This window comes from Enterococcus sp. 22-H-5-01 (assembly GCF_050310005.1).
Lineage (GTDB): Bacteria > Bacillota > Bacilli > Lactobacillales > Enterococcaceae > Enterococcus_A > Enterococcus_A hailinensis.
In genome coordinates this window covers 1637080-1694750 of the sequence record NZ_CP189993.1, presented here as the reverse complement: position 1 = coordinate 1694750, position 57671 = coordinate 1637080, and the positions used below count along the sequence as shown (strand labels likewise).

Annotated in this window: 53 protein-coding genes, 2 rRNA genes and 1 other annotated feature (2 of these 56 only partly in view); of the genes, 34 read left to right on the top strand and 21 right to left on the bottom strand. The window is 37.0% G+C overall.

Annotation, left to right across the window (positions count from 1 at the left end; genetic code table 11):
- Both ACQKTA_RS08570 and ACQKTA_RS08565 read right to left on the bottom strand, forming a co-directional pair.
- Positions 1-54, bottom strand: a 23S ribosomal RNA gene (locus ACQKTA_RS08570); it reaches 2859 nt to the left of the window's first position.
- 216 nt (positions 55-270) lie between these two features.
- Positions 271-1829 (bottom strand): 16S ribosomal RNA (locus tag ACQKTA_RS08565).
- Together the 16S and 23S rRNA genes form the textbook arrangement of a ribosomal RNA operon.
- Positions 1830-2457: 628 nt before the next feature.
- On the opposite strand from ACQKTA_RS08565, the gene ACQKTA_RS08560 reads away from it, so the two are divergent.
- The 3 genes from ACQKTA_RS08560 (at position 2458) to serS (ending at position 5884) form a co-directional block, all read left to right on the top strand.
- Entirely contained in the window at positions 2458-3147 is a 690-nt protein-coding gene (locus ACQKTA_RS08560; protein ID WP_332579949.1) for a response regulator transcription factor, read from the top strand.
- An 18-nt stretch (positions 3148-3165) separates the two neighbouring features.
- Positions 3166-4317: a sensor histidine kinase gene (locus ACQKTA_RS08555; RefSeq protein WP_427814533.1), complete on the top strand. Its 1152-nt coding sequence runs from the start codon at positions 3166-3168 to the stop codon at positions 4315-4317.
- Between the two features lie 30 nt (positions 4318-4347).
- Positions 4348-4559: a binding site (T-box leader), on the top strand.
- A 44-nt stretch (positions 4560-4603) separates the two neighbouring features.
- A complete protein-coding gene (gene serS / locus ACQKTA_RS08550; protein WP_427813441.1) occupies positions 4604-5884 on the top strand; it encodes a serine--tRNA ligase in 1281 nt (426 codons plus the stop codon).
- Between the two features lie 68 nt (positions 5885-5952).
- Here serS and guaB read toward each other — a convergent pair whose 3' ends face one another.
- Together guaB and ACQKTA_RS08540 are read right to left on the bottom strand one after the other, a co-directional pair.
- On the bottom strand, positions 5953-7437 hold the full coding sequence (gene guaB, locus ACQKTA_RS08545) for an IMP dehydrogenase (protein ID WP_427813440.1): 1485 nt from the start codon (positions 7435-7437) through the stop codon (positions 5953-5955).
- 99 nt (positions 7438-7536) lie between these two features.
- Complete coding sequence (locus ACQKTA_RS08540; protein ID WP_427813439.1) at positions 7537-8013, bottom strand: MerR family transcriptional regulator; 477 nt, start codon at positions 8011-8013, stop codon at positions 7537-7539.
- A 145-nt stretch (positions 8014-8158) separates the two neighbouring features.
- Here ACQKTA_RS08540 and ACQKTA_RS08535 point away from each other — a divergent pair, with 145 nt between their 5' ends.
- A complete protein-coding gene (locus ACQKTA_RS08535) occupies positions 8159-9625 on the top strand; it encodes an MDR family MFS transporter (RefSeq protein WP_427813438.1) in 1467 nt (488 codons plus the stop codon).
- Positions 9622-10329 carry a DUF4811 domain-containing protein gene (locus tag ACQKTA_RS08530; RefSeq protein ID WP_427813437.1) on the top strand — a complete coding sequence of 236 codons (708 nt, stop codon included), beginning with the start codon at positions 9622-9624 and terminating at the stop codon, positions 10327-10329. Before ACQKTA_RS08535 ends, ACQKTA_RS08530 begins: the two co-directional genes overlap by 4 nt.
- Before the next feature lie 40 nt (positions 10330-10369).
- Here ACQKTA_RS08530 and ACQKTA_RS08525 read toward each other — a convergent pair whose 3' ends face one another.
- The 6 genes from ACQKTA_RS08525 to rsmG all read right to left on the bottom strand — a co-directional run bounded on the left by ACQKTA_RS08525 (position 10370) and on the right by rsmG (position 14920).
- Positions 10370-11074: a DUF1129 domain-containing protein gene (locus tag ACQKTA_RS08525; RefSeq protein ID WP_407855141.1), complete on the bottom strand. Its 705-nt coding sequence runs from the start codon at positions 11072-11074 to the stop codon at positions 10370-10372.
- A 12-nt stretch (positions 11075-11086) separates the two neighbouring features.
- Positions 11087-12187 (bottom strand): redox-regulated ATPase YchF, encoded by a 1101-nt coding sequence (gene ychF / locus ACQKTA_RS08520; RefSeq protein ID WP_427813436.1) that lies wholly within the window; start codon positions 12185-12187, stop codon positions 11087-11089.
- 44 nt (positions 12188-12231) lie between these two features.
- Positions 12232-12417: a DUF951 domain-containing protein gene (locus ACQKTA_RS08515; protein WP_407855140.1), complete on the bottom strand. Its 186-nt coding sequence runs from the start codon at positions 12415-12417 to the stop codon at positions 12232-12234.
- A gap of 76 nt (positions 12418-12493) precedes the next feature.
- Complete coding sequence (locus tag ACQKTA_RS08510) at positions 12494-13384, bottom strand: ParB/RepB/Spo0J family partition protein (protein WP_427813435.1); 891 nt, start codon at positions 13382-13384, stop codon at positions 12494-12496.
- A complete protein-coding gene (locus tag ACQKTA_RS08505) occupies positions 13371-14138 on the bottom strand; it encodes a ParA family protein (protein WP_332579938.1) in 768 nt (255 codons plus the stop codon). Before ACQKTA_RS08505 ends, ACQKTA_RS08510 begins: the two co-directional genes overlap by 14 nt.
- A gap of 68 nt (positions 14139-14206) precedes the next feature.
- Positions 14207-14920 (bottom strand): 16S rRNA (guanine(527)-N(7))-methyltransferase RsmG, encoded by a 714-nt coding sequence (gene rsmG / locus ACQKTA_RS08500; RefSeq protein ID WP_427814532.1) that lies wholly within the window; start codon positions 14918-14920, stop codon positions 14207-14209.
- 510 nt (positions 14921-15430) lie between these two features.
- On the opposite strand from rsmG, the gene aroD reads away from it, so the two are divergent.
- Together aroD and ACQKTA_RS08490 are read left to right on the top strand one after the other, a co-directional pair.
- Positions 15431-16204 (top strand): type I 3-dehydroquinate dehydratase, encoded by a 774-nt coding sequence (gene aroD, locus ACQKTA_RS08495; RefSeq protein ID WP_427813434.1) that lies wholly within the window; start codon positions 15431-15433, stop codon positions 16202-16204.
- 154 nt (positions 16205-16358) lie between these two features.
- Positions 16359-17075 (top strand): hypothetical protein, encoded by a 717-nt coding sequence (locus tag ACQKTA_RS08490; protein WP_427813433.1) that lies wholly within the window; start codon positions 16359-16361, stop codon positions 17073-17075.
- A gap of 65 nt (positions 17076-17140) precedes the next feature.
- On the opposite strand, the gene mnmG is transcribed toward ACQKTA_RS08490, so the two are convergent.
- From mnmG to rpmH, 6 genes are all read right to left on the bottom strand, one after another.
- Entirely contained in the window at positions 17141-19042 is a 1902-nt protein-coding gene (gene mnmG / locus ACQKTA_RS08485; RefSeq protein ID WP_427813432.1) for a tRNA uridine-5-carboxymethylaminomethyl(34) synthesis enzyme MnmG, read from the bottom strand.
- 18 nt (positions 19043-19060) lie between these two features.
- Positions 19061-20458, bottom strand: coding sequence for a tRNA uridine-5-carboxymethylaminomethyl(34) synthesis GTPase MnmE (gene mnmE, locus ACQKTA_RS08480; protein ID WP_332579933.1), 1398 nt, complete (start codon positions 20456-20458; stop codon positions 19061-19063).
- Between the two features lie 223 nt (positions 20459-20681).
- A complete protein-coding gene (gene jag / locus ACQKTA_RS08475) occupies positions 20682-21434 on the bottom strand; it encodes an RNA-binding cell elongation regulator Jag/EloR (RefSeq protein WP_427813431.1) in 753 nt (250 codons plus the stop codon).
- Between the two features lie 82 nt (positions 21435-21516).
- Positions 21517-22338: a YidC/Oxa1 family membrane protein insertase gene (locus ACQKTA_RS08470; RefSeq protein WP_332579931.1), complete on the bottom strand. Its 822-nt coding sequence runs from the start codon at positions 22336-22338 to the stop codon at positions 21517-21519.
- Positions 22339-22355: 17 nt separating this feature from the next.
- Positions 22356-22691 carry a ribonuclease P protein component gene (gene rnpA / locus ACQKTA_RS08465; protein WP_332579930.1) on the bottom strand — a complete coding sequence of 112 codons (336 nt, stop codon included), beginning with the start codon at positions 22689-22691 and terminating at the stop codon, positions 22356-22358.
- Between the two features lie 136 nt (positions 22692-22827).
- Positions 22828-22962 (bottom strand): 50S ribosomal protein L34, encoded by a 135-nt coding sequence (gene rpmH / locus ACQKTA_RS08460; RefSeq protein ID WP_006703104.1) that lies wholly within the window; start codon positions 22960-22962, stop codon positions 22828-22830.
- Between the two features lie 502 nt (positions 22963-23464).
- Here rpmH and dnaA point away from each other — a divergent pair.
- From dnaA to ACQKTA_RS08390, 14 genes are all read left to right on the top strand, one after another.
- Entirely contained in the window at positions 23465-24790 is a 1326-nt protein-coding gene (gene dnaA / locus ACQKTA_RS08455; RefSeq protein ID WP_332579929.1) for a chromosomal replication initiator protein DnaA, read from the top strand.
- 159 nt (positions 24791-24949) lie between these two features.
- Positions 24950-26080, top strand: a complete 1131-nt coding sequence (dnaN, locus tag ACQKTA_RS08450) for a DNA polymerase III subunit beta (RefSeq protein ID WP_332579928.1) — start codon at positions 24950-24952, stop codon at positions 26078-26080.
- 226 nt (positions 26081-26306) lie between these two features.
- Positions 26307-26549 (top strand): S4 domain-containing protein YaaA, encoded by a 243-nt coding sequence (yaaA, locus tag ACQKTA_RS08445; RefSeq protein ID WP_071858417.1) that lies wholly within the window; start codon positions 26307-26309, stop codon positions 26547-26549.
- Complete coding sequence (gene recF, locus ACQKTA_RS08440; protein ID WP_427813430.1) at positions 26536-27657, top strand: DNA replication/repair protein RecF; 1122 nt, start codon at positions 26536-26538, stop codon at positions 27655-27657. Before yaaA ends, recF begins: the two co-directional genes overlap by 14 nt.
- A complete protein-coding gene (gene gyrB, locus ACQKTA_RS08435; RefSeq protein WP_332579926.1) occupies positions 27654-29603 on the top strand; it encodes a DNA topoisomerase (ATP-hydrolyzing) subunit B in 1950 nt (649 codons plus the stop codon). Before recF ends, gyrB begins: the two co-directional genes overlap by 4 nt.
- Before the next feature lie 62 nt (positions 29604-29665).
- The gene (gene gyrA, locus ACQKTA_RS08430) at positions 29666-32113 is read left to right on the top strand and encodes a DNA gyrase subunit A (protein WP_427814531.1); all 2448 of its coding nucleotides are present in this window, start codon (positions 29666-29668) and stop codon (positions 32111-32113) included.
- 190 nt (positions 32114-32303) lie between these two features.
- Entirely contained in the window at positions 32304-32606 is a 303-nt protein-coding gene (gene rpsF / locus ACQKTA_RS08425; protein WP_071858420.1) for a 30S ribosomal protein S6, read from the top strand.
- A gap of 44 nt (positions 32607-32650) precedes the next feature.
- Positions 32651-33160, top strand: coding sequence for a single-stranded DNA-binding protein (gene ssb, locus ACQKTA_RS08420; RefSeq protein WP_071858421.1), 510 nt, complete (start codon positions 32651-32653; stop codon positions 33158-33160).
- A 23-nt stretch (positions 33161-33183) separates the two neighbouring features.
- A complete protein-coding gene (gene rpsR / locus ACQKTA_RS08415; RefSeq protein ID WP_010742563.1) occupies positions 33184-33417 on the top strand; it encodes a 30S ribosomal protein S18 in 234 nt (77 codons plus the stop codon).
- 171 nt (positions 33418-33588) lie between these two features.
- Positions 33589-35553 (top strand): DHH family phosphoesterase, encoded by a 1965-nt coding sequence (locus tag ACQKTA_RS08410; RefSeq protein ID WP_427813429.1) that lies wholly within the window; start codon positions 33589-33591, stop codon positions 35551-35553.
- Positions 35550-36002: a 50S ribosomal protein L9 gene (gene rplI / locus ACQKTA_RS08405; RefSeq protein WP_332579924.1), complete on the top strand. Its 453-nt coding sequence runs from the start codon at positions 35550-35552 to the stop codon at positions 36000-36002. Before ACQKTA_RS08410 ends, rplI begins: the two co-directional genes overlap by 4 nt.
- 135 nt (positions 36003-36137) lie before the next feature.
- Positions 36138-37499 (top strand): replicative DNA helicase, encoded by a 1362-nt coding sequence (gene dnaB / locus ACQKTA_RS08400; protein WP_427813428.1) that lies wholly within the window; start codon positions 36138-36140, stop codon positions 37497-37499.
- 173 nt (positions 37500-37672) lie between these two features.
- Positions 37673-38965, top strand: coding sequence for an adenylosuccinate synthase (locus ACQKTA_RS08395; RefSeq protein ID WP_427813427.1), 1293 nt, complete (start codon positions 37673-37675; stop codon positions 38963-38965).
- A 74-nt stretch (positions 38966-39039) separates the two neighbouring features.
- Positions 39040-39906: a DegV family protein gene (locus tag ACQKTA_RS08390; protein WP_407856760.1), complete on the top strand. Its 867-nt coding sequence runs from the start codon at positions 39040-39042 to the stop codon at positions 39904-39906.
- 39 nt (positions 39907-39945) lie between these two features.
- Here the strand turns inward: ACQKTA_RS08390 and ACQKTA_RS08385 are convergent, their stop codons facing one another.
- On the bottom strand, positions 39946-40836 hold the full coding sequence (locus tag ACQKTA_RS08385; protein ID WP_332579921.1) for a LysR family transcriptional regulator: 891 nt from the start codon (positions 40834-40836) through the stop codon (positions 39946-39948).
- A gap of 142 nt (positions 40837-40978) precedes the next feature.
- Positions 40979-42598, bottom strand: a complete 1620-nt coding sequence (locus ACQKTA_RS08380) for an ABC-F family ATP-binding cassette domain-containing protein (protein ID WP_332579920.1) — start codon at positions 42596-42598, stop codon at positions 40979-40981.
- Positions 42599-42735: 137 nt separating this feature from the next.
- On the opposite strand from ACQKTA_RS08380, the gene ACQKTA_RS08375 reads away from it, so the two are divergent.
- Positions 42736-43113, top strand: a complete 378-nt coding sequence (locus ACQKTA_RS08375) for a PTS sugar transporter subunit IIA (protein WP_427813426.1) — start codon at positions 42736-42738, stop codon at positions 43111-43113.
- A 39-nt stretch (positions 43114-43152) separates the two neighbouring features.
- Here ACQKTA_RS08375 and spxB read toward each other — a convergent pair whose 3' ends face one another.
- The gene (gene spxB / locus ACQKTA_RS08370) at positions 43153-44877 is read right to left on the bottom strand and encodes a pyruvate oxidase (RefSeq protein WP_427813425.1); all 1725 of its coding nucleotides are present in this window, start codon (positions 44875-44877) and stop codon (positions 43153-43155) included.
- 152 nt (positions 44878-45029) lie between these two features.
- Here spxB and ACQKTA_RS08365 point away from each other — a divergent pair, with 152 nt between their 5' ends.
- Positions 45030-45848, top strand: a complete 819-nt coding sequence (locus ACQKTA_RS08365) for a ZIP family metal transporter (protein ID WP_427813424.1) — start codon at positions 45030-45032, stop codon at positions 45846-45848.
- Positions 45849-45888: 40 nt separating this feature from the next.
- On the opposite strand, the gene ACQKTA_RS08360 is transcribed toward ACQKTA_RS08365, so the two are convergent.
- Positions 45889-46083, bottom strand: a complete 195-nt coding sequence (locus tag ACQKTA_RS08360) for a hypothetical protein (RefSeq protein ID WP_332579916.1) — start codon at positions 46081-46083, stop codon at positions 45889-45891.
- A gap of 167 nt (positions 46084-46250) precedes the next feature.
- On the opposite strand from ACQKTA_RS08360, the gene ACQKTA_RS08355 reads away from it, so the two are divergent.
- The 7 genes from ACQKTA_RS08355 to ACQKTA_RS08325 all read left to right on the top strand — a co-directional run bounded on the left by ACQKTA_RS08355 (position 46251) and on the right by ACQKTA_RS08325 (position 53353).
- A complete protein-coding gene (locus tag ACQKTA_RS08355; protein ID WP_427813423.1) occupies positions 46251-46823 on the top strand; it encodes a TMEM175 family protein in 573 nt (190 codons plus the stop codon).
- 102 nt (positions 46824-46925) lie between these two features.
- Positions 46926-47603: an HAD family hydrolase gene (locus ACQKTA_RS08350; protein ID WP_427813422.1), complete on the top strand. Its 678-nt coding sequence runs from the start codon at positions 46926-46928 to the stop codon at positions 47601-47603.
- 401 nt (positions 47604-48004) lie between these two features.
- Positions 48005-50080, top strand: coding sequence for a BglG family transcription antiterminator (locus tag ACQKTA_RS08345; protein ID WP_427813421.1), 2076 nt, complete (start codon positions 48005-48007; stop codon positions 50078-50080).
- Complete coding sequence (locus ACQKTA_RS08340; RefSeq protein ID WP_407856780.1) at positions 50080-50556, top strand: PTS sugar transporter subunit IIA; 477 nt, start codon at positions 50080-50082, stop codon at positions 50554-50556. Before ACQKTA_RS08345 ends, ACQKTA_RS08340 begins: the two co-directional genes overlap by 1 nt.
- Positions 50557-50572: 16 nt before the next feature.
- Positions 50573-50863, top strand: coding sequence for a PTS sugar transporter subunit IIB (locus tag ACQKTA_RS08335; RefSeq protein WP_332579911.1), 291 nt, complete (start codon positions 50573-50575; stop codon positions 50861-50863).
- Between the two features lie 147 nt (positions 50864-51010).
- Positions 51011-52279 carry a PTS galactitol transporter subunit IIC gene (locus tag ACQKTA_RS08330; RefSeq protein WP_332579910.1) on the top strand — a complete coding sequence of 423 codons (1269 nt, stop codon included), beginning with the start codon at positions 51011-51013 and terminating at the stop codon, positions 52277-52279.
- 24 nt (positions 52280-52303) lie between these two features.
- Complete coding sequence (locus tag ACQKTA_RS08325) at positions 52304-53353, top strand: zinc-binding dehydrogenase (protein ID WP_427814530.1); 1050 nt, start codon at positions 52304-52306, stop codon at positions 53351-53353.
- Positions 53354-53402: 49 nt separating this feature from the next.
- Here the strand turns inward: ACQKTA_RS08325 and ACQKTA_RS08320 are convergent, their stop codons facing one another.
- Positions 53403-54329, bottom strand: coding sequence for an alpha/beta hydrolase (locus ACQKTA_RS08320; protein WP_427813420.1), 927 nt, complete (start codon positions 54327-54329; stop codon positions 53403-53405).
- Positions 54330-54463: 134 nt separating this feature from the next.
- Between ACQKTA_RS08320 and rbsR the strand changes: the two genes are divergently transcribed.
- The 4 genes from rbsR to rbsU all read left to right on the top strand — a co-directional run.
- Entirely contained in the window at positions 54464-55456 is a 993-nt protein-coding gene (gene rbsR, locus ACQKTA_RS08315) for a ribose utilization transcriptional repressor RbsR (protein ID WP_427813419.1), read from the top strand.
- 106 nt (positions 55457-55562) lie between these two features.
- Complete coding sequence (rbsK, locus tag ACQKTA_RS08310) at positions 55563-56489, top strand: ribokinase (RefSeq protein WP_427813418.1); 927 nt, start codon at positions 55563-55565, stop codon at positions 56487-56489.
- Positions 56486-56881, top strand: coding sequence for a D-ribose pyranase (gene rbsD / locus ACQKTA_RS08305; RefSeq protein WP_427813417.1), 396 nt, complete (start codon positions 56486-56488; stop codon positions 56879-56881). Before rbsK ends, rbsD begins: the two co-directional genes overlap by 4 nt.
- A 29-nt stretch (positions 56882-56910) precedes the next feature.
- A protein-coding gene (gene rbsU / locus ACQKTA_RS08300) for a ribose/proton symporter RbsU (protein ID WP_427813416.1) crosses the window boundary here: on the top strand, positions 56911-57671 show its 5' portion. Its footprint extends 127 nt past the window's final position; only the first 761 of its 888 coding nucleotides appear in the window; it begins with the start codon at positions 56911-56913; its stop codon lies off the right edge, out of view.

The following is a 57671-nucleotide window of genomic DNA, read 5'->3' as shown; positions in this document are numbered from 1 at the left end:
CTTCATCGGCTCCTAGTGCCAAGGCATCCACCGTGCGCCCTTATTCACTTAACCTTATCAACCTTTCGGTTGGGTCTTACTAATTTCCATGAGCGATCATGTTCCTTAGTAATAAAATAAGCAATTGAACTTATTAAAAAACTCATTCAACGCGGTGTTCTCGGTTTGTTTGGTTTGTTTCTGTATCCAGTTTTCAATGAACGATTGAGAGTAAACCTCTCAAAACTGAACGAATAAAATAACCTGTGTAGTCTCCGTAATATTCCTTAGAAAGGAGGTGATCCAGCCGCACCTTCCGATACGGCTACCTTGTTACGACTTCACCCCAATCATCTATCCCACCTTAGGCGGCTGGCTCCAAAAGGTTACCTCACCGACTTCGGGTGTTACAAACTCTCGTGGTGTGACGGGCGGTGTGTACAAGGCCCGGGAACGTATTCACCGCGGCGTGCTGATCCGCGATTACTAGCGATTCCGGCTTCATGTAGGCGAGTTGCAGCCTACAATCCGAACTGAGAGAAGCTTTAAGAGATTAGCTTAGCCTCGCGACTTCGCGACTCGTTGTACTTCCCATTGTAGCACGTGTGTAGCCCAGGTCATAAGGGGCATGATGATTTGACGTCATCCCCACCTTCCTCCGGTTTGTCACCGGCAGTCTTGCTAGAGTGCCCAACTAAATGATGGCAACTAACAATAAGGGTTGCGCTCGTTGCGGGACTTAACCCAACATCTCACGACACGAGCTGACGACAACCATGCACCACCTGTCACTTTGCCCCCGAAGGGGAAGCTCTATCTCTAGAGTGGTCAAAGGATGTCAAGACCTGGTAAGGTTCTTCGCGTTGCTTCGAATTAAACCACATGCTCCACCGCTTGTGCGGGCCCCCGTCAATTCCTTTGAGTTTCAACCTTGCGGTCGTACTCCCCAGGCGGAGTGCTTAATGCGTTAGCTGCAGCACTGAAGGGCGGAAACCCTCCAACACTTAGCACTCATCGTTTACGGCGTGGACTACCAGGGTATCTAATCCTGTTTGCTCCCCACGCTTTCGAGCCTCAGCGTCAGTTACAGACCAGAGAGCCGCCTTCGCCACTGGTGTTCCTCCATATATCTACGCATTTCACCGCTACACATGGAATTCCACTCTCCTCTTCTGCACTCAAGTTCCCCAGTTTCCAATGACCCTCCCCGGTTGAGCCGGGGGCTTTCACATCAGACTTAAGAAACCGCCTGCGCTCGCTTTACGCCCAATAAATCCGGACAACGCTTGCCACCTACGTATTACCGCGGCTGCTGGCACGTAGTTAGCCGTGGCTTTCTGGTTAGATACCGTCAAGGGATGAACTTTTTACTCTCATCCTTGTTCTTCTCTAACAACAGAGTTTTACGATCCGAAAACCTTCTTCACTCACGCGGCGTTGCTCGGTCAGACTTTCGTCCATTGCCGAAGATTCCCTACTGCTGCCTCCCGTAGGAGTTTGGGCCGTGTCTCAGTCCCAATGTGGCCGATCACCCTCTCAGGTCGGCTATGCATCGTTGCCTTGGTGAGCCGTTACCTCACCAACTAGCTAATGCACCGCGGATCCATCCTCAAGTGACGCAAAAGCGCCTTTCAAAAGAAAACCATGCGGTTTTCTTTGTTATGCGGTATTAGCACCTGTTTCCAAGTGTTATCCCCCGCTTGAGGGTAGGTTATCCACGTGTTACTCACCCGTTCGCCACTCTTTTTCTTTCGGTGGAGCAAGCTCCGGTGAAAGAAAAAGCGTTCGACTTGCATGTATTAGGCACGCCGCCAGCGTTCGTCCTGAGCCAGGATCAAACTCTCATAAAAAGTGTTTGAAACAATCTTGCGATTGTTAAGCTCAATTTTAAAAATTGACTTGCTAGCATATTGCTTGCTATGTTTTGTTTGTTTCTATTAAAAGAAACGCCCTACACATTTGGTTTGTTTTATTCGTTCAGTTTTCAAAGGTCTACATTGTTTGTCGCTTTGTTTCAGCAACTTTTATATCTTAACAAATTTAAAAGTTAATGTCAACAACTTTTTAAAACTTTTTTGAAGAAGTTTTTTTAAAATCGCCATTACTGCTTGATGCGACTTTGTTATCTTAACTTATAAATATTTTTTTGTCAACATTTATTTTAGGTGTTCCGAAAAGTTTTTAAAATGTTAAGTCACTGTTTCAGAACATAGAACAATATATCAGTTTTAAGCTGATTGGTCAACAAAAACAACGCAATTTTATTCACTTTTCTCAAACACGATGAATAAATATAATTTATGTTTTTTTGTTCGTTTTTTTTGAAAAATACTAGTGTAAATTAAGTTTAAAATCGAATTTTTTGGTATTTTATTTTTGATTTTTCATTAACTCGTAGCGTTGTTTTTCGCCTTCTATAGATTTCTTTGGTAAAATGAGGCGTAGTACCATTTATTTATACGGACGGAGGAACACCATATGAAAGTATTAGTTGCAGATGACGATAAAGAAATTGTCGAACTATTAAGTATTTACTTGCATAATGAAGGCTATGAGGTTATTAAAGCCTATGATGGAAAAGAGGCTTTGAGTAAACTTAGAACAGCGAATGATATCGACTTACTTCTATTAGATATTATGATGCCAGTGATGGATGGTATGCAAGTCGTGAAAGAACTTAGAAAAGAATCTCAAATCCCGATTATCATGTTAACCGCAAAAACTACCGACATGGATAAAATCAAAGGACTAGTCGCTGGGGCTGATGATTATGTTACAAAACCATTTAATCCTTTAGAAGTGATGGCTCGAGTAAAATCTTTATTGCGTCGTACAAAGATGCAAGTAGCCGAAGATCAACCAGATATTTTAGAAATCCAATCATTGATCATCAATAAGGATTCTCATGAAGTTAAAACAATAGATGGAAAAGAGATCCAATTGACGGCTTTAGAATTTGGAATTTTGTATTTATTAGCCAGCCACCCTAACCGTGTTTTCAGTGCTGATGAAATTTTTGAACGTGTGTGGAAACAAGAAAGTATTGTATCTGCTAAAACAGTTATGGTACATGTAAGTCATCTACGGGATAAAATCGAAGAAGCTACAAATGGAGAAAAAGTGATCCAAACGGTTTGGGGTGTGGGTTATAAGATTGATGCAAAATAAAATCGAGAAAAAAAAAGAATCACTCTTACATCAAAGGAAGTCAGTGAATTAATTGCGGAAGGAATCGTTACCGTTATCTTGTTGCTTCTATTAAATGTTGCAATTATGGTTCTTTTTAGCCAAATGCTAAATAATTCGCCTGACTTATCCGATGCTATCTACCGATCAAAAAATATTTTTGCTAACAATTTAGGTAGTGATATTTTTTGGAGTGGACGCAATTTTGTTATTCCCTTTTTCATTGTAATTGATGCCTTAATTATTTTTTGGCGGTTGATTCGTCGTTATCGTCAAATGCAGCTACGACATATTATTAACGAATTGCACTACATTGCTAACGGTAACTATGATTACCGGATTCCTTTTGAGCTTCGTGGCGACCTTAGTAAAGTCGTTGATAGCATTAATGGATTAGTTGACAGCACTGTTGCTGCCATTGAAGATGAACGAGCGATTGAAAAATCAAAAGATGAATTAATTACCAATGTCAGTCATGATATACGTACCCCATTGACTTCAATCATTGGCTATTTAGGGCTAATTGAAGATGGACAGTATCAAAACCCTGATGAAATACTTAAATATACTAGTATTGCCTATAATAAGGCTAAACAGATGAAGTCGCTAGTCGAAGATCTTTTTGAATACTCTAAAGTCCGGCAGCCGTCTGTCCCTGTGAATACCGTTTCTTTTGATATGGTTCAGTTATTAGAACAGTTAGCGGCTGACTTTGAATTAGAAGCAAAAAAAAAGAATATCCAAATATTAGTTGAGACCCAAGAGCCACATTTAATCATGGATGGTGACACAGAAAAGTTAGTCCGTGTCTTCAATAATTTGATTACAAATGCGTTCAAATACGGGACGGATGCCGATAAAATCTTGATTGAAATCGAAAAAACTAAGAATGAAGCTGTGGTAACAGTTAGAAACAACGGTAAAGAAATCCCCCGTGAAGCGTTAGATCAATTATTTGATCGCTTTTATCGGGTCGACGAATCTCGTTCTCAAGAAATTAGCGGTACCGGGTTAGGTTTGGCTATTGCTCAAAATATTATCAATCTACATGGTGGCTATATCTATGCACAGTCTAATAAAGAGTGGACCTCTTTTATCATTCACTTGCCACTGTATAAAAACCAAGTGAAGACCATTCCAGATAATCATTGACTTTAATTTTTTGATTGCTTATACTAAGCTTAATAAGAAATGCAGGAAACCAAGTACTTACGTTTGTTTTTTTAGAGAGTTGATGGCTGGTGAGAATCAACAAAACAACCTAAGGAAATCCAGTTTCATAATCTGCGTTTTTCGAAAGAAGAACCGGGTGACGTCGATAATCGTCTTTCAAGTGCAGCTACTATGCTGAATTTGGGTGGTACCGCGAAATTCAACACTGTTTCGTCCCTATTTACGGGATGAGACGGTGTTTTTTTATTTTAAAGGAGGAAATAATATGCTAGATGTAAAAATGATTCGTAACAATTTTACCGAAGTAAAAGACAAATTAGTCACACGTGGTGTTAAAGAAGAAATTTTAAAACGCTTCTTAGAACTAGACGAACAACGTCGTCAATTATTAGTTAAAACAGAAGAGTTAAAAAAATATCGGAATGATGTATCAAATGAAATTGCACAATTAAAGCGTGAAAAAAATGATGCGGCTGATAAAATTGCTGAAATGAAAGAAGTCGGCGTCAAAATTAAAGATTTTGATGCACAAGTGGCTACTATTGATGCACAGTTAACTGAAATTGCTACAACTTTACCTAATCTTCCTCATGATTCTGTTCCTGTCGGCGCTGATGAAGATGATAACGTAGAAGTCCGTCGTTGGAGTACACCACGCGAATTTGATTTTGAACCTCGCCCACATTGGGAAGTAGCTGAAGACCTAGATATTCTAGACTTTGAGCGTGGGGCAAAAGTTTCCGGTAGCCGCTTTGTTTATTACAAAGGTTTGGGTGCTCGATTAGAACGGGCTGTTTACAACTTTATGCTAGATGAACATATCTACGAACAAGGTTATACAGAAATGATTACTCCTTACTTGGTAAACAGCAAATCAATGTTTGGCACAGGTCAATTTCCTAAATTTAAAGAAGATGTCTTTCAAATAGAAGGTCGCGATCTAACGTTGATTCCAACTGCTGAAGTGCCATTGACCAATTATTATGCTGATGAAATCTTAGAAGGAAAAGATCTACCAATTTACTTCACTGCCCTTTCACCATCTTTCCGTTCTGAAGCTGGAAGTGCCGGTCGCGATACTCGTGGATTGATTCGTCTGCATCAATTCCACAAAGTAGAAATGGTAAAATTCAGCAACAAAGAAAATTCTTATGATGAATTAGAAAAAATGACGAACAACGCTGAAACAATCCTACAAAAATTAGGCTTACCATACCGTGTAATCACTTTATGTACTGGAGATATGGGCTTCTCTGCTGCTAAAACGTATGATATCGAAGTCTGGGTGCCGGCGCAAAACACCTACCGTGAAATCAGTTCATGCTCTAACTGTGAAGATTTCCAAGCACGTCGAGCAATGATTCGTTACCGCGATGAAGATGGAAAAGTACAATACGCCCATACTTTAAATGGCTCTGGTTTAGCTGTTGGTCGTACTGTCACTGCTATTCTAGAAAATTATCAAAACGAAGATGGAACAGTTACAATTCCGGATGCTTTAGTTCCTTATATGGGTAATGAAAAAGTTATTAAAAAGACTAACTAAGAATCACTACTTTTACTTTGATTTATAGTAAAGAAAAAAGACAGTCAACTGACTGTCTTTTTTTGCTTTTATTGTTCTACCGAATAGTTTGGTGCTTCTTTCGTGATTTGAACATCATGTGGATGAGATTCTTTCAAACCATTGCCACTCATTTGAACAAATTGTGCATTCTCACGTAAGCTTTCCAAGTTGGCTGCTCCAACATAACCCATACCAGCTTTCAGTCCGCCGATCATTTGGAAAATGATATCTGCCGCAGTCCCTTTATAGGCTACACGACCTTCAATTCCTTCAGGAACTAATTTATTCGCTTCGTTGACCCCACTTTGGAAGTAACGATCACTCGAACCTTTTTCCATCGCGCCCAGTGAACCCATACCTCGGTATGTTTTAAAGCGACGACCTTGATAGATTTCAAACTCACCCGGAGATTCGTCTGTTCCAGCTAACATTGAGCCTAGCATAACTGCATAACCACCTGCTGCTAAAGCTTTAACGATATCGCCAGAATACTTAATCCCACCATCAGCAATAATTGCTTTTCCATATTGACGAGCAACAGAAGCAGCATCATAAATCGCTGTTAATTGAGGAACACCGACCCCAGCAACTACACGTGTCGTACAGATAGATCCTGGTCCAATACCTACTTTAACTACATCGACACCAGCATCGTATAAAGCTTTGGCACCCTCAGCAGTTGCGATATTTCCAGCAATCAAAGTCGCCTCTGGGAAGGTTTCGCGAATTTCACGAATTTTCCGTAAAACACCTGCACTATGACCATGAGCAGTATCGATCACGATTGCATCAGCCCCAGCTTCTAACAAAGCTTCTGAACGTTCAAAAGTATCACTCGTCACACCAACTGCTGCAGCCACTAACAAACGGCCATGTTCATCTTTCGCAGCATTGGGGAATTCAATCACTTTTTCGATGTCTTTGATCGTAATCAAGCCACTTAAACGACCTTCTTCATCTACGATTGGTAATTTTTCAATTTTATGTTTTTGAAGAATTTTTTCTGCATCTTTCAGTTTTGTTCCAACGGGAGCAGTTACTAAACCGTCTTTAGTCATTACTTCATCAATCGACATTTCATAGTCTGTCACAAAACGCATATCGCGATTTGTAATGATGCCTACTAATTTACGATTTTCTAATGTTTCAACGATAGGCACACCACTGATACGGTAGCGGGCCATTAATTTTTCTGCATCTTGGACTTTATGTTCCGGAGTTAAGAAAAACGGATCAATAATGACACCACTCTCTGACCGTTTTACTTTACGAACCTCATCTGCTTGGGCAGCGATACTCATATTTTTATGGATAACTCCAAGACCACCTTGACGGGCCATCGCAATCGCCATTTTACTATCTGTTACAGTATCCATACTTGCACTCATTAACGGAATGTTCAATTTGATATTTTTAGCCAGTTGCACACTCATATCCACATCATTTGGCAATACGTGACTCTCAGCTGGAATCAATAATACATCATCAAACGTCAAACCTTTTTTCGCAAATTTCGTTTCCCAATTAGACATTGTTCGTTACCACTCCTCAGAATTATTTTTAATAAAAAACTTAACAGAATGGCTGATTTAAGTCAATAACTTACGTTTAAATCCTCATCTAACCCTTATTTAATTATTAAGGAACCATGTTTTGATAATTGATTCAGATATCTCTGTTTCACTCTCAATAATTTGATAAGTGACATCCTCGGTCTCTATATCTCGAATCAAATAAAATCCTGCTCGATTTTTAAAGTCATCTAAATGAATAACAAGATAGCGATCAGCAATTTTTTCAATACTTTTGAATGTATCGCGCAAAATAAGTTTAGCCTGATGGATATTTTCTTGACGTTCACATGCTTTTGTTACTGCTACTGTCAACGTATACCCTTCATCTAAAAAAAGTTTGATCATTTCTACTTTAACAACCATCGGTAACTTAAATTTACGATTTCCACTTTTTTCACCCGTTGAATGAATGTATCCCTTTTGTTCCCAATAGCGAATCTGACGTGGAGAAACACCCGTCATTTTACTTAATTCACTAATTCCTACTACGAATTCATCACTTTCTATGAGATGTTGGACTTTATTTTTCTTCAAGACAGATCCCTCTCTTCATCAAATAATTATACTTTCGTTGACGTTTATGTCAAGTAAGTTGACAAAAAATAAAAACAGCGGTAAAGTAGCTATCGGACATTCGTTGTTTCAGAAAATTTCAAAAAAAGAAAGAAGGCGTTAGATCGTGAGTAATAAACAAACGGTCGATATTTACGGTAAGCCTTACAACCGTTCCTTACTAGTCGCTGTGCTATTAATCGGAACCTTCTGTACAGTGCTCAACCAAACACTATTAACAACAGCATTTCCAACTCTAATGAGAGCTTTTGATATATCTGCTTCTAGCGTTCAATGGCTGACTACTGGATTTTTATTGGTAAATGGGATCATGATTCCCATCAGTGCCTGGTTAATCAATAAATTCAGTTCAAAACGTCTCTATATTACTGCTATGATCATCTTTTTGATTGGTACGATCACTTGTTTTGTAGCACCAAATTTTTCTACTTTATTAATTGGACGTTTAGTACAAGCAGCAGGTGTTGGGATCTCAATGCCACTTCTACAAAATATTATGCTTTCTATCTTCCCGCCTGAAAAACGCGGAGCAGCTATGGGTATGGCTGGTGTAGTTATCGGATTAGCTCCCGCATTAGGGCCTACTCTTTCAGGTTGGATCATCGACAATTATACTTGGCGTGATCTTTTCGGTATGGTTATTCCGATTGTAGTCCTAGTATTGGTTCTAGCTGCTTTCTTAATGAAAAGCGTTATCCAATTATCTAATCCAAGTATCGATGTACTTTCTGCTTTCTTATCGACTGCAGGTTTCGGTAGCTTGCTTTATGGCTTCTCTTCAGTCGGTAATGACGGTTGGGGTAGCGTGAAAGTAATCAGCTTCCTAATTGTTGGGATCGTCGTAATTGGTTTATTCGTATGGCGCCAACTACATTTAGAACATCCTTTCTTAGAGTTACGCGTATTCAAGTCTCCAGTATTTACAATTGCCGCGATCTTAAGTGGTGTTGTAAACATGGCAATGGTTGGAGCTGAAATGGTTTTACCATTATATATTCAAAACATTCGTGGCGAATCAGCTTTCCATTCTGGCTTAATGTTATTACCAGGTGCTTTAGTTATGGGGCTTATGATGCCGATTACTGGTGCAATTTTTGATAAACATGGGGCAAAACGTTTGGCAATCGGCGGTATGTTGATTTTAACTGCTGCTACTCTACCTTTTGCATTCTTAACAAAAGATACACCAGTAACAATGATCGTTATCCTATATGCTATTCGTATGTTTGGTATTTCAATGGTCATGATGCCAGTCACAACTTCAGGTATGAACGCTTTACCAATGAACTTAATCAGTCACGGTACTGCTGTAAATAACACTTTCCGTCAAGTTGCTAGTTCTATCGGTACAGCCATTCTAATTAGCGTGTTAACTAATGTTACAAAAGATAATCTGCCAAAAGCAAGTTTATTAAAGGAATTACCTTTAACCTATAAAGATCAAGCTATTAATGCTACTCTATCTGGTTACCATGCAGCTTTTTATGTAGCTGTCATCTTTAGTATTATTGGATTCTTTATCACCTTCTTCTTAAAGGCGAATAAAAAAGTTGAAGGAGGCGTTGCAAAATGATTTTTGCCGTAACAATTATTAGTGTTTTAGCATTTGCTTTAACCAATATATTTGCGAAAAAAATGTGGCATACTGCTCTTTCAATTATTTTTGCGCTACTTTTTATTGTTAGTTTATGTCTAATTACTGCTAATGACCATTACCACTATGGGATGAAAAAAGTAACTGATACAACCACTCAAGCTCTAACTTCAAGTGCTGATAATAAAAATATGAATATGTTACTTTATCAACCATTAGGTAATGGTACTGAAAAAGTTTATATCTATAAAACAAATGAAGCTCAGAAAAAAGCAAAAACAACTGGGACTGAGCATGTAACAAATGTGGTCAAAGAAAATCAAACAAAAACACAATTAGAAACTAAAAAGACTTATTGGGTTTATAAAAATGATACTGCTAAATTATGGTTTAGTCTTTCTAGCAAAGATCGTCAGCTAGTTAAAGAAAAAAATACTTTTAGCGTTGAAAAAGATTGGGTCGTTTTAAGTACGACACAAGCAAAAAAACTCGCTAAATTAGCAGAAGATCAAAAAGCTACGATGGAAACAGAAGCTAAAGCTTATGTTCAAGAACAAGTGAAAGCTGCTATGATGAAAAATCCTAAAATGGATCAAGCCGAACAACAAAAAGTGATCAAACAAGCTACTGCTGAATATCAACAACAAGCAATGGCTAAGATGATTGCCCAAGCAAAAAAATAAAAAAATAAGGGTCTTCTCGTAATGAGGAGACCCTTATTTTTTATTTACGTGGAGCAGTTGCTAAGCTACTGATAATTCCAAATCGTTTCTTCAAGTAATAACGAGCAGCTAATGCCAATGCCGACAACACTACTAACACCATTGGATCAAGAATCGGGTTTAATGACTGTGGCAACAACGCCGCGCCATTGAAGACCAAGAACCATACGAGTGTCACTGAACCTAACATAACGATCGTTTTCCATGTTTTTGGTTTCTTTGATTTGTCTGCACCTGGTTGTTCATATTGATAAACAAACAAATACATCATATAAAAGACTAGACCACCAACAGCTGAGGCAATAACCAAAGCGGTCAAACCATAAGTTACCGCTTGTGTTCCACGTGGAACAAATAATCCCATAATCCCTGAAACGATCCCTAATAAACCAAACAACAATAAGAAGTTATCTAACCACATTAAAGAAGCAGTAGAAGATTTCTTTTGTTCTACAGGTTTATCGACGATGTATTCTAATCGTTCTGAGACAGTCCCAAATAATTGACGAGCCGTCTTTCCTGTCTTTTGCTCCTCAACTAATGTCGGAAGCATTTCATTTAAAGCAAGCGTCATCTGTTCATTTGATAAATTTGCCGCTCTTAACGCTTTTTTTAAGTCAAAAATATATTGTTCATTTCGTTTAGTCAATTTCTCTTCAAGTTGATCATTCTCTAAACTCAAAGCTTGCAACTTTTCTAACTCCATCTTATTTCCTCCCTAAACGTTGAAACGGAATAACATTACATCGCCGTCTTGAACAACATAATCTTTTCCTTCCAGTCTTACACGTCCAGCTTCTTTTGCTGCGTGCATACTGCCATATTTATTTAAGTCTTCAAAAGAAACAGTTTCTGCACGAATGAATCCGCGCTCAAAATCAGTATGAATGATCCCCGCTGCTTGAGGAGCCTTCATCCCTTTGCGGAATGTCCAAGCACGAACTTCTTGTTCACCTGCAGTGAAGTAAGTAGCCAAACCTAAGAGATCATAAGCTGTACGAATCAATTGATCTAAGCCTGATTCTTCAATTCCCATTGCTTCTAAGAATTCAGCCTTGTCCTCTTCTTCTAATTCAGCAATCTCTTCTTCTGCTTCTGCGCACACAACGATCACTTCTGAGTGTTCACTTGCTGCAAAGTTACGAACAGTTTGAACATAGTTGTTGCTTTCAGGATTGGCTACAGTATCTTCATCTACATTAGCTACGTATAAAACAGGTTTGCTTGTTAACAGGAACAGACCTTTGACAATTTGTTGTTCATCTTCTGTAAATTCAATCGTGCGAGCAGATTGGCCTTCTTCTAACACAGGTTTTAATTTATCTAAAACTGCTAGTTCAGCGACTGCATTTTTTTCTTTCGTTCTTGCAACTTTTGCCACGCGATTATAACGTTTATTTACAGAGTCTAAATCAGCTAAAACTAATTCTAAATTGATCGTTTCGATGTCTTCTAACGGGTCCACACGACCTTCTACGTGTGTAATGTTTTCATTATCGAAACAACGAACAACATGACAAATAGCATCAACTTGTCGAATATGACTTAAGAATTGGTTCCCTAAACCTTCACCTTTGCTAGCACCTTTGACGATTCCAGCAATATCAGTAAATTCAAAAGTAGTTGGAACTGTTTTTTTAGGTTGAACTAGCTCTGTCAAACGTTCTAAACGCCAATCTGGAACTTCTACCATTCCTACATTGGGATCGATTGTAGCAAAGGGATAATTAGCAGCTTCTGCCCCCGCTTTAGTAATTGCATTAAACAAAGTTGACTTACCGACGTTTGGTAAACCTACGATTCCGGCTGTTAAGGCCATAATTTACTTCACTCTTTCTCTATTAATTTAGCTTATTCTTACGGCTAATCCTCTTTTTTAACAAGGACTTTTTTCATTTTTTTATCAAAATCACGACGTGTCATCATTACAATATGTCCGCAATTAACACACTTGATTTTTATATCAGCACCCATGCGAATAATTTCCCAGCGATTTGTCTGACAGGCATGAGGTTTTTTCATTTCTACGATATCACCTAAATCATACATCTGGTAAATCCTCCTCTAGCTCGTTATAGATCACAACAATCGAATTATAACATTGGATTGTATGTGATTAATTATTTTAAGACTCATCGAAATGGATATTTAAGATATCTAGGATACGTGTCAAATCAGAAGGCGACAAATATTCAATTGCAATTTTTCCTTTGCCGTCTTTTTCAACGATTTCGACACCCGTACCAAATTTATCCATTAATCGATCTTCGCTTTCTCTTAAGTAATAAGGTTTTTCCTTCGTCAAACGTGGACCTTTTTTCTTTTCCTTAGCTTTTCCTTCATTGTATTCACTAACGATTTGTTCTAATTGACGAACGGTTAGATTTTCTTTCACTGCTCGATTAGCTAATTTTAGAATTTGATCTTTTTTCTTTAATCCTAATAATGTACGGGCTTGTCCCATCGATAAACGTTCATCTTGGACCATTTCTTTTACCAATTTAGGTAACGTCAATAGGCGTAAATAATTCGCGATATAGGGACGGCTTTTTCCTAGTCGGTTCGCAACATCCGCCTGTGTCAATTTCAGATTTTTCATCAGCATCTCGTAAGCTTCAGCTTCTTCTAACGGATTTAAATCTTCTCGTTGCAAGTTTTCTAATACAGCAATCTGCATCATTGCTTCTTCATCAAATTCACGAATAATAGCTGGAACTGTTTCTTTACCCGCTAATTTAGAAGCTCTGAAACGTCGTTCACCCGCAATAAGCTCGTAACCTTTTACTGCTGATTTTCTAACAATGATCGGCTGAAAGACACCAGATTGTTCAATCGAATTCGCTAATTCTTGTAAGCTGTTTTCGTCAAAAGATTTACGTGGTTGGTACGGGTTAGGACGTAAATCACTCAACGGAAGCTCAACTACTTGATCTCGTTTTACATCAACCTCTTCGATCTCTGAAAGATCTTGAAATAAAGCATCAATTCCACGACCCAAACCTTTATTTTTGCTCACGAACTAACACTTCCTTTGCTAAAGCTTGATAGACTTCAGCACCTTTAGAGCGAGGATCATAATCTATGATCGGCTTGCCATGACTAGGCGCTTCAGATAAACGAACATTTCTAGGAATAATGGTATCATAAACTTTTTCTTGGAAATAACGTCGAACCTCTTCTACTACTTCTGCGCCAAGATTCGTACGCGCATCGAACATGGTCAACAATACGCCTTCAATTTCTAATTCTGGATTAAAATGTTTTTGAACTAAGCGAACGGTATTCAATAATTGGCTCAATCCTTCTAGTGCATAATACTCACACTGAACAGGGATCAAAATAGCATCACTGGCCGTAAAAGCATTGATAGTCAAATGTCCTAATGAAGGTGGACAATCAATCAAAATGAAATCATATTCATCGTTCACATCTTCTAATGCGCTTTTTAAACGTGACTCCCTCGCCATCATTGATGTTAGTTCAATCTCAGCACCTGCCAATTGTAATGTTGCCGGTACAATCGATAAATTTTCTCTTGTCGTTTCAAGGATTGTTTCTTTGATAGGAACTTCATTGACTAAAACGTCATAAATATCTTGTTTCACGTCTGGTTTACGTACGCCTAATCCGCTAGTAGCATTTCCTTGCGCGTCACTATCGATCAATAAGACTTTTTTACCGACATAAGCTAAACAAGCACCTAGGTTGACAGTAGTGGTGGTTTTACCCACACCGCCTTTTTGGTTTGCAACAGATATGATCCGTGCCATCTGATTTCCTCCTACTTCTTACTCATAAAATTTCCTTGATTATTTAGTAAAAATGAATAAATTTTCTATTATTTTAATGGTTGCTTATTAGGCAAACCTGGTTTACGAGGATATTTCTTTGGTGTCTCTTTTTTCTTCTGGATGGTGATAATATGACGAGTATCACCATTCGGTAATGAGACGTCTTCAGCTTGAATCAATTTTCCGCCTAACAATGCAATTGCTGGCTTGGCTTCGACTAATTCCTCATCACTTTTTGCTGCTTTTAAAGCAAAGAAATAACCATCTTTTTTTACTAACGGAACACAAAGTTCTGTTAATACATTCAGACGGGCAACAGCGCGAGCTGTCACAAAATCAAATGATTCACGATATTCTTTATTTTGTCCAAATGTTTCCGCACGATCATGATAAAGAGAAACACCTTTTAGTTCTAGTGCCTCAACTAATGTCGATAAAAACGTAATTCGTTTGTTTAAAGAATCAACAATCGTGATTTCCAAATCTGGAAAAACAATCTTTAATGGAATACTAGGGAATCCAGCCCCAGAACCGACATCACATAATTTGCCTTTGGGTTCAAACGTATCTGAAAAAGCCAAAGTAATCGAATCATAGAAGTGTTTCAAATAAACTTCTTGAAGTTCCGTGATGGCTGTAAGATTCATTTTTTGATTCCACTCAACTAATAATTCAAAATAAGTCGCAAATTGTTCCATCTGAAACTCCGAAAGCGGGAGTCCCAATTTCTCTAATTCAACTTGAAATTCTTCTGGTGTCATAAGAAATCCTTTCATTTTTGTGAAACAGAAAAATGTTTCACAGACTATCCTCTACTTTAACGCAAATTAGCGTTTCATGCAATGGCTTACGCATGTTTCACAAAGGGATTAAGAAAGAATTAATGCTAGATTTCTTATCATCAAGTTAAAGCAAAAAATCCAATTACATATAGGAGGTAATTAAAATATTTGCATATACAGGTATTTGAGAATACGAAACTTTTTATCGCACTGCTACTAATCAATTTGCCTAAACTACACCTATCATTTGTGATTAAAGTAATTTTAAAAAAAGCTTTAAAATAGGCGTTTTTTTTACCCATATGTTTAATTAGTGATTTTTTAACAATCAAAACATTAGAGAAAGCGCTTAGATTGTTACTTTTTGAACAAATTTTATTTTTTGTATTCAGTAATTAATTAGTGCCAAAGATATATACGTACAGTACAATAATAAAATATTCTATAGCAAATAGTTATAAAACCTAATTTGAAATCAGAGGTGTCTAAATGAATACCCTAACTATAAACGATGTAACTCTTGGAGAAGGATTACCTAAGATAATCGTTCCCTTGATAGCTGCGACTAAAAATCAGTTAATAAATGACGCAAAAGAAGTTTGTCAGTCAAATTGTGATCTTATAGAATGGCGAATTGATTTTTTTGAAGATGTAAAACAGCCGAAAATCGTTGCTAGCGTTTCTCATACTTTACGAAAAATAATCGACAAACCTTTACTTATAACTTTCCGTACCCATAAAGAAGGGGGAGAACTAGAATTAAGTAATGATGCGTATTTTGAGCTTTATCACGTGTTGATCAATGAGGGGGCAGCAGATTTGATTGATTTAGAGTTATTTATGCCTGCTGAAAACATAAAAAAGACAATAAACTTAGCACACGAAAAGAATATAAAAGTTATTTTATGCAATCATGATTTCGATAGTACCCCTTCAAAAGAAGAAATCATTTCTCGATTAAGACAGATGCAGGATAAAGGAGCAGATATTTGTAAAATAGCTGTTATGCCAAATACTAGAAAAGATGTTTTAACCTTATTAGATGCTACTCGTGACATGTTTGAAAATTATGCAAAATGTCCTTTAATCACTATGTCTATGGGCGATTTAGGAATGATTAGTCGTATTGCTGGGAATACATTTGGATCAGTAGCAACATTTGGTTCTATAAGGACTGCTTCTGCCCCAGGACAGATCCCTGTCACAGAATTGCGTAAGATATTGCAAACACTCGCTTTACCAACTGAAAAATCAGATATATGATTGTATAAAACGATTAAAATGTTTCACATGAAACACCTATTTTTAGTTTTTCCCGCTTGATAAAAATTTTTTCATTTAATTCTCTTGATATGAACTATCAGCTATACTAAAGCAAATCTATAACAAGGAGTGTCAAATGAAAAAAATAGTCATTTTGATTGCTTTTATTTTTCTATTTTTAACAGCTTTCCCTTCACATTCAACGGCAGTTGCTGGTGGCCATAGTGGAGGAAGTATCAGCCATGGTTCTAGCTCTCATGGTAGCAGAAGTACCAGTTTTGGAGGTTCCCGTCGATCAAAAACTTATTATTCAAGCGGCAGTAGTTTCCTTTCACCATTCCGAACCTTTTTTTTATATTTCCTTTTTATAGGAACTGTTGGCCTATCGTTAATTGGAAAAAAAGTACAATCTTATCGAGCAGCTACAACTGCTAAACAAGATTTTTTACTCTCTCTGCCTGGTAACAAACAAAAGAAACAACATTTGATTCAAGAAATCAAAAAAAATTTTTTAACCATTCAAAATGCTTGGAATCAGAGTAATTTAGCTATGGCCAAACATTGCTATAGTCCTACTCTTTATCAAAATCATTTAAGTATTTTAGAAACACAACAGAGTCAAGGGATTAGGAATCGAACAGAAAAGCTCACATTAAAGAAACTATCCAATTTTCGTCTTATCCACGAGGATAGTTTCTCAGTCCAACTTTATTTCACTTGTTTGGATTATGAAGAATTAGTGGACACAGGTAGAGTCATCTCGGGTAGCAATCGAAAAAAGCAAGCTTTCCTACAAACATGGTATTTTGATTATGATGCTATTGATGAATGTTGGAAAGCCGATTTTATCCAACCAATTAATTTGGATTAATTTAATAAAAAAAGCGGTCAGTCCCTAACATTTAATTAGGTACTGGCCGCTTTTTTCACTAAGAATTATACGTTTTCACTATCTACTTTAGCAATTTTTCCTTGTTCAATATAAACCATTAAAATACTGATATCCGCTGGATTTACTCCGCTGATACGACTAGCTTGAGCTATTGTTTCAGGTTGGATTTTTTGTAGTTTTTGTTTTGCTTCGGTTGCTAATCCATTGATAGCTGAATAATCGATTCGATCAGGAATACGTTTTGCTTCCATCCGTTTCAATTTTTCTACCTTTTCCATCGCTTTTTTGATGTAGCCTTCATATTTTATTTGAATCTCTACTTGTTCAATTTCTTTATTATCCAGTTCATTATTTTCAGGGATGAATTGCAGTAATTCTTGATAAGAAATTTCCGGACGCTTCAAGAAATCATTAGCTAAAACACCGTCTTTTAATTCTGCGCTATTTTTAGCTCGTAAGAAGCTTTGAACATCTTCGTTAGGTTTTATCCTAATTGTTTGTAATCGAGCCATCTCGGCTTCAATATGGCCTTTTTTGATTAGATATGCTTGATATTCTTCTTCTTCCACTAAACCAATCTTATGTCCGGTTTCTGTTAAACGCAAATCCGCATTATCATGACGCAAAATCAATCGGTATTCTGCTCTAGAAGTTAATAGACGATAAGGTTCATTAGTTCCTTTGGTTACTAAGTCATCGATCATAACACCAATATAGCCATCGCTACGTTTCATAATGAATGGTTCTTTTCCTTGGATTTTTAGAGCGGCATTAATTCCGGCCATCAATCCTTGACCTGCAGCTTCTTCATACCCACTAGTTCCGTTTGTTTGTCCTGCAGTATACAAATTTTCAATCACTTTTGTTTCAAGCGTTGGACGTAATTGATGTGGTGCGACCATATCATATTCAATAGCGTAGCCCGTACGCATCATCTCTGCGTTTTCTAGGCCTTCAATTGAGTGCAACACGTCATTTTGTACATCTTCTGGTAATGATGTAGACAATCCTTGAACATATACTTCTTCCGTATTCCGTCCTTCAGGTTCTAAAAATAATTGATGACGTTCTTTGTCTGCAAAACGAACAATCTTATCTTCGATCGATGGACAATAACGAGCACCGACTCCATCAACAATACCTGTAAACATTGGTGCACGATGAAGGTTATTTTGAATGATTTCATGACTTTTTAGATTTGTATAAGTTAGCCAGCAAGGAATTTGATCTTTCAAATACACGCTGTCCGGAGTTTGATAACTAAAGTGATTTGGCTTTTCATCGCCAGGTTGAATTTCTGTTTTATTATAATCAATCGACCCAGATTTTACTCGTGGTGGAGTACCCGTTTTAAAGCGATGAATTTCCAAGCCTAATTCTTGAAGATGATCCGCTAATTTGATTGAAGGTTGAGAGTTATTGGGACCTGATGAATATTTTAATTCTCCGATGATGATTTCACCTCGTAAAGCTGTTCCTGCAGTAATTATCACTGCTTGCGCGGAATAAACGGCTCCAGTTGAAGTGATAACCCCTTTACAAACACCATCCTCTACTACTAGACGATCCACTACACCTTGTTTTAAGGTTAAATTTTCTTCTTTTTCAATCGTATGTTTCATTTCCTCTGCATAAGCATGCTTGTCTGCTTGCGCTCTCAATGCACGGACGGCTGGGCCTTTACCCGTATTCAGCATTCTCATCTGAATATACGTTTTATCGATATTACGTCCCATTTCACCACCCAATGCATCAATTTCTCGTACTACAACGCCTTTAGCTGGTCCACCGATCGAAGGATTACACGGCATAAATGCAACCATGTCTAAATTAATCGTTATTAATAACGTTTTTTGTCCCATCCGCGCAGCTGCAAGAGCAGCTTCTGAACCGGCATGTCCGGCACCAACGACGATTACATCATAATTTCCTGCTTTGTATTCCATATTGTTGCTCCTCTTCTTCTATTTCCCTAGACAGAATTGACTGAATAATTGTGTGATCAATTCATCCTGAACACTATCTCCCACGATTTCTCCTAAATAATCCCAACAACGTGTCATATCAATTTGAACTAAATCGACAGGCATACCTGCTATGATGCCATTTCGAACCTCGCCCAATGATTGACCTGCTTTTTCAAGCAAGGCAATATGACGTGTATTAGAAACATAGGTTGCATCTTTTTCACCTGTTTGACCACCAAAAAATAGTTTCGCAATCGCTTCTTCTAATTGATCTAATCCCGCTTTTTCTAATACTGAGATTGCAAAAACTTCATCTCTGCCTAAATAGGCAGCTAAATCACTTTGAGAAAGCTGGCTTGGTAAATCAGTTTTATTAAGTAAAACAATCCGTTTCAAGCCATTCGTTGCCTCAAGTAATGCTTTGTCTTCTGCAGTCAATGCTTCGCTTTGATTTAAAACTAATAAAATTAAATCCGCTTCACTTAATGCTTTTCGACTACGCTCTACTCCGATTTTTTCAACAACATCATCTGTTTCACGGATTCCCGCTGTATCAATCAATTTTAGAGGCACACCGCGAACGTTCACATATTCCTCGATCACATCACGAGTCGTTCCAGCTATTTCGGTAACGATTGCTTTTTCTTCATGTAGTAGATAGTTCAATAAACTAGATTTTCCAACATTAGGACGACCTATAATCGCAGTGCTCAAACCCTCGCGTAAAATCTTTCCTTGTTTAGCATTCAATAATAAAGCATCGATCTGTTGACCCACTTGCTGCGCTTTTTCCAATAATAATTGAGTCGTTAATTCTTCGACGTCATCATATTCTGGATAGTCAATATTCACTTCGACTTGAGCAAGCGTTTGTAAAATTTCTTGACGCAAACTACGAATTAAGTGTGATAAATTCCCGTCTAATTGATTGATAGCGATATTCATTGCTTTATCTGTTTTTGCTCGAATAAGATCCATTACCGCTTCGGCTTGAGATAAATCTACTCGACCATTTAAAAAAGCACGTTTGGTAAATTCGCCTGGTTCAGCTAGACGTGCCCCCGAACGTAAAACCAATTGTAACAACTGATTGACTACTACGATTCCTCCATGACAGTTTATCTCAACGATGTCTTCACGGGTGAAGGTCTTGGGTGCACGCATTACGCTGACCATAACCTCATCAACAATTTGCTGATCGGAAGGATCAACAATATGTCCATAATGGATCGTATGTGACGAAACATCTACTAAACTTTTTTTTCCGCTGCGGTAAATGCTATCTGCAATTTGTACCGCTTGATCACCACTTAAGCGTACAATACTGATTGCACCCTCACCCGGCGGTGTTGAAATTGCTGCGATCGTATCAAATTCTAATGTGATCTCTGCCACTGTTATTCCTCCTATTAAATCCTTTTTGAACATAAAAAAAGTGCCTACTCCACCCCTTATCCTAAGGAGTAGATTGAGCACTTTGACTGCTTATTCTACAAAATTCTGGTGTTAGATTAGCATACTTTTCTCAACAATTCAAGCACACGTTTTGAAACCCTTGTATTTCCCAAATTTTAATGAAGAAAAAAAGAGTAAGCTTCACCTACTCTTTTTTTCTTCATTAAAAATATTTTTTAGCTGGTTCAACAACTAAATAGCGATACGGATCTTCTCCTTCAGAATGGGTTTTGATGTAATCATCTTTACTCAAAGCTGCGTGGATCATTTTCCGTTCAAAGGCAGGCATCGGCTCTAAAAAGACTGGACGACCTGTTTCTTTCACTTTTTCAGCAGTTCGTTTAGCCAATCGAGTCAATACTTCTTCTCGTTTTTGGCGATAGTTACCAACATTTACCACAACGGATAATTTTTCTTTGGCTACTCGATGCAAAAAAACTTGCGCTAAGTATTGTAAAGCATTTAAAATTTTTCCATGTTTTCCAATCAACATTCCTTGCTTGCTAGTTTCTAAATCCATTATAATCAAACCATTTGATTCATGTCGGATCTTAACAAGTGCGGGTACTCCCATTTCATTCGTAACATTGGTCAAATAAAGTGCTAGCTCTTTCACCGCTGCATCTCCATCCAAATCAACTAATAAATCCGTTGATTGAGCGGAATCAGTAGTTTCCGACACTTCAGCAAGCGGCTCTGGATCTACCGGAGTCTCTTCTGTCAATTCAGAAGTAACAATCGGTTCTTCTATTTCAATGGGGTCAATCGAAACACGTGCATCTTTTTTCCCCATACCTAAAAATCCCTTTTTAGCATCTGTCAAAATATCAATAGTAACTGCTTCTTTTTTCAACCCCAAGTCATTTAAACCTTGAGAAATGGCTTCATCAATTGTTGGCCCTTCATAAATAGGCATTTATTAAACCTCCTTACCTGTATTGAATGATTTTTTTTAATCATATAAATTAATAGTGAAATGTTTGAAAAACGGAGTGCTTTTAATTCTTGCGTTTTTTCTTTGGACGTTTAGCTTTTTCTAGTGCACGTTCTCTATCTCGGATTTGACGCGCTGCTTCCTCACGTTCGCGACGAATCTTAAATGGATTGTTGATCAATAATGTTTGGACAACTTGGAAAGCATTCGAGATCACCCAGTAAAGTGATAACCCACTAGCCAAATTTAAAGCCATTACAAAAATCATAACTGGCATTGCAAAATTCATGACTTTCATTGAAGCGTTTGATTCAATTTGACTCATGCTAGATAGATACGTACTTGCAAAAGTAAATACCGCGGCAAGAATCGGTAAAATAAAGTATGGATCAGATTGACTCAAATTCAACCATAAGAAATGACCTGAACGTAATTCAGGAATTCTTAAAATCGCTTGATACAAAGCCATCATTACTGGCATTTGTACTAACAGCGGCAAACAGCCCGCGTAAGGGTTAACATTATTTTCTGCGTAAAGTTTTTTCGTTTCTGCTTGAAGCTTTTGCTGTGTTTCTTGATCACGGGAACTGTACTGTTGTTGCAATGCCTTTAACTTAGGCTGCAACTCCTGTGTTTTTCGCATACTTTTGGTCTGGAAATGCATTAAAGGCATCAAAATTACTCGAATGATAATCGTAAATAAGATGATTCCTATTCCGACATTACCAAATGATAAGCCTTTGATTGCTTGACCGAAGTAATAAACGATGTAACGATCCCACACGCCCGTACTGTGTGCACTTACTTGGCTTGTTCCACAAGCAGACAACAAGAAGACTAAACTTAACAATCCTGTCATCAATAATATTCTTTTGTATTTCTTCACGTACTTCTGTTTCCTTCCTAACTCAGTATTTTTGCTAATTTTAAAACATGTAGTAGATTTGAACGCATTTCAGCATGAGGTAAGTCTTTTGTAGCTGGGCGAGCAATCACAATAAAATCAATTGGTGGTAATTCTGTTTTAAATTCTTGTAATACGGCACGTATTTGACGCTTTACGTAATTACGCATCACAGCGTTGCCCACTTTCTTCCCTACAGAAATCCCTACTCGAAAATGTTTTTGACCAGAAGGCTCTAGACGATAAACTACGAATTTTCGATTCGCAAAAGAAACACCTTCTTGAAACACCTTTTGAAATTCTCGTTCTTTTTTGACCCGATATTTTTTCTTCATCTAGTTTCCTTCGTTTCTTTTCAATCTATACCTGACAATAATACCATATTTCAAAATAAGGAATCATCCTTATTAGTAGAAAAATTCTTAAATTCTCTATTATTGGATACAAAAAAAACCACTGACCAGCAGTGGCTTAAGCAGCAAGTACTTTTCTTCCTTTACGACGACGGCTTGCTAATACGCGACGGCCGTTTTTAGTGCTCATACGTTTACGGAATCCATGAACTTTTTGACGTTTACGCTTATTTGGTTGATAAGTTCTTTTCATTTAAAATACACCTCCATAACTAACTTTACATAGACATACCTGAATATTATAACGACTCACACCCTATTTTGTCAATCATCAAATATAAAAAAGAAAATTCTTTATCCACAATTTTTGGGGATAAAGCAGACCTTGTTGTGCATAATAGTTTTCCACAAAAAAATGAACTCTATTTTTCCGCTTGTTTTTCCACAAAAAAAGGGTGGATGGAAAACTTATCAACAAGGTGGATAAGTTTTGTGTATAACTCACCTAAACCTTCTCATATCAACCCTTCATTTTTTAACCTTCTGTGCTTATTTCAGAGAAAATCTCTCCTTTTCAAAATTATACACAAGACTTGCGTGGTGACTTTTCCAGCGTGTGTATATTTTTCTGTATTTTTATACATTATGTGGAAAAGTAATTTATTTATTTTATTCTAAGTTAGGTTGTGGAAAACTTATTGAAAAAATGATAAAGTAAGGCTATCTGAAATTTATTAAATTAGGAGGCGAATTATTTGACCTCATTAGACAATTTCTGGCAGGAATTAAAGGACCGCTATAAAGCCGACCTTAATCCTGCCAGTTATGATGCTTGGGTAGGCACAGCTAAACCATTAGCTTTAACAAATAATCAGTTAACAATTGAAGTAACCAGCGATTTACATAAGCGCTATTGGGAAAAACATTTAGCTGCTAAAATTGTAGAAATAGGGTTTAAAGTCACAGGGGATGAGATCATGCCTGTATTTGTGACACCTGATGAGGCACCTGCAGTTAGTATTACAGAAAAAGAAGAAGCTCCTAAAGTAGAAGTTACCAAGCGAGCAATGCTCAATCCTAAATATACATTTGATACTTTTGTTATCGGAAAAGGTAACCAAATGGCACATGCAGCTGCTTTGGTGGTTGCTGAAGAACCAGGATCTATTTATAATCCACTTTTCTTTTATGGGGGAGTTGGCTTGGGGAAAACTCACTTGATGCACGCGATCGGCCATCAAATGTTAGAGATTAATCCTGATGCTAAAGTAAAATACGTTTCTAGTGAAACATTTGCAAATGATTTTATTAATTCGATCAAAAATAAAACTTCTGAGGAATTTCGTCAAGAATATCGCAAGGTTGATTTGCTTTTAGTCGATGATATTCAATTTTTTGCTGACAAAGAAGCTACACAAGAGGAGTTTTTCCATACATTTGAGAATCTATATAATGATAATAAACAAATCGTTTTAACCAGTGATCGTTTACCGAATGAAATTCCTAAACTTCAAGAACGCTTAGTTTCTCGTTTTGCTTGGGGCTTGTCTGTGGATATTACACCACCGGACCTTGAAACAAGAACAGCTATTTTACGAAAAAAAGCACAAGCAGAAAATTTAGAAATTCCAGACGATACATTGAGTTACATTGCAGGGCAAATTGATTCTAATATCCGAGAATTAGAAGGTGCACTTGTTAGAGTTCAAGCATTTGCTACTATGAATAATGCCGATATTACTACAAGTATTGCTGCAGATGCATTGAAGAGTTTGAAAGGCACAAGTAACTCACAACTAACGATCACTACGATCCAAGAAGAAGTAGCAAAATTTTATCATATCCAAGTAAAGGACTTAAAAGGGAAGAAGCGTGTCAAAGCAATCGTTGTGCCACGCCAAATTGCTATGTATCTTTCACGCGAAATGACTGAAAATTCGTTACCAAAAATTGGAGCCGAATTTGGCGGTAAAGATCACACGACCGTCATTCATGCTCACGAAAAAATTAGTCATCTAGTTAAAACCGATAGTAGCATGCAACAAGAAATATCAGAAATCAAGAATTTATTATTAGGTTAGTCTGTGGAAAAAGAGAAAAATAAAACACTATTTATCCACACTGTTTCCACAAGTGGAAAACTTATGATACCAATATTTACTTTCACTTTTCCACAAGATTAACAGGACCTACTACTTATACTACTTATATTACTTAACTAAATAAAAAGGAGTTTCACTATGAAATTTACAATTAATCGCGCTCGCTTCATTCAAGAATTGCAAACAGTACAACGTGCTATCTCTACTAAAACGACAATTCCAATTCTTACAGGAGTAAAAATTGAATTGAATAACGATGGTTTAAACTTAACAGGAAGTAACGCAGATATCTCAATCGAGACTTTTTTAGCCACAGATGACGAAAAAGCCGAACTTCAGATTGCAGAAATAGGAACTATCGTTTTACAAGCTCGCTTCTTTAGTGAAATCATTCGTCGTTTACCAGAATCAACGTTCACATTAGAAGTTCAAGAAAATCATCAAGTTTTGATTTCTTCCGGAGCTGCTCATTTTACGGTTAATGGGTTAGACGCAGATAATTATCCACATTTGCCGGTGGTGGAAGAACAAAATCAATTAAAAATCCCTGTCCACATGTTGACAAAATTGATTAGTGAAACAGTTTTTTCGGTTTCACAACATGAAAGTCGTCCAATCCTTACAGGGGTTCACTTTACAATGAATAATGGACAATTACTTGCAGTGGCGACAGATTCACATCGTTTAAGCCAACGTATTGTCCCAGTAGAGAATGCAAGTAAAGATTTTGATATTGTTATACCTGGTAAAAGTTTGGTTGAATTATCTCGTTCATTGTCTGATGAAGAGGCAGAAGTTGAGATTAGTATCATGGAAAATCAAGTATTGTTTAAAACACCAACGATGTATTTCTACTCTCGCTTACTAGAAGGAAATTATCCGGATACAAATCGTTTGATCCCAACAAGTTTTAATACAGAATTGGTATTTTCAGTTCCAACATTTTTAGCTGCAATTGAACGGGCATCATTATTGTCTCATGAAGGTCGAAATAATATTGTACGCTTAGCTATCAGTGATAATTCTGTTATTTTGTATGGTAATTCACCTGAAATTGGTAAAGTAGAAGAAGAATTAGTCTACGAACAAGTTAGTGGTGATCCTTTAGAAATTTCTTTCAACCCAGATTATATGAAAGATGCCTTACGAGCTTTTGGTGATATGAATATCAAAATACAATTTATTTCATCAATTCGTCCATTCACTTTGGAACCGAGTGAAGGAGATGTTTCCTTTATTCAATTGATCACACCAGTTCGTACAAATTAGAACGATGATCTATAAGTTTCATGAAAAGAATGAAAAATTATGTAAAAGTTAAATTTGCTGTAAAAGGTCTTAAAATCGATTTTAAGGCCTTTTACTTTTTTTTGAGTAATTTAAATAAAACCAGCTAAAACTTCTTATATCGTAAAATATAACGAGTTAATTTGTTTTATCCTTAAAAAAAAGGTATAATAAAGTAGTGTTTCTAGCATGAAAATGAGGGATGAATGTGAAACAGAAAGTTTTTTTAGAAACGGAGTTCATGACGTTAGGTCAACTGCTTAAAGAGGTCAATGTAATTTCTAGTGGTGGACAAGCGAAATGGTTTTTAGCGGAAGAAACAGTCTTTGTAGATGGTGAGTTAGAAAATCGCCGTGGCCGAAAGCTCTATCCGGGAATGATGATTGAAATTCCTGAGGTAGGAACTTTTTTTATGGTCAAAAATAGGACCGAAAATAATGAAGCTGAATAAGCTTGAACTAAGAAATTATCGCAATTATGAAGAGTTATTTCTGGAATTTCCTAATCGATTAAATATTTTCTTAGGAGAAAATGCTCAAGGAAAAACGAATCTATTGGAAAGTATCTATGTTTTAGCACTAACACGTAGTCATCGGACAAATAGTGAACAAGAATTGATCGGATGGAATGATGATTTTGCCTTAGTAAAAGGTCGAATTGATCGGGGAACGAGCGAGTTAGAGTTAGAACTACAGTTAACAAAAAAAGGTCGTAAATCTAAAGTCAATCATATTGAACAGAAAAAATTAAGCAGCTACATAGGACAATTAAATGTCATTTTATTTGCTCCAGAGGATCTATCGTTAGTCAAAGGTAGTCCTCAGACAAGACGCCGATTCATTGATATGGAATTAGGTCAGATCAATCCTGTTTATTTATACGACTTGGCTCAGTATCAGCAAACATTGAAACAGCGTAATCTTTATTTAAAACAATTATCTGAGAAAAAGCAGACAGATATGATCTACTTAGATATTTTGACAGAACAATTGGTGGAATTCGGAAGTAAGGTGTTAACCAGTCGTTTGCAATTTGTAAAAAAATTAGAGCATTGGTCAAATGAACTTCATGGGAAAATTACGAATCAAATGGAAAATTTGACGATTGAATACGAAGCTAGCCTTCCAATTGATGACGAAGATGTGGCAGCTATTCGAACAATTTTTATGACGGAACTGCAAAAAAATCGTAAACGAGAAATTTTTAAAGGTAATACCTTTTTAGGGCCACATAGAGATGACCTGATTTTTAAAGTCAATCAAAAAAATGTTCAAACATATGGTTCTCAGGGACAACAACGAACAACTGCTTTGAGTGTTAAATTAGCAGAAATTGATTTGATGAAACAAGAAACCGGTGAATATCCCATTTTACTTTTAGATGATGTGATGAGTGAACTTGATGATAATCGTCAAATTCATTTATTAGAAACGATCGAGAACAAGGTGCAGACTTTTTTAACAACAACAACTTTGAATCATGTAAAAGGAAAAATGACGGTTCATCCAGATGTTTTTTATGTCCATCAAGGACAGATAGAAAGGAAAGAAACTGAATGACAGAAGAGGAAAAGAGTTTACAAGAACGTGCTCAAGAATATGATGCCAGTCAGATCCAGGTACTAGAAGGTTTAGAAGCTGTTCGCAAACGTCCTGGTATGTATATTGGATCTACAAGTACGGAAGGCTTACACCATCTTGTATGGGAAATCGTGGATAATTCGATTGATGAAGCTTTAGCAGGATTTGCTACTCATATTCATGTAGTGATTGAAAAAGACAATAGCATCACTGTCAGTGATGATGGACGCGGGATTCCAGTTGATATTCAAGCAAAAACAGGTCGTCCAGCATTGGAAACAGTATATACGATTTTACATGCCGGAGGGAAATTCGGCGGTGGCGGATACAAGGTATCTGGGGGACTTCACGGCGTTGGAGCCTCTGTTGTAAATGCATTATCTGTTAGCCTAGACGTACGTGTATTTAAAAATGGAAAAGTTTATTTCCAAGAATACCGTCGTGGAGCAATCGTAGATGATTTAAAAGTTATCGGCGATACAGAGCAACATGGGACAACTGTTCACTTTAGTCCTGACCCTGAGATTTTTACCGAAACAACGGTTTTTAGTTTTGATAAATTAGCCACTCGTGTTAGAGAATTAGCCTTCTTAAACCGTGGCTTGAAAATCTCAATTGAAGACAAACGTGAGGAAGAACCTGTTTTACGTGAATTCCATTATGAAGGTGGAATCAAAAGTTATGTAGAACATTTGAATCATAATAAAGCTGTGATTTTTGAAGAACCTGTTTATGTAGAAGGTGAGCAACAAGATATCACTGTTGAAGTAGCGATGCAATATACTGATGGTTACCATACAAACATCTTAAGTTTTGCCAATAATATCCATACCTATGAAGGTGGAACGCATGAATTTGGTTTTAAAACAGCATTGACACGTGTAATCAATGACTATGCTCGTAAACAAAAAATCATGAAAGACAATGATGAAAACCTATCTGGTGAAGATGTTCGTGAAGGTCTGACTGCAGTTATTTCTATCAAACATCCAGAACCGCAATTTGAAGGTCAAACAAAAACTAAATTAGGAAATTCAGAAGTAAGAACAGTAACGGATCGTTTGTTCTCAGAGAATTTCTTGAAATTCCTAATGGAAAATCCTTCTGTTGGTCGTCGAATCGTCGAAAAAGGGATTTTAGCATCAAAAGCACGCTTAGCGGCTAAACGTGCACGTGAAGTTACACGTCGTAAAGGAACATTAGAAATCAGTAATTTACCAGGTAAATTAGCTGATTGTTCAAGTAACGATCCTGAAAAATGCGAATTATTCATCGTCGAAGGAGACTCTGCAGGCGGATCTGCTAAACAAGGGCGGAGTCGTGAGTTCCAAGCAATTTTACCGATTCGTGGAAAAATCTTGAATGTAGAAAAAGCTTCAATGGATAAAATTTTAGCTAATGAAGAAATTCGTTCATTATTTACTGCAATGGGAACTGGCTTTGGAGCAGATTTTGATGTATCAAAAGCTCGTTATCATAAATTAGTAATCATGACGGATGCTGACGTCGATGGCGCACATATTCGGACGTTGTTGTTGACCTTGTTCTATCGTTATATGAGACCAATCGTAGAAGCCGGTTATGTTTATATTGCGCAACCACCGCTATATGGAATCAAACAAGGAAAGAATATTACTTATATTCAACCAGGAAAAAATGCAGAAGAAGAATTAGCTCAAAAAATTGCTGAACTACCAGCGACACCAAAACCAAATGTTCAACGTTACAAAGGTTTGGGTGAAATGGATGATCATCAATTATGGGAGACAACGATGGATCCAGAAAATCGTTTAATGCTGCGTGTAAGCGTTGATGACGCGATTGAAGCCGATCAAGTCTTTGAAATGTTAATGGGAGATCGAGTAGAACCACGCCGTGCGTTTATTGAAGAAAATGCACACTACGTTAAGAATTTGGATATTTAGTGAGGAGGATCATTTTGGAAGATCGAAAAGAAAATATACATGACGTCAATCTAAGCAGTGAAATGCGAGAATCCTTCATTGATTATGCAATGAGCGTTATTGTGGCACGGGCATTACCGGATGTAAGAGATGGATTGAAACCTGTACACCGTCGAATTTTATATGGAATGAACGAATTAGGAGTTACACCAGATAAACCACATAAAAAATCTGCTCGGATCGTTGGGGATGTTATGGGTAAATATCATCCTCATGGTGATAGTGCAATTTATGAGTCAATGGTACGGATGGCACAAAGTTTTAGCTATCGCAATATGTTAGTGGATGGTCATGGTAACTTTGGTTCCGTGGATGGTGATGGCGCCGCAGCTATGCGTTATACCGAAGCTCGGTTAAGTAAAATTGCGATGGAAATGTTGCGCGATATCAATAAAGATACTGTAGACTTTCATGGAAACTATGATGATAGCGAACGCGAACCTGATGTATTACCAGCTCGTTTTCCTAACTTATTAGTTAATGGTGCAACAGGTATTGCCGTTGGGATGGCCACGAATATCCCGCCGCATAACTTACGTGAAGTAATTGCCGGGATCGAATTGTTAGTGAATAATCCTAAAGCAACGACGCAAGAGTTGATGGAAGTAATCCCAGGACCAGATTTTCCAACCGGAGGATTAGTCATGGGGAAATCAGGTATTCGTCGTGCTTATGAAACTGGAAAAGGTTCAATTACAGTTCGAGCTAAAATTGAGATCGAAGAGCAAAAAAATGGCAAAGAGCGAATTATCGTGACTGAGTTGCCTTATATGGTAAATAAAGCAAAATTAATTGAACGTATCTCTGAATTACACCGCGACAAACGAGTAGAAGGGATTACCGATCTACGCGATGAATCTTCTCGCGAGGGTATGCGAATTGTTATCGAAGTTCGTCGAGATGTCAGTGCATCAGTGATTTTAAATAATCTATACAAAATGACTTCCCTACAAACGTCATTTAGTTTTAATATGTTAGCAATCGAAAAAGGTGTTCCACGTATCCTTAATTTGAAACAAATTTTAGAAAACTACGTAGAACATCAAAAAATCGTTATTACTCGTCGAACAATTTTTGATAAGAAAAAAGCTGAAGCACGTGCTCATATTCTTGAAGGTTTACGTATTGCTTTGGATCATATTGATGAAATTATCTCAACGATTCGTAGCTCTGCCTCTGACGATATAGCTAAAGCTACTTTGATTGAGCGTTTCGAATTATCAGATCGCCAAGCACAAGCTATATTGGACATGCGTCTACGCCGTTTAACGGGCTTAGAACGTGAGAAAATTGAAAATGAATATCAAGAGCTCTTAAAAACGATTCGTGACTTAGAAGACATTTTAGCACGTCCTGAGCGTGTAATAGAAATCATACTGACTGAATTAGCTGAAATTGCAGCTAAATTTGGTGATGATCGTCGAACAGAATTATTAGTCGGCGAAGTATTGAGTTTAGAAGACGAAGATTTGATTGAAGAAGAAGATGTCGTTATTACCTTAACGAATAATGGTTATATCAAACGGTTGGCTTCAACAGAGTTTCGTTCGCAACGGCGCGGTGGTCGTGGTGTCCAAGGAATGGGCATCCATAATGATGACTTCGTGAAAAAATTAGTATCATGTTCAACACATGACACATTATTATTCTTTACTAATAGTGGTCGTGTATACCGTGCCAAAGGATATGAAATACCTGAGTACGGCCGTACAGCTAAGGGGATACCAATAATTAATTTATTAGGTATTGATTCGAGCGAAACAATTCAAGCTGTAATTGCAGTGAATGGAAAAGCAGAAGATGGGCACTTCTTATTCTTTGTTACGAAGAAAGGAACTGTGAAGCGAACAACTGTCACAGCATTCTCTAATATCCGTGCTAATGGGTTGATTGCGATTGGATTACGTGAGGGTGATGAATTAGTAAACGTTATGTCTACTGAAGGCGATGAAACGATCATTATTGGAACACACGATGGTTATTCTGTTACCTTCAAGGAAGAGGCAGTTCGGGACATGGGCCGTACCGCCAGTGGTGTACGGGGGATTCGTTTACGTGATGAAGATTACGTGATTGGATCGGCTGTCTTAAATGAAGAACAAGAAGTGCTAGTTATTACTGAAAAAGGGTATGGAAAACGTACTAAAGCTTCTGAGTACCCAATCAAAGGACGCGGCGGTAAAGGAATCAAAACTGCGAATATCAAAGAAAAAAATGGACCATTAGCTGGATTAACTGCTGTTAATGGAGACGAAGATATCTTATTGATCACAGATAAAGGTGTTATTATTCGATTTAATGTTGCTGGAGTATCTCAAACAGGTCGAGCAACATTGGGTGTCCGTCTAATGAAGATGGAAGAAAATACGAAAGTTGTTACTATGGCAATCGTAGATAAAGAAGATGAAGAAACTAATGTGGAAGAAGCAACAGTCGTTGAAGAAACACAAAATGATTCAGAAGCTGAATAAAAAGTAAAATGATGAAAAAGAGTTGAGAGTAATCTCAGCTCTTTTTCGTAGCTTAAGTAAAGAAATAGTTGATTTTTGAAAGGCGATTGTGTATAATCAGTATTTGTGAGTAGTCTAGAGAAAATTTTAGATCGCTCTCCTTGCTCTTAAGAAATTTAAGAGCCTATAGTCCATAGGGAGGTGAAAATCAATGAGTCAAAATACGAAGTATGAAATCACATACATCATTCGTCCGAACATTGATGAAGAAGCAAAAACTGCTTTAGTAGAACGTTTCGATACAATTTTGAAAGATAATGGCGCTGAAATTATCGATTCAAAAGATTGGGAAAAACGCCGTTTCGCTTACGAAATGAACGGATTCCGTGAAGGCATCTACCATATCGTCAATGTAACTGCGCCAACAACAGCTAGTGCAGTTAACGAATTCGATCGTCTTGCAAAAATCAATGACGGCATTATCCGTCACATGATCGTTAAGATTGAAGAATAATTGTTTCACGTGAAACAATTGACGAGAAAGGAGCTGGCTTTACTTTGATTAATAATGTTGTATTAGTTGGTCGTTTAACAAAGGATCCTGATTTGCGTTATACAGCAAATGGTACGGGAGTAGCTACGTTTACATTAGCGGTGAATCGTAATTTTACGAATCAAAGCGGTAATCGTGAAGCAGACTTTATCAATTGTGTGATTTGGCGGAAATCAGCAGAAACTTTAGCAAATTATGCGCGCAAGGGAACTCTTTTAGGTGTGACTGGCCGTATCCAAACCAGAAATTATGAAAATCAGCAAGGTCAACGTGTCTATGTGACAGAAGTTGTTGCTGAAAACTTCCAGTTATTGGAATCTCGTTCTGCAAACGAACAACGTCAACAGAACCCAAGTTCTAATGATGACAGTTTCCAAAGTGGAGGAAATAATTTTAACAACAATTATAATCAATCCTCTCAGTCAGCTAAGAACACTATGCCTGACTTCGATCGAGATTCAGATCCATTTAGTGGATCCTCAATCGACATTTCAGATGATGATTTACCATTCTAACAATTGAATAGGAGGGAAACGGAATGGCACAACAAAGAAGAGGTCGCAAACGTCGTAAAGTAGACTATATTGCAGCTAACCATATCGAATACATCGATTATAAAGATATCGAATTATTAAAACGTTTCATTAGTGAACGTGGTAAAATTTTACCTCGTCGTGTAACTGGAACTAGCGCTAAAAACCAACGTAAATTAACGATCGCTATCAAACGCGCTCGTATTATGGGCTTATTAGCATTCGTCTCTGAAGAATAAAATATTGTAATCAAAGACTTCATTTTTATGAAGTCTTTTTTTTGTTCCACGTGAAACTTACGGAAAGTCGCTTGTAGAAGAAGAGTGTGATAAAATTAATTTGTTAACCAATATATTCTTTTTTATATAGGTATTTGATTAAATATATAAAAATGAGTGGGGAGGTTTTAAATGAGAGGAATTGCGCGAATGAAATGGTCTGCAATTTTTATCGGGCTATTAATTATTCAAGTAGGATCAATCTTTCTTTTGACAGCTAACTATTTGACAGCTGGAATTATTATCTTAATCGATGTATTATTATGGATATATGTAATAGTCTTACGTAGACATATTGAGATAAGCAATCAACAAAGGATTCAGTATGCATCAAGAAGAGCGCAAGAAGCGCTTAAATATGTTTCTAATGATATGCCAGTAGGAATTATTACGTGGGATAAGGATCATTTATTTACGTGGATGAATCCGGCCATAAGCCAAAAAATTCAAAGCTTATCTGAAGCAGATCAGCAAGACATGGTGAATGAATTATTGCAACGGTCTGAAAAAGGAAAAACAGTTTATAAGATTGAGAGTACCCTTTATCATTTTGAGATAGATATTGAAAAAAAGATTGTCTATTTGATTGATGTAACAAAGGAATATGCTTTGGAGAATCGAGAGAAGCAACAGCAATCAGTCGTAGGGATTCTTTCAGTAGATAATTATGACGATGTTATTGATCGCAGAGATGATAAAGAAATCTCAAATTTAAATTCATTTATTACGACAATTATTTCTGATTGGATGGATTCTTATCAAATTTTTTATAAGCGTGTGAATGCTGAACGTTTCTATATCTTCGCCCGCTATAATGATTTGGAAAAAATGATCGAAAATAATTTTGATCTCTTAGAACATATTCGAGCTTCTGCTGAAAAACAGGATATGTTAATAACCATTAGTATGGGAATCAGCTACGGTGATGAATCTTTAGAAATAATTGGTGATGAAGCACAAAATAATTTAGATATTGCTTTAGTACGTGGTGGGGATCAAGTTGTTGTAAAAAATGCAGCAAAAGATCAAAAACCTGTTTTTTATGGTGGTAATTCAGCTAGTGCTGCTAAACGGACACGCGTACGCTCTCGTGCAATGTCGACAGCATTAAAAAATGTCTTTAATCAAACAGGAAATGTCTATGTGATGGGTCATCGATTCCCAGATATGGATGCTATCGGTTCAGCTTTTGGCGTTGCCTGTCTTGGTCGCTACTATGATAAAAATGTTCAAGTGGTGATAAATGAAAATGAGACAATTCCTGATGTAGATCGTTGTTTAGCTGAAATTCATGAAAATAGTGAGTTAGAAAATTTAGTGATTTCACCAGACGTAGCTAAGAAGCAGCGTAAAGCTGGTGATTTATTAGTAATGGTAGATTATCATCGGCCATCATTATCGATTGATCAAGAGTTATATGAACAATTTGAGAATATTGTAATTATTGATCATCATCGGCGAGGAGAAGAGTTTCCAGAGCAATCTTTATTAACATATATCGAGTCTTCTGCGTCTTCAACCTCAGAGCTTGTAACAGAATTGATTCAGTTTAAGAGCAATGAAGGTCGTCGAATGAGTAAGATGGAAGCGACTCTTTTATTAGCGGGGATCACGGTAGATACCAAAAATTTTGCTGTTCGAACGACGGCACGTACGTTTGATGTTGCTAGTTATTTAAAGACTTGTGGTGCAGATGCTTCTTTAGTACAATATTTACTAAGCACGGATATTCAATCTTATTTAGAAATTAGTAAGTTGATAGGGGCTAGTGATTATGTTAGAGATGATATTGTTGTTACTACAGGGACAGATGATCAAGGATATGATAGTGTAACGGCAGCTAAAACAGCAGATACATTATTATCTATGGTTGATATAAATGCAGCATTCGTTATCATTAAAAGAACTGATGGTGTCATTGCTATTAGTGCAAGAAGTTCTGGGACGATAAACGTCCAGAGAGTGATGGAGGCATTAGGCGGCGGTGGGCATTTTACAAATGCAGCGACACAACTTATGGATACTACGATTACAGAAGCCAAAGAGCAATTATTGTGTGCAATCAACAAACAGTTAACGGAGGGGACAGAAGAATGAAAGTAATTTTCTTGCAAGATGTCAAAGGTAAAGGTAAAAAGGGAGATGTCAAAGAAGTCCCAACAGGCTATGCACAAAACTTTTTATTGAAAAACAATTTAGCAAAAGAAGCTACTAAAAGTAGTATTTCTGAATTAAGCGGACAGAAAAAAGCCCAAGATAAAAAAGCTGCAGAAGTTTTAGCAGAAGCAAAAGAAGTCGCTGCATTCTTAGCAAAAGAAGATACTGTTGTTGAGATCAAAGCTAAAGGTGGCGAAGACGGCCGATTATTTGGTTCAATCCCTTCAAAACAAATTGCTGAAGGATTAAAAAAACAATACGATTTAAAAATAGATAAACGTAAAATTGAATTGGAAAATCCAATTCGTACATTAGGCTATACGAAAGTTCCGGTCAAACTTCATAGTGAAGTAGAAGGAATCATCAATGTACACGTAATTGAAGAATAACTAATGGTCCATCTGATAATTAAAGAGGGCAAGAGCGTTTTTTGAGATTTTCAACTAACACTCTTGCTCTTATTTTTATTGTATTTACTAAGTAGATTTTGTAAAATAGATGGACGAAGAGGAGCGTAAATAGACATGAGCGAAATGTTACAAGATCGTGTGCCGCCTCAAAGTGTCGAAGCTGAGCAAGCTACATTGGGTTCCATTTTTTTAGACACAGATGCTTTGATTACGGCTATGGAATACATAGTTCCAGAAGATTTTTATCGTCGGGGACATCAATTGATTTTTCGAGGAATGATTCAATTAAATGACCGAAATGAAGCCATTGATGTCATTACAATCAAAGAGTTACTAGAACAGCAGAATCAATTAGAAGATGCTGGCGGTTTAAGTTACTTATCAGAATTAGCGCTAAGCGTTCCTACAGCAGCAAATGTAGGGTATTATGCCAAAATTGTTGAAGAAAAATCATTATTGCGAAATCTTATCCAAACAGCAACGAATATCGTGACGCAAGGTTTTGAGCAGGGAGACGACGTTCAGACGATTTTAGACACTGCTGAACGTAATATCATGGAAGTCTCTGAACGTCGAAATAAGAGTGGTTTTTTGACGATCAGTGAAGTCTTAAATACAGCAATTGAAAATATTGATCAGCTCGCTCGAAATGACGAAGAAATTACTGGATTGCCTACAGGATACGCAGCATTAGATAAAATGACTGCCGGTCTGCAATCGGAAGAATTAATCATTCTAGCTGCTCGACCTGCAGTAGGTAAGACAGCTTTTGCATTAAATATTGCTCAAAATGTTGGAACCAAAACAGATAAATCAGTTGCGATCTTTAGTTTGGAAATGGGGGCTGAATCATTAGTAAACCGGATGCTTTGTGCCGAAGGTTCTATAGAAGCTAGTCATTTAAGAACAGGTCAATTATCTGAAGAAGAATGGCAGAACTTGATTGTAGCAATGGGAAGTTTGTCACGTTCAAATATCTATATCGACGATACACCAGGAATAAAAATATCTGAGATCCGGGCAAAATGTCATAAACTTGCAAAAGAAAAGGGCAATTTAGGCTTGATCTTGATTGATTATTTACAGTTGATTGAAGGTACCGGAAGAGAAAATCGTCAACAAGAAGTTTCTGAGATTTCTCGTCAATTAAAGAAACTAGCGAAAGAATTGAAAGTACCGATTATTGCATTGTCACAGCTTTCTCGTGGTGTAGAACAACGACAAGATAAACGACCAGTTTTAAGTGATATTCGAGAATCAGGTTCTATTGAACAAGATGCCGATATCGTCGCTTTCTTGTATCGAGATGATTATTATGAGCGTGAGGGCGAAGAAGAGGAAGATTCTTCTGCTAATCGTAATGTGATTGAAGTGATCATCGAAAAAAACCGGAGTGGAGCTCGTGGGACGGTAGAGTTACTTTTTATCAAAGAATACAATAAATTTTCTTCCTTATCTCCTAGAGAAGAATTTTAGCGCAAGGTTGATCCTAGCGCTTTTTTCTATTCAAAAAGAAGTTTTCAAAAATAATGTTCGTGATTTACCTCTTAAAATACTTATTTTAAATTTAATATTCGAATTTAAGTTGAAAGATAGCGGTATTCTTGATACAATAGTTCAGGATTAAAAAAATTAAATGAGGTGTTCAGATGTCATCTGTAGTAGTTGTAGGAACGCAGTGGGGCGATGAAGGTAAAGGAAAAATCACAGATTTTTTAAGTGAAAATGCAGAAGTCATTGCTCGTTACCAGGGTGGAGATAACGCAGGTCATACAATCAAATTTGACAATGAAACATATAAATTACATTTGATTCCTTCTGGGATCTTTTACAAAGAAAAAACAAGTGTCATTGGTAATGGCGTAGTAATCAATCCTAAATCATTAGTAACCGAGTTAGCTTATTTACATGAACGAGGAGTTGCAACAGATAATTTACGTATTTCCGATCGTGCTCATGTCATTTTGCCATATCACATCAAATTAGATCAATTACAAGAAGATGCAAAAGGTGAAAATAAAATCGGTACAACAATCAAAGGTATCGGACCAGCATATATGGATAAAGCAGCTCGTGTTGGGATCAGAATTGCTGATTTATTAGATAAAGAAATTTTTGAAGAACGTTTGAAAATCAATTTAGAAGAAAAGAATCGTCAATTTGTCAAAATGTTTGATGACGAAGCTATTGATTTTGATGATATTTTTGAAGAATATTATGAATATGGTCAACAAATTAAGAAATATGTAACAGATACTTCTGTTATCTTGAATGATGCATTAGACGAAGGCAAGCGAGTACTATTTGAAGGAGCACAAGGCGTAATGCTAGATATTGATCAAGGGACATATCCATTTGTCACTTCGTCGAATCCAGTTGCTGGTGGCGTAACTATCGGAAGTGGGGTAGGTCCATCAAAAATTGATAAAGTCGTAGGTGTTTGTAAAGCTTATACTTCCCGTGTCGGTGATGGTCCGTTTCCAACTGAATTATCTGATGCAGTCGGCGATCAAATTCGTGAGGTTGGTCGTGAATATGGGACAACAACAGGACGTCCGCGACGTGTCGGTTGGTTTGACACAGTTGTAATGCGCCATTCAAAACGGGTTTCTGGGATCACAAATCTATCTTTGAATTCGATTGATGTATTGAGCGGTTTAGAAACGGTTAAAATTTGTACAGCTTATGAGTTAGATGGAGAATTGATTTACCATTATCCAGCAAGCTTAAAAGAATTGAATCGCTGTAAACCTGTGTATGAAGAATTACCTGGTTGGAGTGAAGATATCACAGGCTGTCGCGATCTAGCTGATCTTCCTGAAAATGCACGTAATTATGTTCGTCGCATCTCTGAGCTAGTCGGTGTTCGGATTTCTACTTTTTCTGTAGGTCCAGATCGTAACCAAACAAATATTATGGAAAGTGTTTGGGCGCAAATCTAACAAATCGTGAGACAAGCACTCAATAATTTAGTAAAATAAAGATACTATGATGTGGGTGTTTGGAGGAAAACAATATGTATCAAATTCTGACAGATTCTTGTTGTGATGTACCTTATGCATTACTAGAAGAAAATAATGTCGATTTTATTTCGATGTATGTTACCGTTGAAGGTAATGAAATCGCAGATGATTTAGGTCGAAATTTTAAGATTGATGATTTTTATCAAAAAATCAAAGAGGGCGCCATGCCAACGACTTCACAAGTCAATGTGGGACGCTATGTGGAATTTTTCCGTAGTTATGCAGAAAAGAATATTCCTATTTTGTATATTTGTTTTTCATCAGGTATGAGTGGCTCGTATCAAAGCGCACTACAAGCTGTTGAAATTTTAAAAGAAGATCTGCCAGATGCCGAAGTATATATCGTTGATTCTTTAGCAGCCAGTGGCGGTGAAGGATTAATGGTTTATGAAGCTGCTCAGAAGCAGCAAGCAGGAATGTCTCTGAACGCTTTATATAACTGGTTAGAAGAAAATAAATTAACCTATCATCATTGGGTAACTGTAGATGATCTACACCATTTACAAAGAGGCGGACGTATTTCCAGAACAAGTGCAGCGATTGGCGGGTTAATGAATATCAAACCAATTATTACTGTAGATGTAGCAGGTAAATTACAAAATGTTGAAAAGATCCGTGGTCGTAAAAAGGCATTACAGTTAGTAGCCGATAAAATCAGTGCTGCCACAACAGACCCTGAAAATCAAACGATTTTTATTACAACGAGTGCTGATCAGGCGGGTGCCGAAGAAGTAAAACGTCATTTAGAAGAAAGTATTCATCCAAAAGAAATCAAGATCTTTCCATTAGGAACGACGATTTCTAGCCATACTGGATTAGGTTGTATTGCGGTATTTACCCGTGGAAATAAACGAACTTAATAAAAAACGAGGAAATCTATTCTGATTTCCTCGTTTTTTTTAATTTTTTTGTTGGCTAAATTCACGAATAAGGTCAATTAGTTGCCCCCGAACTACTGTATCTAAAACTTGTTCTCTTTGAACTAATGAAATCATAAAAGTTGGTTGAGGTTGATCTGTGATCGGAATCGTGACTAAATTATCTTCAGGAGATACTGCCAGTTCTGCTAAAAATCCGATACCTACTTTTTCTTGGATCATTCCTTTTAAAATATTCAAATTATTATTTTGGTAGATGATCTGAGGTTCAAAATGGGCTTGTTTAGCCATCATTTTAAAGGCTGTTGGGTGGACGTAATGTTCATTCAACAAAACAAAAGGTTCATCTTTAAGTTCAGCGAAGGAGAGTTCTTTACGTGTAGCTAAGTGATGATCAGGACTCACTACGATCATAAAGTTTTTTTCCACCAGCAATTCGCTAGTTAATTCGTCATCGTGAATTGGTTCGATTGTTCCCAATAAAGCTAAATCAATTTTACCGCGGCGCAATAGGCTGTAGAGATCTCGTGAACCGCCATCTACTAGATGGATATGACGCATAAGATTATTTTGAAAAAGATAAGAAGATAATTTTGGAAAATAAAAATTTCCAATAATCGGAGGTAGTCCAAAATCTAGCGTTTCATCCTTCAAGCGATCAATTTCAGTTACCGCGATCGTCAATTCTTTTAGGATATTAGAAATATGACGAGACAATACCATACCGGATTGAGTAATAACTAATTGTTTATGAGATTGGTCACGATAGACAAGTTCTGTTCCAAGCTCTTCTTCTAAGCGTTTGACTGCGTATGTAATGGTGGGTTGGCTGACATGAAAAGCTTTTGCCACTTTGGTAAAACTCTTTTCACGCACTAAGCGTTGAAAATATTCTAAGTCTTTAAAATTCATTTTAAGCTCCTTTATAGCTACTAGACTATCATATAAATAAAATTTATGCTAATAAAGCTAACAATAGAGAAAGAGTGGTACAGCAGTAGTACAGATATGCAAAAATAAAAAAACTGCGCGAAAGACTCGCACAGTTTTTTTATTAATAGAGAGTACTCATTTGTTTCTGTACTTCTGGATTTTCTAAAAACTCATCATAAGTAGTTTCAGCACGATCCACTACACCGTTACTTGAAACCGCGATGATCCGATTAGCGATTGTTTGAATGAATTGATGATCATGAGAAGCGAATAGGATCGAACCTTTATAAGCAATCAAACCTTCATTCAATGCTGAAATCGATTCTAAATCTAAATGATTTGTTGGATCATCTAATACTAAGACATTGGATTTCGAAAGCATCAATTTGGATAACATACAACGAACTTTTTCTCCACCAGATAAAACATTGACAGATTTCATGACTTCATCGCCTGAGAATAACATACGTCCTAAGAAACTACGTAAAAAGGTATTGTCATCTTCTTCTTTACTTGCATATTGACGCAACCAATCAAGAATTGGCATTGAGCTATCAAATTCTTTGGTCGTGTCTTTTGGCAAGTATGCTTGGCTAGTCGTAACGCCCCAGCGGACAGTACCTGTATCAGGTTTTAAATCACCCATGATTACTTTAAATAGCGTTGTTGTCACTAAGTCATTTTCAGCAACAAAAGCAACTTTATCATCACGATTCAGAGTGAACGAGATATTATCTAAAACTTTTTTGCCATCGATTGTCACGCTGACACCATCTACTTGTAACAAGTCATTTCCAATTTCACGTTCAGGTTTAAATTGAACGAATGGATAACGACGTGAAGATGGTTGAATGTCATCTAAAGTAATTTTGTCTAACATTTTTTTCCGCGAAGTTGCTTGTTTTGATTTTGAGGCATTGGCACTAAAGCGTGCAATAAATTCTTGTAGTTCTTTGATTTGTTCTTCTTTTTTAGCATTTTGTTGAGACTGTAATTTTGTAGCCAGTTGACTAGATTCTAACCAGAAATCATAGTTACCAACATATAATTTGATTTTTCCGAAATCTAGATCAGCCATGTGGGTACAAACCTTATTCAAGAAATGACGGTCATGGGATACAACGATCACGGTGTTATCAAAATTAATCAAGAATTCTTCTAACCAGTTGATCGATTGGATGTCTAATCCGTTGGTTGGTTCATCTAGAAGCAAAACATCGGGTTTGCCGAAAAGAGATTGAGCTAATAACACTTTTACTTTTTGGCCAGCAGTCAACTCGCTCATTTTTTGTTGGTGTAGATCTTCGGAAATATTTAATCCTTGAAGCAAAACAGCTGCTTCAGGTTCGGCTTCCCAGCCATCAAGTTCAGCAAATTCACCTTCTAGTTCAGCTGCTCGAATGCCATCTTCATCAGAAAAATCTTCTTTCATATAGATAGCATCTTTTTCTTGCATCACTTCGTATAAACGTTCATGTCCCATGATGACTGTTTCCAGAACGGTGTATTCTTCAAAGTCAAAATGATTTTGTTTTAAAACAGCCATTCGTTCATTCGGCCCTAAAGTAACAGAGCCAGTAGAAGGCTGGATATCGCCTGCTAAAATCTTAAGAAAAGTTGATTTTCCGGCACCGTTTGCGCCGATCAACCCGTAACAATTGCCGGGAGTGAATTTAATATTTACGTCATCAAATAATTTACGGTCAGGAAACTGTAAACTAACATCACTTACTGTAATCAATGATTTTCCTCACTTTATCAGTATTGGCACAAGGCCTCTTTGCATTATATCGGGGAACATCTTAAGTTTCAAGCATCCTTAAGAATTTACTTGGGATTTAAAATAGGATAGACTTAGAATCGAAGGGATGTGTCAGAATGATCGGGATTATTATCGCGACCCACGACCATTTAGCAGAGAGTCTATTAAAAACGGCTGAAGCCATTTTAGGCGATCAAAGCTGTGTGGAAACATTAAATATTGAACCAGGGACCACGGGCATTCAAGTAATGGTTGAAAATGTGGCTGAGCAAGTATTGAAGGAAAATGATGAACTTATTTGGCTAGTCGACATGTTTGGCGGAACGCCATTTCGCTATGCTAGCTATTGCATGATGGATGATCCACGCCAAGCACTTGTAACTGGGGTGAATTTACCTATGTTATTGCAAGCATTAGTAAATCGAGAAACTACTGCTAAAGAGTTAGCCCGACAACTTGAATTAGAAGGGAAACAAACGATTCGTAGAATGTAAAAAAGGTGTTCCGATACATCCGGAACACCTTTTTAGTTCTTAATAATTTAATAGTTCACGCAAAGTAGGCATGTCATGAACTTGGTATTTTTCTTTGAAAGTCTGGATTTTTTCTGCTGAGAATTTGCCAGGTTCTAATTCTAACGCTTCAACGGGTAGTGGGCGTTCATCTTTTATTTTTACATCGATCACAACCGGTCGATTGCTGGCTTTCGCAGCAGTAAATGCTGGTTCGAGTTGGCTATATTCTGTAATAGTAAAACCGTCTGCACCAAGAGCTTCACCAACTTTACCAAAGTCAGCACCGTCCAAAAAGACGCCAAATTTTTGCTGTTCTGTATCTTCTTGTTCTGCTTCAATAAAACCAAAGGCATCGTTTGAGAAAACGACATTAATAACTGGTAATTGATATTTCACTTGGGTGATGATATCTTGCATCTGCATAGCAAAACCGCCGTCACCACTTAGAGTAAAGACTTGTTTTTCAGGATAACTTAATTGAGCAGCGATACCTCCTGGGACACCATTACCCATAGTAGCAAACCAGCCAGAAGTCGTAAATTGTTGCTCACCGTTCATTTCCAAATGACGAATAGCATTTAGTGTGACATTTCCGACATCAGATACAAAGACAGCATCATTTTCAGCAATCCGATTGATTTCTTTAAAAACAGGTTCTGAACGTAAAGGTGTCGCTGAGTCATGATAGAAGCTTTTTCGCCACGTATGCCAATTACGAATATTTTCTTGGTTTGCTTTTAGCCAATCATCAGCGGGACGTGCTGCGCCAAGCTCGACCCAACGGCGCAATGTAGTTACACCATCACCGAGTATAGAATAATCAACTGTATGGCGACGTCCAAATTTAGCGGCATCGATATCTACTTGAATAAATTTAGCTTTAGGATTTAAGAACGAGCGTCCGAAGGGAAAATCGCTACCGACAAAAACAATTACATCAGCATCAGCCAACGCTTCATTGGCAGGTTTGGTTGCTACTCGAGCAGCAAAACCTAAGAAATTTTCATACAAGTCTGGAATAATTCCTTTGGCTAATACTGCAGCTGCGATTGGCATAGAGAAATGTTCCGCAAAGGCTTTGATTTCTTCAAAACCACCACGTACACCTTGTCCAATATAAAGAACGGGTTGCTTGGCATTTTCAATCAAAGGCAAAGCCGCTTTTATATCTGTTTCTTCAGGTAATAATCGATTTGTCTTATAGGCATCAGCAGTGGCTTGTTCTGCGTTTTTTATTTCTTCAAATCCAAAATCAACTGGAATAGTAACGATTGCTACACCATGATATTTATAAGCTGCTTTAATTGCTTCATCGACTACGTGTGGAAGACTTTCTGGTGTCATAACGGTTCGATTATAAACGCTAACATCTGCAAACATAGGATTTTCATTCAATTCTTGGAATGCATCATAATTCATTGAGGTTGAAGCAACTTGTCCTAAGAGAGCTAAAACGGGAACATGATCCATCTGTGCATCGTAGAGTCCGTTGATCAAGTGACTGGCACCAGGACCGGCTGAACCAAAAACAGCGCCTATTTTTCCTATGAGTTTAGCATCTGCTGCGGCTGCTAATGCCCCAGCTTCTTCATGGCGAACTTGAATATACTTGATCGATTCACGTTCATGGTATAAAGCATCCATAGTTGAATTGAATGACCCCCCGGGTATTCCGTAGACGTGATCAATTTCCCAAGCTTCTAAAACATTGATCATTGATACTCCTGCATTGATTGTTGACATAGTGTTCCCTCGCTTTCTTATCGTAAGTTTCATATGTAAAAAGTATAACTCGGTGAAAAAAATGGAGCAAAGAAAGTGTCTCCAAAATAAGTTTACGAGCTTATATTACTTGTGTTAGAGTTAGTATAGACAAACGCTTTCAGGAGGGATATATGATTGATTGGTTACTAAGTTTAGATGCTTGGCAGCAAGCATTGATTGGGACACTATTTACTTGGGGAATGACGGCACTAGGAGCAGCGTTGGTTTTTTTCTTTAAAAATATCAATCGTAATGTATTGAATCTAATGTTGGGATTTGCTTCTGGTGTGATGATTGCTGCCAGTTTTTGGTCTTTATTAGATCCAGCAATCGCAACAGCAGAAGAAAATGGATCGATTCCATGGTTAGTAGTGAGTATCGGTTTTGGTTTAGGTGGCTTATTTCTATATATAGCAGATAAAACGTTACCTCACATGCATTTCGGACCCAACAAAGAAAAAGAAGGGTTACCTAGTCATTTAAAGCGAACGATACTATTAGTCTTCTCAATTACTTTACATAATATACCAGAAGGATTAGCAGTAGGTGTAGCTTTTGGAGCTGCGAATGAAGCAGCTAATCCGGCAGTTGCTGTGTTAGCTGCTATTTCCGTTTCTTTAGGTATTGGGATTCAAAATTTTCCTGAAGGTGCGGCTGTATCAATTCCTTTAAGACAAGAAGGTTTGAGTCGTACAAAATCCTTCTTCTATGGACAAGCGTCAGGGATCGTTGAACCCATTGCGGCTGTTATCGGGGCATTGTTAGTAACCAGAGTGGAGCCATTACTTCCGTATGCATTATCTTTTGCTGCAGGTGCGATGATCTATGTGGTTGTTGAAGAATTAATTCCTGAAGCGCAAGCAACAACAGATAGTAAACATCACTATGGTGTCTTTGGTGCGATGCTAGGATTTATGATCATGATGGTTTTAGATGTTGCTTTAGGATAAAAAATGGCCGCAAGCAGTTATGCTTGCGGCCATTTTTTATTTAATACGTGCTGCGACGTCGTTTAGTTAACCAATTAACGAAGAAATAAACAAGTGCAACTGGAATCACCAATCTAAAGAACAGACCTACTAGTCCTGAAAGGATCGTTCCGACGATACTTAAAACAAAACCAGCAACTAAGAAGAAGCCGACTAAAGCTAATATGCGAACAATTAAGGGATACTTTTCTAACATTTAAAATTCCTTCTTTCTATGGATTTTTAAGATACATTAAGTGTAACAAATGTATTTTTCATTTACGTCCAACTTAAGATGTATTTAACTGGTAAAATAGAATTATTTTTGGTTAAATGTTAAATAAAAAAACTTATTAATAGTAAGCTTTGAATGGAGAAAATTGTATGCCTAAATCACGAATCGAAGCGTTCACTGATGCTGTTATTGCAATTATAATGACGTTGTTAGTTTTAGAATTACATGAACCCGGTGCACCGACCTGGTCTGCTTTTTTACAGATGGAACATAAATTTATTGTCTATTTAATTAGTTTTATCAGTTTGGCAATCTATTGGAATAATCATCATCATCTTTTTCAACTTGTCAAAAAAGTAGATGGATGGGTATTATGGGCAAATAATTTTTTGATTTTAATGATGACTTTGTTTCCGTATGTTACAGCATGGGTCGGGGATTATCCCTTTGATTGGCCGCCACAAGCATTGTACGGTGTAGTCATATTAGGAACCGATATTGCTTATTATTTATTAGTTCGGACTTTGGTTCGAGCCAACGGCAAAAATTCGCAAATTGGACAAATGTTTCGCCACTATCCTAAGTCGTACTTATCAATTGGATTAGCTGTTTTAGCGTTGGTTTTAGGAAAATTGATTGCACCGATTACTGTATTGATTGTTAATGTATTAATATTATTTATGTGGGTTATTCCAGAAAAATCAATCGAAAAAATTTTATAAGGACAGCTGATTGCTGTTCTTTTTATCTATCTATTTAGAAAGCGCTATATTGAGTTTTATTTATATGGTAGAGTGTAGTCAATTAGTTTAGGGAGGGTTTAGATGTTAGAAGCAGTAATATTTGATATGGATGGCGTTCTTGTTGACTCAGAGTATACATACTTTCAAAGTAAATCACGAATTCTAAAAGATGCGGGACATGAAGTAGAAGAAAGCTATCATTATCAGTTTATGGGAACAACTAGCGAATATATGTGGGAACAGATGAAACAGGAGTTTTCACTTTTAGGTTCTGTTGAAGGGTATATCCAGCAAATGACTTCATTGCGTCAAGCGATGATCCAGAAGGATGGTATCCGAGCGATTCCAGATGCACAATCTTTTGTTAAACGTTTATTTGATTCAGGTTTAACATTAGCAGTCGCTTCATCTTCATCATTAATAGAGATTAAAACGAATTTGATTGAATTAGGATTGTCAGAATATTTTACGGCTATTGTGAGTACAGAAGAGGTCAAACTTTCTAAACCATCGCCGGATGTTTATCTAGAGGCCGCGAAGCGAATCGGTGTAGAACCGCAAAATTGTTTAGGCATCGAAGATACAAAGAATGGTACTGGTGCAGTAAAAAATGCAGGTATGGTTTGTATTGGATTTGCGAATCCAGCTTTCCCAACGCAAGACTTATCAGTTGCCGATGAAGTGAAAACATCCTTTTCCCAATTAAGTAAATCAGAGTTGGTTAAGATATACACTGGGGTAAAAGAAAAAAATATTTGAAAGATAGCATTCATAATCACCGAAATTTGATAAATTAATCAGTTATTTAGTTGAAAAAAGTCTAATCTAAACAAAAAAGTGATCCCGATAACTGCGCTTATCGGGATTTTTGTTTTAAATCATGAAGAGTATAAGATGATTAAAGAACAGACAAAAAATGAGATTCATGATAAACTATGAATTTTAATAGAGTATCATATTGCATAATTAGCAATAAAGTTTAGAGATGCAATAATTAATCAGAGCTTTTAATTAGGTGTTTTATAGAAATACCATAATTTTTTTGCTCAAGTTTTTTTTAGAGCACCAAGTTGCATAAAAAACACTGAATTAATTGGGAACAAAGAAGGTAGTAATGTAAGCGTTTTTCATTTAAATTAAAGATGTAAAGAGGGATGACAATGAATTTAGAAGAAAGAACCAATCAAATTTTTGTTGAGTTAATCAACAATCCACGAATCACTAGCAAAACGTTGTGTGAAAAATTTGATTTAACTAGAGGGCAATTAAACTATGCGCTAAAAAAAATCAATGATTCCTTGCTAGAAGAAAAGATGAGTGAAATCAAACGAACAAAAAATGGGCACTTTCTTATTGCTAATGAAATTCTTTCAAATTTTAAAGGTGGTGATGAAACGCTTGGAGAAAAAACAGAAAATTATGTTTTTTCGAGTACAGAACGAGCGGCAATCGTCGAATTAATGTTGTTAAGTAAAGAAGATTATCTATCATTAAATCACTTTATCGATGAATTGAAAGTCAGTCGAAATACAGTTCTTCGCGATTTAAAAGAAGTCGATCAAGGACTGGAAAGCTATGATCTGCAGTTGAAATATACTCGCCAAAAAGGCTACTTCATCCAAGGCGATGAGTGGAATAAGCGCAACCTGCTGTCAGATGTATTAAATAATTTAGCTAGTATGTATAACGGAGTAAACGTAATTATCCAATTTGCTAATATCGATCATCAACAGGTTGAAACATTCCAGAAACGTGTCGAGTTAGTAGAAGAAGAACTAGAGGTCCAATTTACAGACGAACGGCTAAAAACATTGCCGTTATTGATTTTATTAATGATACGGCGGGCGCAAAAAGGAAAATTAATTTCTTATAGTTTTAAAGTTAATTATCGGGAACTAACAGATACGAAAGAATATTTAGCCGCTGACCGAGTGATTTGGGATGTCGAAGATTTGAGTGAAAATGAACGCGTTTACTTAACGATGCTTTTGTTAACAACAAATCTTTCAAGAGGCGATATTCTCTCTGTTAAAGCAATTAATAAAATGAAAGAAGCGCTAAAGCAAGTTATTGCAAACTTTGAACGAATCGCAGGAGTTAACTTAGAAGATAAAGAAAAATTATTAGATCGTCTACTTGTTCATATGCGACCAGCGTATTACCGAATTAAGTATCATTTAAATTTACAAACTCGATTTTATCAAGAAAATAAAGATGCGAATTTATTTTCACTCTTTTATTTAGTCAAAGAAGCTGCAGGTCCTTTAGAAACGTATTTTGAGCAGTCGGTTCCTGATGCAGAATTATTTTTTATTTCTTTGTTTATCGGCAGTCATATCGTAGAAAGTTCTGAAATCATTCACCCAGAAAACAGAAAAAAAGCTATTATTGTCTGTCCTAATGGTGTTTCTATTGCGGCATTATTAGAAAATACGTTACGCAATTTATTACCAGAAATCGACTTTATTACAACAATGTCTGCTCGTGAATTTTATCGAACAGATTACAAAGTAGATTATATTTTTTCAGCAGTACCATTAAAAACGGACAAAAAAGTCTTCGTTGTCAATAATTTTCTAAATGAACAAGAAAAACGGCAATTAAGAGAGCGTGTTCTACGAGCTTCAGCAGTTATTCAAACGGAGGCTGTAACGCCGGAAAAAATCTTAGACGTTGTTAAAAAACATGCAGATAATGTTGATGAAGCGAACCTTTATGATGAACTGCTAACTTTATTTGCACCAAAAGAATCAAAAATTTTAGAAAAAAAACGGCCACATTTAATTGATTTATTGAAGGAAGAAACAATCCAAGTTTTTGAAGAAAAAATTAGTTGGACAGAAGCTTTAGAGAACCTAGCTAGACCTTTGGAACAAAAACAAGTGATCACACCTATGTATGTTGAAGCATTGAAAAAGGAAATGCCTCAGCCGCCAGTGTATTCAATTCTACGGCACAAAATCGCCTTGCCACACACAGTGGCAGAAGCTGGAGCTATCGGTGTAGGGATCAGTTTAGGAATCGCTAAAAAAGGAATTTTAACAGAAGATGGACGCAAAGTTCATACAGTCATTTTATTAGCATCAAATGATAAAGAAGAACATTTGGATTTGATTTTTGAAATGATGAGTCTAGCTGGCGATGAACAGTTAATCAAAATGGAACAAGCCACAACAAAAAATGAAATTCGAACGGCATTGATGGAATTCAATGAGCAGTATTGGAGGCAGAAATGATGACAGAAGCAACCACGCTGAGTGCGTATGTAAAAGAACCATTAGTTTTTACTCAAGAAAATTATTTTTCGCAAGATGAATTATTTGAACAAGTCACTCAAAAAGCAACCGATCTTGGTTGGGTCAGAGAAGATTTTTTGGAAAGAATCAAAAAAAGAGAAGCAACATTTCCTACAGGTATCCAATTAGTCCATTATGGGGCGGCTATTCCCCACACAGATGCTGAATGTGTGCAGGAAGAATTTGTTGCCATCGTTACTTTACAAGATCCAGTAGTTTTTCAGAGCATGGAAGACAGTAATCAAGAAGTTAAAGCACAAATTATTTTTGTATTAGGATTGAATCAACCTCATGCACAATTAGAAATGCTGCAGTCGTTAATGGGGTTATTGCAAAATGAATCATTATTAGCAGAGCTACTTTTAGCAACGACCCCATCAGAATTAATCGAAATCATCAAACAAAATAACTTATAAAAGGGAGCCAATTATAATGAAAAAAGTACGAGTATTAGTCGCATGTGGAGCAGGAATCGCAACATCAACAGTGGTAATGAAAAAAGTAGAGGATCTATTTGCAAGAAATGATATCCCAGTAGAAATTAATCAAATTAAAATTTCGGAAGCAGCATCAAAACAAGATGGAGCGGATATGCTGATTTCAACAACAATGTTGCCAACAGAGTACAAAATTCCAGCAATCAAAGCGATGGCATTTTTAACAGGGATCGGTACTGAAAAAGTTGAGAATGAAATTATCGAAGCCGCTAAAAGTATTCAATAATTTTGATTGACATGTATATCTTTCACTAACTAAAAAAGAATCACTTAGATCTAATGATCCGTAGTGGAAGATATATGTGTTGAAGAAAGATTTATTTTTTCAAGAGAAAAATTAAATATATCAAAGTAAAACAGGAGGAATAAATTTATGGATGGTTTAACGGACGTAGTACAGAGTATATTAGGCGCCGGTCCAAGTGTTATGTTGCCGATCATTATTTTTATCGTAGGTATTATTTTCAGAGTTTCAGTCAAGAAAGCAATTATTTCGGGTATCACTGTAGGGATCGGGATGATCGGGATCAACCTAGTTATCAATGTATTGACAACGAATGTTGGTCCAGCCGCACAAGCAATGGTCGAGAGATTTGGCTTGAATTTAACAATCATCGATGCAGGATGGCCAGCAGTTTCAGCCGGGACATGGGCGCAACCAATCGCGGCTGTAATGATTCCAGTTATTTTAGTAGTGAATTTAATTATGTTGGCATTAAATCGTACAAAAACACTGAATATCGATATCTGGAACTACTGGCATGTTAGTTCTGTAGCAGCAACTGGTTATATTGTAACAGGAAGTTTCTTCTTTGGCATCTTGTGCGGGATTTTATTCTCAATCATTATTTTAGTGATCGCTGATAAGACTGCACCGAAAGTCCAAGAATATTATGGTCTTGAAGGAATCAGTATTACGACAGGTTCAGCCCAAGGGTATGCAATCTTAGCATTGCCAGTCGGATGGGTATTGGATCGAATTCCAGGACTAAACAAATTAGATGTAAAACCAGAAACGATCCAAAAACGTTTTGGTATCTTTGGCGAGCCGATGATCATGGGAATTATCATTGGTATGTTCTTAGGTTTATTAGGTGGTTATGATCTTATCGGTATTTTACAAATCGGTATGAACATGGGCGCAGTAATGTTCTTAATGCCACGGATGGTAAAAATCTTGATGGAAGGTTTGATCCCAATCCAAGAAGGAGCCCAAAAATTGTTACAAAGCCGTTATGGTGACCGTGAAATCTATCTAGGAATGGATGCTGCATTAGCAACTGGCTCACCAGCCGCATTATCAACAGGACTTTTGATGGTTCCGATCACATTATTCTTAGCCGTAATTTTACCAGGAAATCACGTTTTGCCATTCGGAGATTTGGCAACGATTCCATTCTTCGCAGCTTTAGTTGTACCAAGTCGCAGAGGAAATATCTTAACTTCAGTAATTTCATTAACAGTTGTCATGGCTTTTGCTTTATTGATGGCAACGAACTTTGCACCAGTATTGACTGAGATGGCTCAAGGAATCGTTAAATTCCCAGAAGGTGCTGCTCAAATCACCAATTTGGATACTGGTGGGAATTTCTTAAAATGGATCTTCTTAAAATTATCAGAATTAGTAGCACAAGTAATGTAGGGGGCTTATAAAATGAGTAATAAAATGATGAAGGGTGTTTCAAAGCAAGCACCTGGCTATGATCAAATGGAATTTATCGATTTACCTGTTCCTGAAGCAACTGAAGACAAAGTATTAATCAAAGTAGCTTATACTGGTATTTGTGGATCGGATATCCATACATTCAAAGGGGAATATAAAAATCCGACAACACCAGTAGTATTAGGACATGAATTTTCCGGTCAAGTAGTAGCAGTGGGAGAAAAAGTAGCTTCAGTTAAAGTGGGCGATCGTGTAACGAGTGAAACAACTTTTTATGTGTGTGGTGAGTGTGATTATTGTCAAAATAAACAATACAATTTATGCTCAAATCGAAAAGGGATTGGAACTCAACAAAATGGTTCTATGGCCAATTATGTATTAGCTCGCGAAGAAAGTATCCACATTTTGCCAGATCATTTAAGCTACGAGGGAGCAGCGATGAGTGAGCCGCTGGCTTGCTGTGTTCATGCAATGTATCAAAAGAGTCATTTAGAATTGCAAGATACAATTATTATCATGGGACCTGGGCCGATCGGTTTATTCTTACTGCAGATTGCAAAAGAAATTGGTGCTTTCGTCATCATGACGGGCATCACGAAAGATGCACATCGTTTAGATTTAGCTAAAAAATTAGGTGCTGATGTAGTTGTTGATACAATGCAAGAAGACTTAACTGCTATTGTTAATCAACTAACAGAGGGTTATGGAGTAGATAAAGTTTACGATGCGTCAGGTGCTGCTCCTGCCGTCAACGCCAGTTTACCATTGATTCGGAAGCAAGGTCAGTTTGTTCAGGTAGGACTGTTTGCTAACAAGCTGGTTGAATTAGATACAGAATCGATCATCCAACGAGAAATCGAATATATTGGTAGTCGTTCACAAAATCCATACGATTGGCCAATTGCGATCCATTTATTAGCAAAAGGTGCCATTAATATCGATGAAATGATTACGAAGAAATACCCATTGAATGAGTGGCGAGAAGCCTTTGATAAGGTGATGGAAGGTAATGAAATCAAAGTAATGATCGAATCGAATTTGAACGAATTTTAAGCAGAAAGAGGCTGTGCCAAAGCGGGCACAGCCTCTTTTATTAAATTTTTTATTTTATATATTTTGCTAGAAAATCGGTCATTTTTTTCTGATAGTTAGCTGGATCTTTGCTTAATGATTCAGCGTGTCCAGCACCGTGGACGACATATTTTTCTTTTGGTCCATTGGTGGCATTGTAGACTTCATCCAGCATTGAGAAAGGAACAAAATCGTCTTTATCACCATGGATAAAAAGCATCGGCAGCTGGTTTTTCTTTAGTTGTTTAATAGCATCAGCCTCACCAAAGAAGTATCCAGCACGAATTTTTGTTACTAAACTAGTAATAGGAATCAATGGAAAAGCTGGTAAATTAAAGAGTTGCTTCAATTGATAGGTTAATTCGCCATTGACTGAGCTATAGCCGCAATCTTCGATGATTGCTTTAACATTGGTTGGTAGTTGCTCGCCACCGGTCATCATGACCGTAGCTGCGCCCATACTGACACCGTGGAGAACAATTTCTGATTTTGAATCTTGTCCGACTACTTGATCGATCCATTGAACATAGTCTTTTCTTTCGTGCCAACCAAATCCTATGTAATCACCTTCGCTTTTCCCATGCCCTCTAGCATCAGGTATCAAAACATTATAACCAAGATCATGATAAATTTTAGCATATTGAGTCATATCGGTAGCTTGTCCCATATAGCCGTGAGCCACGATGGCTGTTTTATGTTGATCTTTTTCTGCCGGTAAATAATAGGCAGATAATCTGAGATCATCTTTAGACGTTAAGTGCCAAGTGGTACGATTATTTTCGTCATTAAACCAATTTTCGGCAGCAATCAATTCCGTAGACTTTTTATTTGATCCATTAGACAAAAAATCCTTCTTTGATGGGACAACAGCGTATGAATAGAAATAGTTTCCAGCAAAAGCTAAAGCAATAAGGATAATAAAAATAATCCCTAGGATAATTTTTGTTTTTTTATTCATCATTTCACTCCTATAAATATATCATAAGCAGTATAGATAAATTTTGTGATGATAGCAAGTGTGCGATTTGGTTGGTTTACAGGCAAGCCCTTTCGTGAGAGAATAAAACAGAATTTAAAGCAGGAGCGAATTAAATGGAAAATAAAAAAATTACGATCAAAGATGTAGCGAAACGATCAGGGGTCTCGATTGCGACTGTTTCCCAGATTCTAAATGGAAATGCACAAAAATTTAGTCCGAAAACGGTAGAAAAAGTACTAGCAGCCAAAGAGGAATTTAATTATGAACCTGATTATTTTGCTCGTCGAATGATCATGAAGAAAAGCAAGACGATCGGTGTGTTAGTACCGGATATTACCAATCCCTTTTTTAGTACGTTAGTCCGTGGAATTGAGGGTGTGTTATATCGTGAAAATTTTGTGACGATGTTATGTAATGCGGACTTGGATATGGAAAAAGAGACCAATTATCTAGCAGAATTAAGTCGGCGAGGAGTAGATGGATACATTATTGCAAGCTCTGCCATTTCCAACCAAGCGATCAACCAAACTTTGCGGAAAAAGAATTTGCCTTTTATTGTACTAGATCAAAAAAAGGCAGAGGGGTTTAGCGATGCAGTACTAACGGATGATTTTGCAGGAGGGAAAATAGCAGGAGAACATCTGTATGAATTAGGACATCGAAAAGTCGCGGTCGTATTACCCGAAGATGCTACAGAAAATATTCAAAACCGGTTAAAAGGATTTAACGAAATTTTTTCAAATCCTCTTTTAATTCATAGCGAGCTTTCAAAAGAAGGTGGACGACAGGCAGTCGAATCAATTATTGCTTCGGAAGTTACAGCTATTTTTGCAATCAATGATGAGATTGCTTTTGGTATCTATCTAGGATTAGCAGAAACAAGTAAAATAATACCCGATGATTATAGTGTGATCGGCTATGACAATGTAGATATGTGTGAATATATGACGCCGCAACTAACGACTGTAGCACAACCAATCTATGAATTAGGGCAAACAACCGCGGAACTGTTGTTGGAAAGAATTCATCAACCAAAGAAAGATTGGGAAGAAAAAAAACTTTCTGTTCAAATAAAGAAACGTTTTTCAACAGCACACTTGAAATAGCTTTCAAGCTGTGCTATATTTTTGGTGTCGAATTAAAACGTTTTACTAAAACGTTTTAAAAATAGTAACCGCTTAATTTTAAAGAAAACGAAATGGAGTGACTAAAATGAATACGATTACAATTATTGGTAGTATCAATTTGGACCGCACGATTCGTGTAAAACAAATGCCTAAACCAGGTGAAACAATGCATACTAAAGAAATTTTTTCAGCTGGTGGTGGTAAAGGTGCGAATCAAGCAGTTGCAGCGAAGCGTTCAGAAGCTAAAACTAATTTTATTGGTGCGATTGGAAACGATGAAGCCGGTGAAATGATGCATCAACTTCTTTCAGAAGAAGGAATCGATCTTTCAGGCGTTCAAACTCTTGAAAAACAAGCAACTGGACAAGCGTATATCATAGTAGATGATCAAGGTGAAAATTGTATTATGATTCACGCGGGTGCTAACAATGCTTTCACCCCTGAGCAAGTTCAAGCAAATGCCGATGTAATCAAAGCAAGTGATTTTGTAGTAGCACAATTTGAAAGTACTTTAGCAAGTACTGTAGAGGCGTTTAAAATTGCTCGTGAAGCTGGGGTAAAAACAATTTTGAATCCAGCACCTGCATTAGAAAAAGTTCCTGCTGAATTATTAGCCGTTACAGATATGGTCGTACCAAACGAAACAGAAACAGAAATATTAACTGGGATCAAAGTAACAGATGAAGCAAGTCTAAAAGCTGCCGCTGATTCACTACATCAGTTAGGAATTGAAGCAGTAATTATTACCATCGGCAGTAAGGGCGCATTTTATGATGTGAATGGCCGTAGTGGTATTATTCCTGCGTTTAAAGTAAATGCCGTTGATACAACGGCTGCAGGTGACACTTTTATCGGTGCGATGAGCAGTATATTAGAAAAAGATTTCAGTAATTTAGAAGAAGCCATCAAATACGGTAACAAAGCATCTTCTATCACCGTCCAACGTTTTGGTGCGCAACCATCAATTCCTTATAAAAATGAATTGGATAAAAGAAAGGAAGTAGCAAAATGAAAAAAGGTAAAGTAATTAATTCAGATATTTCACGAGTAATCGCTCAAATGGGTCACTTTGATCAACTAAGTATTGGCGATGCTGGCATGCCAGTACCTGCTACAACAGAAAAAATTGATTTGGCGGTCGATAATGGTATTCCTAGTTTCATGGCCGTATTAAATAATGTACTAGAAGAATTAGAAGTCCAACGTATTTATTTAGCTGAAGAAATAAAAACTGAAAATCCAGCGATGTTGAAACAAATCAAAGAACGTCTACCTGAGATGCCGATTACCTTTATCCCACATACAGATATGAAAGCTGCTTTACATGATAGCAAAGCATTTATTCGTACTGGTGAAATGACCCCTTATGCTAATATCTTATTAGAAAGCGGCGTCGTCTTTTAATTTTTTAAAACTCAAGGAGGAAGTATTATATGAATGCAACGGCAATTTTAATTGGATTGGGTCCATTATTAGGTTGGGGGCTTTTTCCAACTATTGCTTCTAAAATCGGTGGCCGGCCAGTTAATCAGATTTTAGGATCTACTTTAGGAACTCTAATCTTCGCTATCGTATTTGCGTTAGTGAATGGGATGAGTTTTCCTACAGGAATGGATTTATTCTTTTCAATTCTTTCAGGGATTGGTTGGGCAACTGCACAAATCATTACATTCCAATCATTTACATTGGTAGGATCATCAAGAGCAATGCCAATCACCACTGCTTTTCAGTTGTTAGGGGCGTCTTTATGGGGCGTTTTGGCTCTTGGCAACTGGCCTGGAGCTACTGCTAAATTAATCGGAGCTTTTGCTTTGGTATTGATCATCTTAGGTGCTTGGATGACTGTTTGGTCAGAAGAAAAGACACAAGAAAAAGCTAGTGTACTAAAAAAAGCGGTAATTTTATTGGCTTTTGGTGAAATTGGTTATTGGGCATACTCAGCTGCGCCTCAAGCTACAAGTATTGACGGCATGCATGCCTTTTTACCGCAAGCAATTGGGATGGTCATTGTTGCTGTGGTTTATTCTGTGATTTTGACAGTGAAAGATAAAGAAAAATCACCTTTCGTAGAAGTTGTATCATATAAACATATTTTCTCAGGTTTCTTCTTTGCTTTTGCAGCATTGACATACTTGATCTCAGCTCAACCTGATATGAACGGATTAGCTACTGGTTTTATCTTGTCGCAAACGTC

Coding starts and splice junctions, on each gene's coding strand:
- ACQKTA_RS08560 (WP_332579949.1), top strand. CDS start 2,458: ATGAAAGTATTAGTTGCAGATGACGATAAAGAAATTGTCGAACTATTA.
- serS (WP_427813441.1), top strand. CDS start 4,604: ATGCTAGATGTAAAAATGATTCGTAACAATTTTACCGAAGTAAAAGAC.
- guaB (WP_427813440.1), bottom strand. CDS start 7,437: ATGTCTAATTGGGAAACGAAATTTGCGAAAAAAGGTTTGACGTTTGAT.
- ACQKTA_RS08530 (WP_427813437.1), top strand. CDS start 9,622: ATGATTTTTGCCGTAACAATTATTAGTGTTTTAGCATTTGCTTTAACC.
- ACQKTA_RS08525 (WP_407855141.1), bottom strand. CDS start 11,074: ATGGAGTTAGAAAAGTTGCAAGCTTTGAGTTTAGAGAATGATCAACTT.
- ychF (WP_427813436.1), bottom strand. CDS start 12,187: ATGGCCTTAACAGCCGGAATCGTAGGTTTACCAAACGTCGGTAAGTCA.
- ACQKTA_RS08515 (WP_407855140.1), bottom strand. CDS start 12,417: ATGTATGATTTAGGTGATATCGTAGAAATGAAAAAACCTCATGCCTGT.
- ACQKTA_RS08505 (WP_332579938.1), bottom strand. CDS start 14,138: ATGGCACGGATCATATCTGTTGCAAACCAAAAAGGCGGTGTGGGTAAA.
- rsmG (WP_427814532.1), bottom strand. CDS start 14,920: ATGACACCAGAAGAATTTCAAGTTGAATTAGAGAAATTGGGACTCCCG.
- aroD (WP_427813434.1), top strand. CDS start 15,431: ATGAATACCCTAACTATAAACGATGTAACTCTTGGAGAAGGATTACCT.
- mnmG (WP_427813432.1), bottom strand. CDS start 19,042: ATGGAATACAAAGCAGGAAATTATGATGTAATCGTCGTTGGTGCCGGA.
- jag (WP_427813431.1), bottom strand. CDS start 21,434: ATGCCTATTTATGAAGGGCCAACAATTGATGAAGCCATTTCTCAAGGT.
- rnpA (WP_332579930.1), bottom strand. CDS start 22,691: ATGAAGAAAAAATATCGGGTCAAAAAAGAACGAGAATTTCAAAAGGTG.
- rpmH (WP_006703104.1), bottom strand. CDS start 22,962: ATGAAAAGAACTTATCAACCAAATAAGCGTAAACGTCAAAAAGTTCAT.
- dnaN (WP_332579928.1), top strand. CDS start 24,950: ATGAAATTTACAATTAATCGCGCTCGCTTCATTCAAGAATTGCAAACA.
- recF (WP_427813430.1), top strand. CDS start 26,536: ATGAAGCTGAATAAGCTTGAACTAAGAAATTATCGCAATTATGAAGAG.
- gyrB (WP_332579926.1), top strand. CDS start 27,654: ATGACAGAAGAGGAAAAGAGTTTACAAGAACGTGCTCAAGAATATGAT.
- gyrA (WP_427814531.1), top strand. CDS start 29,666: ATGCGAGAATCCTTCATTGATTATGCAATGAGCGTTATTGTGGCACGG.
- rpsF (WP_071858420.1), top strand. CDS start 32,304: ATGAGTCAAAATACGAAGTATGAAATCACATACATCATTCGTCCGAAC.
- rpsR (WP_010742563.1), top strand. CDS start 33,184: ATGGCACAACAAAGAAGAGGTCGCAAACGTCGTAAAGTAGACTATATT.
- ACQKTA_RS08410 (WP_427813429.1), top strand. CDS start 33,589: ATGAGAGGAATTGCGCGAATGAAATGGTCTGCAATTTTTATCGGGCTA.
- rplI (WP_332579924.1), top strand. CDS start 35,550: ATGAAAGTAATTTTCTTGCAAGATGTCAAAGGTAAAGGTAAAAAGGGA.
- dnaB (WP_427813428.1), top strand. CDS start 36,138: ATGAGCGAAATGTTACAAGATCGTGTGCCGCCTCAAAGTGTCGAAGCT.
- ACQKTA_RS08395 (WP_427813427.1), top strand. CDS start 37,673: ATGTCATCTGTAGTAGTTGTAGGAACGCAGTGGGGCGATGAAGGTAAA.
- ACQKTA_RS08390 (WP_407856760.1), top strand. CDS start 39,040: ATGTATCAAATTCTGACAGATTCTTGTTGTGATGTACCTTATGCATTA.
- ACQKTA_RS08385 (WP_332579921.1), bottom strand. CDS start 40,836: ATGAATTTTAAAGACTTAGAATATTTTCAACGCTTAGTGCGTGAAAAG.
- ACQKTA_RS08375 (WP_427813426.1), top strand. CDS start 42,736: ATGATCGGGATTATTATCGCGACCCACGACCATTTAGCAGAGAGTCTA.
- spxB (WP_427813425.1), bottom strand. CDS start 44,877: ATGTCAACAATCAATGCAGGAGTATCAATGATCAATGTTTTAGAAGCT.
- ACQKTA_RS08365 (WP_427813424.1), top strand. CDS start 45,030: ATGATTGATTGGTTACTAAGTTTAGATGCTTGGCAGCAAGCATTGATT.
- ACQKTA_RS08360 (WP_332579916.1), bottom strand. CDS start 46,083: ATGTTAGAAAAGTATCCCTTAATTGTTCGCATATTAGCTTTAGTCGGC.
- ACQKTA_RS08355 (WP_427813423.1), top strand. CDS start 46,251: ATGCCTAAATCACGAATCGAAGCGTTCACTGATGCTGTTATTGCAATT.
- ACQKTA_RS08350 (WP_427813422.1), top strand. CDS start 46,926: ATGTTAGAAGCAGTAATATTTGATATGGATGGCGTTCTTGTTGACTCA.
- ACQKTA_RS08345 (WP_427813421.1), top strand. CDS start 48,005: ATGAATTTAGAAGAAAGAACCAATCAAATTTTTGTTGAGTTAATCAAC.
- ACQKTA_RS08340 (WP_407856780.1), top strand. CDS start 50,080: ATGACAGAAGCAACCACGCTGAGTGCGTATGTAAAAGAACCATTAGTT.
- ACQKTA_RS08335 (WP_332579911.1), top strand. CDS start 50,573: ATGAAAAAAGTACGAGTATTAGTCGCATGTGGAGCAGGAATCGCAACA.
- ACQKTA_RS08330 (WP_332579910.1), top strand. CDS start 51,011: ATGGATGGTTTAACGGACGTAGTACAGAGTATATTAGGCGCCGGTCCA.
- ACQKTA_RS08325 (WP_427814530.1), top strand. CDS start 52,304: ATGATGAAGGGTGTTTCAAAGCAAGCACCTGGCTATGATCAAATGGAA.
- ACQKTA_RS08320 (WP_427813420.1), bottom strand. CDS start 54,329: ATGAATAAAAAAACAAAAATTATCCTAGGGATTATTTTTATTATCCTT.
- rbsR (WP_427813419.1), top strand. CDS start 54,464: ATGGAAAATAAAAAAATTACGATCAAAGATGTAGCGAAACGATCAGGG.
- rbsK (WP_427813418.1), top strand. CDS start 55,563: ATGAATACGATTACAATTATTGGTAGTATCAATTTGGACCGCACGATT.
- rbsD (WP_427813417.1), top strand. CDS start 56,486: ATGAAAAAAGGTAAAGTAATTAATTCAGATATTTCACGAGTAATCGCT.